Raw genomic sequence first — 56640 nt, forward strand, 5'->3', positions numbered from 1 at the left:
GTCCCCCGTGCCCCTTCCCCTCGGGCGCTTTCCCCCGCCCTGTCAGGCGACCAGCTCGCCGAAGGACTCCTCCTGGTCCTGGCCGAGGCTGAGCGCCCGGTCCTCGCGCAGCCGGCGCAGGGTGCGCCATATGCTGCTCTTCACCGTGCCGACGCTGATGTTGAGCGTTTCGGCGATCTCCGGGTCGGTGCGTCCCTCGTAGTAACGGAGCACCAGCATCGTGCGCTGCTGCTCGGGCAGCCGCGCCAGCGCCTGCCACAGCACGGTCCGCAGCTCGGTGCCGCGCATCGTGTCGTGTTCGCCCGGCGCCTCGGGCAGTTCCTCCGTCGGGTACTCGTTCAGCTTGCGGCGCCGCCAGGCGCTGATGTGCAGGTTGGTCATGGTCCGCCGCAGGTAGCCGCCGACCGCCGCCTTGTCGCTGATCCGGTCCCACGCGCGGTAGGTGGACAGCAACGCGCTCTGCAGCAGGTCCTCGGCCTCGTGCCGGTCCCCGGTCAGGTGGTAGGCGGTGGCGTACAGGGAGGCGCGGCGCTCGCGCACGTAGGCGGTGAACTCCGCCTCCGTGCCCCCCTCGCGCCGCACGCTCCCGGTGCGCCCCCCTTTCGCGTCCACCGCGGTCAAGTGCGGCGGACGCGGGTGTCCGATGCCGCGCCGGCCCCCGAGCCGGTGCGCGACGCCGGACTTCTCCCCGTACCGGACGGGAACCATCGCGGCGGTCGCGCGCGTCTCGCTCACCGCCGTGTCGGTGACGCCGTGCACTGCGCTCATCCCGCTCCCCCATCGTGAAGGCCGTCCGCTTTCGATGGGGAATACACTGCCGGGCCAGTTTCTCGACCGGGTCCCCCAACTGTCACAGCGGTGTCACAGGGGCCGGCCGGCCCGCCGAGCCACCTGACGGGGACGCTTCAAGGACCGGGAGGTCGAACTCCGGTGGGTCCATAGGCCACAATGACCCGCGTGGCTTTCCTGTTGCTGATCGAGGACGACGAAGCGGTGCGGACTGCCCTGGAGATGAGCCTGACTCGCCAGGGGCACCGCGTCGTGACCGCGGCGACGGGTGAGGACGGCCTGAAGCTCTTGCGCGAACAGCGGCCCGACCTCATCGTTCTGGACGTCATGCTGCCCGGCATCGACGGCTTCGAGGTGTGCCGCCGCATCCGCCGCACCGACCAGTTGCCGATCATCCTGCTCACCGCGCGCAGCGATGACATCGACGTGGTCGTCGGGCTGGAGTCCGGCGCCGACGACTACGTGGTCAAGCCCGTCCAGGGACGCGTTCTCGACGCCCGCATCCGGGCCGTGATGCGGCGCGGCGAGCGGGAGTCCAACGACTCGGCGACGTTCGGCTCGATCGTGATCGACCGGGCTGCCATGACCGTGACGAAGAACGGCGCCGATCTCCAGCTCACGCCCACCGAGTTGCGGCTCCTCCTCGAACTGAGCCGCCGCCCCGGCCAGGCGTTGTCCCGGCAGCAGTTGCTGCGGCTGGTCTGGGAGCACGACTACCTGGGCGACTCGCGCCTGGTGGACGCCTGTGTGCAGCGGTTGCGCGCGAAGGTGGAGGACGTTCCCTCGTCGCCGAAGCTCATCCGCACCGTGCGCGGTGTGGGGTACCGGCTGGACGCGCCTTAATGCGGGACGCCAGCGAGGGCCGGGTTCGAGGCTGGTTGCGCACGCTGCTGCGGCTGACCAGCCTGCGACTGCGGCTGGTGACGGTCTTCGCGCTGGTGGCTCTGGTGGCCGCCGTCTCGGTGTCGGGCATCGCCTACTGGCTGAACCGGGACGCCGTCCTCACCCGCGCGCAGAACTCGGCGCTGAGCGACTTCCGCAAGTCGCTGGGCGAGAAGGCGACCACGCTTCCCGAGGGCGCGACCTGCGACGATCTGCGAGTCATGGCCGCCGCGGTGGCGAACAACACACTCGACTACGACGTGGTCCTCGTCGGCGAGCAGGACACCGGCCCGATATGCACCGCCGAGTCCGATCCGTCCATATTCGAGCTGGACATGGTTCCGGACGCCCTGGTCGACGCCGTCCACGAGCGGCGCGACGACGACAGCCCCGCCGAGTACCACCTGTACTGGCAGCGGATCACGCTCCACGGCGACCCGTATCTCATTGGCGGCACCCAGGTGATCGGCGGCGGCCCCACCGGCTACATGCTCAACTCCCTGGCGCCCGAGCGCGACGACCTCAACTCCCTTGCCTGGTCGCTGGGCATCGCCACCGCCTTGGCCGTCATCGGCTCCATACTCCTTGCGCAGGCCGCCGCCACCATGGTGCTGCGCCCCGTGCAGCGGCTCAGCGACGCCGCCCAGCGCCTCGGCGAGGGCGAGCTCGACACCCGCCTCGAAGTGCGCGGCGCCGATGAACTCGCCGAGCTGACGCGGACGTTCAACCGCTCGGCCGCCTCCCTGGAGCGGCGCGTCAAGGACCTGAGCGCGCGCGAGGCGGCCAGCCGCCGGTTCGTCGCCGACATGTCGCACGAACTGCGCACCCCGATGACGGCGATCACCGCCATGACGGAGGTGCTGGAGGACGAGGTGGACAACCTCGACCCGATGATCGCGCCCGCCGTGCAGCTCGTCGTCAGCGAGACCCGGCGGCTGAACGACCTCGTGGAGAACCTGATGGAGGTCACCCGCTTCGACGCGGGCACCGCCCGCATGGTGCTGGACGACGTCGACATCGCCGACCAGGTGACGGCCTGCATCGACGCCCGCGCCTGGCTGGACGCGGTGGAGGTCAACGCGGACCGCGGCATCATCGCCCGGCTCGACCCGCGCCGCCTGGACGTGATCCTGGCCAACCTCATCGGCAACGCCCTCAAGCACGGCGGTTCCCCGGTCCGCGTGACCATCCGCGAGGAGACGACGCACGACGGCGCGCGGAACGTTCTCCTGGACGTCGCCGACCAGGGCCCCGGCATCCCCGAGGAGGTGCTGCCGCACGTCTTCGACCGCTTCTACAAGGCCAGCGCCTCCCGGCCGCGGTCCGACGGCAGCGGCCTCGGCCTGTCGATCGCGCTGGAGAACGCCCATCTGCACGGCGGCGACATCAGCGCCCGCAACGCCCCGGGCGGCGGCGCCGTGTTCACCCTGCGGCTGCCCCGCGAGGCGCAGCCGCCGGAGGACGAGACGGCCGGGGCCGAGCGGCGCGAGAGCGCCCCGGCGGAGGGGGAGGTCCGGTGACCGGGACGCGGATGTCGCTTGTGGCGTGTGCGCTGGCGCTGGCCGCGACCGCCGCGGGGTGCGGGATCAGGGCCACGGACGTGCCGGTCGACGCGGGCCCCGCGCCGACGCGGGCGATCTGCGACGCGGCGTCGGAGGACGAGACCCCCGAGCCGGAGGGCATCGAGGTCTACCTGCTGTGCGGCTCGCACGTGGAGTCCGTGGAACGCCCCGTCGCACTGCCCGCGCAGAGCGACGACCGGGTCGCAATCGCCAAGGCGCTGCTGGCCGAGCTCCAGACCGACCCGGAGCGCGACGAGCAGGCGGCGGGCTTCACCAGCGAGGTGCCGGCCACCCTGGAGGTGTCCGGCCCGACGGCCGGCGACCCGGAGCCGGCGCTGCGGCTGAGCGAGGGCCCCAACGAACTCACCGCGGTCGCCCTGGTGCAGATCATCTGTACCTTCGCGAACAGTGAACACCTCGGCGGCAACGGGCAGACTGTGATGCTCGGCGGCCCGTCCGCCGCCCCCGGCAGCCAGCCCCGGATGTACGCGTGCACCACAGCCGTGCGCACCAGCCCCGAGGCCGCTCCCGCGCCCATCGGGCCCCCGTGACCCCACCCGCCTTATCCCGGCCGGGCAGCTGGCCGGCCCGGATAAGACGCAGGTCACACCGGAGACACGGAACCGGGCCGGGCGCAGGCGGCGTCCTGTTTCCCGTGCAGCATCATCCTGCGGCCCCCATCGGGCCCGGTGTCAGCCCGCGCGTGCGGGTGGCGGCTCTCGGTCTCCTGGCGGCGTATCTGCTCTTCGTCACGTGGCTGGCCCTGCGCCCGCTGAACGTCATGTGGGTGTCCCCGGCCAACGTGGAACCGTTCGCCACCATCCGCGCCGACTTCGCCCGCGGCCCCGCGGAGGCCGCCCGCACGATCGGCGCCGGGATGCTGCGCATGGCACCCCTTGGCGTGCTGCTGCCCCTGCTCGGACGGCGCCTCGGCGGCGCCCGTTTCGCCTCGCTCTGCCGCACCGTCTTCGCGGGCGGGATGATCTCGCTCGCCCTGGAGTTCTGCCAGTCGCTGGTGCCGAGCCGGGTCGCGGACGTGGACTCGATCATCCTCAACACACTGGGCGTCGCCGTGGCCCACCAGTTGGCCTACGGCCGGCTGCGCGCCCTCGTGCTGCGCGGGCCGCGCCCGTCCCCGCGCCCCAGCGTGCGCCGGCTGGCGCCCCGGCACGGTCACACGCGCGGGGCGGCGCCGGGCGGCGGCCCGATGCGCCAGGCGCGGCGCACCCGGACCTGGGTCCCGCCGATCCGCGCCGACGAGGCGCCCGCGCTGTCCGGCCGGGGCTGACCGCGCGCCGGCGCCCCAAGAACGCGACCGGGGGCCGTCTCTCCGCATACGAGGAGAGACGGCCCCCGGAACGCGTCGGGAGGTGCTCAGCCGAGGTTGACGCCCTTGAGCAGGCCGTCGGTCGGCAGGCCCAGCGCGGAGGTCGGGTTCACCGGCAGCCCGCCCAGCAGCTTCGTGGCCGGGTCGGTCAGACCGCCGATCGGGGAGGCCTTGGTGGTGTGCGCCAGCGTCTGGGTGGCCGAGGTCACCTCGTCCTCGTCGTCCGTGAGCATGTCGGTGCCGGACTGGACCACGTCGCCGGTGCCGCCCGGCAGCTGCTCCGTGGCCGGGTCCAGCGCGGGCAGCGTGCGCACCACGTCGCCCGTCGTGGCCTGCACATCGTCGGTGACGGCGGCGGAGGCGGTGCCCGCCGCGACGGCGGAGAGGGCCACACCGAGTGCGGCGACGCCAAGGCTCTTCACGGTTGCCTTCTTCATCAGTGACTACGTCCTTGTGTGGGGTTTCGAGCGGCCCGCCGAAGGTAACCGCTGAAAAGCAGGTACCGCAATGAATCGAAATGCGCGCCGTTACCCGTAACCCGCCCGGCCGAGTTTGTCGTACTGCCGCGCGCCCGCTCCCGCCCCACTCGGCGTTCCCACAGGTCAGGACGTTGACGAACCCCGCTGCTTGAACAGCCATTCGGAGCGTAGCGCCGCGTATCCCGGCTTGATCACCTCGTTGATCATCGCCAGACGTTCATCGAAAGGAATGAACGCGGATTTCATCGCATTGACCGTGAACCACTGAAGGTCGTCCAGGGTGTACCGGAATGTCCGCACCAGATGGGTGAATTCACGGCTCATGCTGGTATCACTCATCAGCCGGTTGTCGGTATTGACCGTCGCGCGGAAACGCAGCCGTCGCAGCAGCCCGATGGGGTGCTCGGCGTAGGAGGGCGCCGCGCCCGTCTGGATGTTGGAGGTGGGGCACAGCTCCAGCGGGACGCGCTTGTCCCGCACATAGGCCGCCAGCCGGCCGAGCTTCACCGAGCCGTCCTCGGCCACCTCGATGTCGTCGATGATCCGCACCCCGTGCCCGAGCCGGTCGGCGCCGCACCACTGGAGCGCCTGCCAGATCGACGGCAGGCCGAACGCCTCCCCGGCGTGGATCGTGAAGTGGTTGTTCTCCCGCTTGAGGAACTCGAACGCGTCCAGGTGCCGGGTGGGCGGGAACCCCGCCTCGGCGCCCGCGATGTCGAAGCCGACGACGCCCAGGTCCCGGTAGCGGTTGGCCAGTTCGGCGATCTCCAGGGCCCGGGCCGCGTGCCGCATCGCCGTCAGCAGCGCGCCCGCGCGGATCCGGTACCCCGCCTCGGCGGCCCGGCGTGTTCCCTCCCGGAACCCGTCGTTGACCGCCTCGACGACCTCCTCCAGGGAGAGCCCGCCCTCCAGGTGCTGCTCGGGCGCGTACCGGATCTCGGCGTACACCACGCCGTCCACGGCCAGGTCGTACACGCACTCCGCCGCCACGCGCGCGAGCGCCTCGCGGGTCTGCATCACGCCGACGGTGTGCGTGAACGTCTCCAGGTAGCGCACCAGCGAACCGGAGTCGGCCGCCTCCCGGAACCAGGCCGCCAGCCGCTCGGGGTCGGTCTCGGGCAGCCGGTCGTAGCCCTGCTCGCGGGCCAGTTCGACGATGGTGGCGGGGCGCAGCCCGCCGTCGAGGTGGTCGTGCAGCAGCACCTTGGGCGCGCGCAGGATCTGTTCGGGGCTGGGCGGTGTCTCGCTCGGGATCACGAGGGCACTCTAACGCCTACGCGCGTAGATCACCGGGCTTTCCCCATCGGCCAGTTCGCGGACCGCCGTCTCGGAGGCCCGGCTGCGGCTCACAGGGCGCGTTCGGCGAGCATCCGGCGCAGCGCGTCGGGGCGGTCGTCGACCGGGGCGGGGGCGATGTGGTGGAACGGCATGCGGACCGCCGTCGCGCCGCCGTCCGTCGTGGGGTCGTCGCCGACCATCAGGCAGGCCCCGGGCGGGACGCCGAGCCGCTCGCAGGCGCGGCGGAACAGCTCGGGGTCCGGCTTGCACCGGCCCTCGCGGTAGGACAGCGTGAACTCGCCGACCAGGGCGTCCAGTTCATGGGCGGCGAAGGCGCGGGAGATGTCCCAGGAGATGTTGCTGACCACGCCGATGGCGAGCCCGCGCGCGACCAGGTGGCGCAGCGTCGCGGCCGTGTCCGGGTAGGGGTGCCAGGTGGCCGGGTCGGCCAGCCGCCGGTGGACGCGGGCGAGGGCCGCCTCGTCGCGCAGGCCGGCCAGCCGGAACAGCGTGGTGTAGGCGGCGCGGTTGTGCCCGGGCGAGAGGTCGCGGCCGTTCCACAGCGCGCGCTGGTCGGCCGTCATCAGCGGCAGAACCGGATCGGGGTGGCGCAGCGTCCGCACGATCAGCTCCTCGTCGGGCCCTCCGAGGCCGAGCCAGCCGGTGCCCCGGCGCCTGCCGAACAGGGTGCCCGCGAAGTCGAAGAGCACCGCCCGGACAGGGCCGGGCGCGGTCACAGCACGCCGCCGAGGGCGATGACCAGGTAGAGCACGGCGAACGCCACCGGCACCGTTCGTTCGACCACGCCGAGCGAAATGTACCGGTGGCCGTCGCCCCCGCGCAGCACCTTCCACTCGTCGGTGAAGACGGCGACGGGCAGCCGTTTCTCCAGGTCGTGGATGACGGCGAACTTGGCGCGGGTGAGCTCCCGGTAGCTGCGGAGCTGGAACCACCAGGAGGCGGAGAGCAGCACCCCGATGAGGCAAATGGCCACCGCCACCCACCACTTCATGTCCTGGAGCGTGCCGGTGGAGAGACCGAGCACGGAGGCGAGGGCGGTCTGCACGGTGAGGTAGAAGGCGTTGGCCGCGCCGCGCTGGGCGGAGAGGCGCTGGGCCATCTCGACGGCCAGCGTGTAGAGCTGGATGAGGCGCGCCTCCGCGTCGGCGTCGGTGCGCCCCGTCTCGTTCGCCATCCGTCCTCCTCCCCGGACATCTACCACGCCCGTGGCCCGTTCAGCCCGCGGAGAGCGGGGGGCCCGCGATCCGGCCGCGGCGGCCGAGGAGGAAGCGCTTGAAGTCGGCGACCGGGCGGGTGTCGGGGCGGCCGGACATCCAGGCGACGCCGATCTCCCGTACGGCGCGCGGCGCGATGACGGCCAGGTCGCGGACGCCGGGGCGGGCGACGGTCGGCGGCGGCAGGAGCGCGACGCCGAGGCCGGCGGCGACCAGGCCGCGCAGCGTCTCCGGCTCCTCGCCCTCGAACGCGACGCGCGGCCGGAAGCCGGCCTGTTCGCACAGGGCCTCGGTCAACCGCCGCAGCCCATAGCCCGGTTCAAGGGTGACGAACGGCTCGTCCGCCGCCTCGGCGAGCCGGACGCGGCGGCGGGCGGCGAGGCGGTGGTCGCCGGGGACGACGAGGTAGAGGCGCTGCTCGTCGAGGCGGCGGGTGACGAGGTCGGGCGCCTCGGGCACGGGCGAGGTCAGGCACAGGTCGAGCTCGCCGCCGCGCATCCGCTCGATCATGTCCTCGCCGTAGCTCTGCACCAGGGCGAAGCGGACCCGGGGGTGGTCCTCGCGGAACTCGCGGATCAGCTCCGGCACCGTCTCCGGGCCCATGGTGTGCAGGAAGCCGAACGCAACCTTCCCCGCGGCGGGGTCGGCGTCGGTGCGGACGGCGTCGGCGGCGCGTTCCACCTCGGCCAGGGCGCGTTCGACGGAACGGGCCAGGGCGCGGCCGGCGGGCGTGAGGGAGACGGTGCGGCCGTGCCGCGCCAGCAGCGCAACGCCGAGGTCGGCCTCCAGGCGGGCCATGGCGCGGCTGAGGGTCGGCTGTGGAACGGACAGGTCGCGGGCGGCCTGGGTGATGTGCTCGTGGCGGGCGACACCGGCGAACTGGGCGAGGCGCGGCGCGAGCAACGCGGCCCAGGAGTCGGGGGAGATGTCCGCGATGGCCGGGGTGGCCGCTGTTACGGAGAAGTCTTTTTCGTTGCGCGTGGATGACATCGCCGTCCCCTACCTCTGCTTATGCGCAAGCCTAATGTATTCCCGCGTCTTCATGCATTGGACGCATGAAGGAGGGGTCCGTACGTTTGCGGTATGCCCACTGTCGTAAAGGGGGCTTCCGCCACCGCGGGGGCCTCTGCCCCGCATTTTCCCGCCGCCACCGCGGCCCGTCCTTCGCAATTGCGCATCAACCTCGCGCTGTTCGCCCTCGGCCTCGCCACGTTCGCGATGCTGTTCTCCACGCAGGCCCTGCTGCCGGACATCGCCGCCGCCTACGGGGTCACCCCCGACCGGGCGAGCTGGACGGTGTCCGCGACCACCATCGCGCTGGCGGTGGCCGTGCTGCCGCTGAGCACCCTGTCCGAGCGGTTCGGGCGCCGCCAGATGATGACGGCGTCGGTCGGGGTCGCCGTCGCCCTGGCGCTGGTGATCCCGTTCGCGCCCGACCTGCGCACGCTGATCGCGCTCCGCGCGGTGCAGGGCGCGGCCATCGCCGGCATCCCCGCCTCCGCGGTGGCGTACCTCTCCGAGGAGCTGCACGCGAAGGCGACGGTCGGCGCGGTCGGCCTGTTCATCGCCGGCAACAGCGTGGGCGGCATGTCCGGCCGGGTGCTGACCGGCTGGGTCGCCGAGGGCTTCGGCTGGCGCGCCGCGCTGGGCGCGGTGGCCGCGCTGGGCCTGGTGTCCGCGGTGGTCTTCCGGGTGCTGCTGCCGCGCTCGCGGAACTTCACCCCGGCCTCGCTGCGGCCCCGGCTGGTGCTGCGCACGGTGCGCGACCACCTGGCCCGGCCGCTGCTGCTGCGGCTGTACGCCATCGGGATGCTGCTGATGGCCGCGTTCAGCGCGGTGTACACGGTGATCGGCTTCCGGCTGGTCGAGGAGCCGTTCAACCTCTCGGCGGGGCTGGCCGGTTCGGTCTTCGTCATCTACCTGGTGGGCACCGGCTCCTCGTCCGCGACGGGCCCGCTGCTGTCCCGGCTCGGGCGGCGTGGCGCGCTGTACGTGGCGATCGGCACGGTGACGGCCGGGCTGCTGCTGAGCCTGTCCGACCGGCTCGCCCTGGTGCTGACCGGGCTGGTGCTGATCACCGGCGGCTTCTTCTTCGGCCACGCGGTGGCCTCGGGCTCGGTGAGCCGGATCGCGACGCACGGCAAGGCGCAGGCGTCCGCGCTGTACCAGGTGGCGTACTACCTGGGCGCGAGCCTCGGCGGCACGCTGGGCGCGGCGATCTATCACCGGGCGGAGTGGACCGGGCTGGTCGTGTTCGCGCTGGCGGCGCTGCTGACGACCGCCGCGATCACCCTGTACGCCACGCGCCGGGCGCACGCCGAGCGCCGCGCGCTGGCGACGGCCGCCTGACCGGGCCCGCCACCGGGCTTCCCGAAACCGCCCGCCCCCGTTAAACGTGTAAGGGGGCGGGCGTCGCCCGGCTGCGGCGCGTCGGCGCATCCGCGCGCTCCTCGCACCCAGGGGGTCGGACATGGCGGTCATCGGCGGCTATCACCAGGGCATCGTCAGACGCCGCGGCCGGGTCGCGGCGCTGCTGAACGCGAGCGGCCTGGGCGCCGGCTACCTCTATCTGCGCCAGTGGAGCCGGGCCGTGGCCTCCTGGCTGGTCACGCTGCTGATCGTCGTGCTCGCCAACGCGCTCAACGCCTCGGACACCTGGCCGTTCTGGCTCGGGCTCTACGCGCTGTGGCTGGTGGCCATGACCGTGGACGGCTACCGCCGCGCCCGGCTGGCGGCCCTGCCGGACGCCGCTGCGCCGCCGCTGCGCCCCTGGCTGCCGCTCGCCGTGGGCGCCGTGGTCATCGCGCTGGTCGCCACCGGCCTCGCGTTCTACCGGGCCGTCCCGGCCGGTGAGCTGGACCGGGCGGAGCGGGCGCACGCGGCCGGCGACTGCGCCACGGCCGTCGAGCACTACGACCGGGCCGCCGCCGGCCGGTACGAGTTCACGCTGAGCGGCGCGCTCGCCGACGCCCGCGCGGGCCGCGCCGCGTGCGATGTCGTGCTGACGGCCGAGGCCGCCGCCGAGGCGGGTGACTTCCCGGCGGCGATCTCCGGCTACGGCGGCTATCTCGACCGCTACGCCGGCACCCCGCCCTGGGACGGCGCCGGACCGCGGCTGGCCGAGCTGCGGCTCGCGCACGCGGACGCGCTGGCCGGCACCGCGCGGGAGACCGGCGGCGAGGAGCTGAGCGCCGCGTACCGGACGGCGTTCGAGGCGTACCTCGCCGTGCGCGAGGAGCACCCCGCCTCGCCCCAGGCGGCCCAGGTGCCGGGCCGGTTCGAGGACCTGTACGCGAACGGGACGGCGGGCCTGGCCGACCGGCCCTGCGAGACGGTCGGTGACCTGCTGGCCCTGGAGAGCCTGTCCTCGGTCGGCGCGCCGGAGGCCGCCGACCTCTCCGGGCGCGCCACCCGGGCCCTGCCGGGGGCGCGGTTCGCCTGTGGCGAGGAGCGGGTCGAGGCGGGCGAATTCTGCGCGGCCACCGACGAGTTCGAGGCGGTGCTGGGTCTGTCCGCGGCAAGCGGGGAACAGCGGCACGACGCGGAGAACTCCGCGGGCCACGCCCTGTACGAGTGCGGCCTCGCCCACTACGAGGGCGGGGACCTCGGCCCGGCCCGCGACGCGTTCCAGCGGCTGGTGGACGGCTACCCGGACGACGCGCGGGCCGGTGGCGCCGGCGAGTTGCTGATCGCCGTCGAGATCGACGAGATCAACGCCGGCGACACCGGCGAACTGCCGCCGCCCACCGCCACGGGCGGCGCGCCGGGCGGCACCGTGACCGTGGAGATCGTCAACGACTCCCCGGAGGAGCTGGAGATCCTGTTCGCGGGCGCGGGGACCGGCACCGCGTCGGTCGACGCCTGCGGCGACTGCACGCCCCACGGCGGCGGCCCGCTCGGCGACCAGCCCGGCGGGACGTGCGGCACGGACCTCGACCGCCCGCGCGTGACGCTGACCCTGGCCCCCGGCGACTACCGGATGGTCGTCCGCGCGACGACGGACAGCACGGTCGCCCCCCACTCCGGCGACTGGTATCTGACCTCGGGCACGGCCTACTCCGGCTGCTACCACATCAGCGCGAGCGACCTCTGAGGCGCCGTCAGCCGGCGGGCGCGAGGCGCGCCCGCTTGACATTGATTGCATACACAGGGAATCGTCGATCGCAATAGAAGGCGTCTGCAAGCATCTTGTCGCGGGAGGTCGTCCCTCATGCACGTGTTCGTCACCGGTGCCACCGGATTCATCGGCGGCTCGGTCGCCGTTCGCCTGGTGGAGGCGGGCCACACCGTCTCGGGCCTGACCCGGGACGAGGGCAGGGCCGGGAAGCTGACCGCCCTGGGCATCGAGCCGGTCTTCGGAACGCTCGACGACTCGGGTCTGCTGGCGGCCCGGGCCCGGGCCGCCGACGCCGTGGTCAACGCGGCGGACAGCGATCATCGCGGCGCCGTCGAGGCGCTGATCAGCGGTCTGGCCGGCTCGGGGAAGCCGTTCCTGCACACCAGTGGCTCCAGCGTCGTCGGCGACGACGCCCGGGGCGAGGTCTCCGAGGCGGTCTTCACCGAGGAGATCCACGACCCGGGCTCAGGCTGGCGCCCCGAGGCGGACAAGGCGCCCCGGGTGGAGATCGACCGCCTCGTGCTGGCCGCGGCCGACTCGGGGATCCGCTCCACGGTCCTGTGCAACACGCTGATCTACGGCCATGGCCTGGGCCCGGGCCGGGACAGCGTCCAGATCCCCGCGCTGGTCCGGCAGGCCCGCTCCAGCGGCGTCGCCCGGCACGTCGGGCCCGGTCGCAACATCTGGTCGAACGTCCACATCGCCGATGTCGCCGACCTGTACGCGCTGGCCCTGGACCGCTCCCCGGCCGGCTCGTTCCACTTCGTCGAGAACGGCGAGGAGTCCTTCGCCGCCATCACCACCGCCATCGCCGAGACCCTGGGCGTGGCGGGCCCCGAGCCCTGGGACATCGAGTCGGCCATCGACGCCTGGGGCTACGAGCCCGCGGTCTACGCCCTCGGCTCCAACAGCCGCGTCCGCGCCACCCGCCCCCGCCCCGTCCTCGGCTGGACCCCAACGCACGCCTCCGTCACCGACTGGATCCGCGGCGAGCTGACGGCCTGAGCCGCCCGACGGGGCAACCGACGCGCCGGGGACGGGGGTTCACTGTTCGCTTCCTGATGGCCGCCGGGCGACGAGCGGGCGCCGGGAGTATTGCAGGACAGCTACAAACCCGCCCGGTGGCCGCCCGGGTGTCGGCGGCACTGCGTAGGGTTCCAGGCAACCGCCGGAATCGGCGGGGCGAACCGAGAAGGGGTAGCACGTGAGTCTCAACTTGTCCAAGGGACAGGCGATCAATCTGCAGAAGTCCGACGGGGGCACCCTGACCGCGGTGCGGATGGGACTCGGCTGGCAGGCGGCTCCCCGCCGTGGGCTGTTCGGGTCGCGCGCGCGGGAGATAGACCTGGACGCCTCGGCCGTCGTGTTCGCCGACAAGCAGCCCGTCGACGTCGTCTTCTTCCAGCACCTGGTCAGCGACGACGGCTCGGTGCGCCACACCGGTGACAACCGCGTCGGCGGCGCCGGGCAGGGCGGGGACGACGAGGCGATCCTCGTCGACCTCCAGCGGGTGCCCGTCCACATCGACCAGATCGTCTTCACGGTCAACTCGTTCACCGGGCAGAGCTTCACCGACGTGCAGAACGCGTTCTGCCGCCTGGTCGACGAGACCAACGGCCAGGAGCTCGCCCGCTACACCCTGACCGGCGGCGGCCAGTACACCGCGCAGATCATGGCCAAGGTGCACCGGGTCGGCGGCGGTTGGCAGATGACCGCCATCGGCGAGCCGGCCAACGGCCGTACGTTCCAGGACCTGATGCCGGCGCTGCTGCCGTACCTGTAGGTCCTCAAGCGACCGAGACGACGGGCCCGGCGGCGGGAACGGAACCGCGCCGGGCTCGACCACCGAGACGACGTAGGCGAGCGATGGAAACCGAAGGGGCGCAGCCATGACGGCCGAGCTGATCCGCGGGCAGAATCACCCACTGCCCGAGACCCGGCTGGAGATTCGGGTATCGGCCGGAGAGCCGATCGTGGCCGGGGTGACACTCAACGACGACCAGGGGCGGATGCGGGACGTCGAGTGGATAGCCCACCCCGCCTCTCCCCAGCTCCCCGGGCTGGAGGTCTCCAGGCAGGCGGCGGCCGACCACCGCCTCGCGGTGGACCTGGACGCGCTGCCCGAGGCGGTGCACCGGGTGAACGTGATGCTCGCCCTGCCGGTGGGCGTGGGCGGGCCGACCAGCTTCGGCGCGGTCACCGCGCCCTTCGTCTCGGTGACGGGGCTGGACGGCTCCCCGGTCGTCAGCTACCACATCACCGACCTGCACGCCGAGTCCGCCGTCGTCGCCCTGGAGCTCTACCGGCGCAACGACACCTGGAAGGTGCGCGCCGTCGGCCAGGGCTACGCGGGCGGGCTGGTGGCCATGCTCCAGGACCAGGGCCTGCCGCAGGCCCAGGAGCTGGCCGTCACGATCAACGAGGCGGTGGCCAGCGGGATGGCCCGCGCGGTGGCGCCCCCGCCGCGGCCGGGCGACGCGGAGCGCGCGCGGCGCGCCGCGTCGGTCGGCGGCGGCACCCCGGCGCCCGAGCCCACCGCCAACCCGGCCGGGGCGCCGGCCGCCCCCACCGCCGGCGGCCGGATCAACTACCAGCACCCGAACCGCCCCGCGGCCGCTCCGCCGCCCCCGCCGCCGGCCGCGCCCGCGCCCCAGCCGGGGCAGCCGGCCCAGCCGGTCGCCGGCGACGCCACCGGCTGGAGCCTGGACGAGCGCCTCTACAACCAGGTCTGGGGCATGTTCGAGGACCTGGCCCGCTCGACGGCCGCCTACCGCAGCGCCGTCGACTTCGCCGACTCCCGCATGGAGCAGGAGATCGACAAGGTGCTGTCCGACCCGCGCACCCGCGTCGGTCCGGCCGCCGACGAGGCCCGCACCCGGGCCCGCGCCAAGCACACCGGCCTGGTCGACCAGGCGCGTGCCGTGTTCGAACGCGACCTCGCCCAGCTCGTGGCCGAGTCCGAGGTCGTCGAGCCGGCCCTGCCGCCCGCCTACGCCCGCTGGGACAACCCGGTCTGGCTGGCGTACCAGGCGCCCAAGGAGGTGCCGATGGCCCTGCGCCTCGGCGACCTCAGCCTCCCCGAGAGCGGCGATCTGCGGATCCCGATGCTGGTGCGGCTCCCGCTCCAGCGCGGCCTGTGGATCGACAGCGGGCGCGCCGCCGGCCCGGCCGACTCCGACGAGTTGCGCCGCCTCGCCGCCGAGACCGCGACAGTCATCGCGGCCCGGCTGCTCGCCGTCCACCCCGTGGGGGATCTGAGCGTCCACGTCATCGACCCGGGCGGCGCCGCGTCCGGCGCGCTGGCGCCGCTGCTGCACACCGGCGCGGTGCGTCCACCCGCCGCCGGGGCCGCGGGGGTGACCGCGATGCTGGCCGCGCTGACCCAGCGGGTCGACCTGGTGCAGATGGCCATCCGCAGCGGCGCCGCCGACGCGCTGCCGCCCGACCTCGACACGGCGGAACAGCTCCTGGTCGTCCATGACTTCCCGCACGGCTTCGACGACCGCGCCGTCACCCAGCTCCGCTACCTCGCCGACGAGGGGCCCTCGGTGGGCGTGCACCTGATGATGGTCGGCTCCCGCGAGGACGCCCGGGGCTACGGCCCGGTGCTCGATCCGCTGTGGCGCTCGCTGCTGCGCATCACGCCGGTGCCCGACGACCACCTCGCCGACCCCTGGGTCGGCCACTCCTGGACCTATGAGCCGACGCCGGTGCCGCCGGGCAGCCAGGTGCTCACCCAGGTGCTCACCCAGGTGGCCGCCGCCCGCCGGGCCGGCGGGCACTGAACCGGCCCGTCCCCGTAGAGCTCCACCCGATTCGGCCCCACCGCCCGCGCGGTGGGGCCGAATCCGCGTTCACGCGCCGACCATTCTGGATATATGATGTCCAGGACCTGAAAGGGGAACGCCATGACGACACACTCGATCATCAACCCGCCCGGCCTGCACAACCCGGTCGGCTACGGCTACAGCCACACCGTGGACATCCCGGCCCCCGCCGGCCTCGTTCTCATCGGCGGCCAGTACGGCTCCGACGCCGAAGGCGCGGTCGTCTCCGACGACTTCGCCGAGCAGGTCGAGCGGGCGTTCACCAACCTGGGCACGGCGCTGGCCGCCGCCGGTCTCGACTACACCCATGTCACCCGGCTCGGCACCTACATCGTGGACCACGACCAGGACAAGCTGGCGGCCCTGCTCGCCGTCGTCTCCCGGATCTGGGGCGACGAGCCGCCCGCCCAGACCCTGCTGGGCGTGGCCACGCTGGCGCTGCCCGGCATGCTGTTCGAGGTGGACGCGATCGCCGTCCGGTCCGCCTGACCCGCCGTCAGACGCCGAGCACCAGCTTGGCCGTGGTGAAGTAGATGACCAGCCCCGTGGCGTCCACCAGCGTGGTCACCATCGGGGCGGACACCACGGCCGGGTCGATGCGCAGCTTCTTCGCCAGCAGGGGCATCGTGCCGCCCACCGTGGACGCCCAGGCGCAGATGACGACCAGGGTGATGGCGACCACGCCCGCGATGTCCCAGCCGACGAAGAACGAGCCGACGAACAGCCCGACCACGGCCAGCATGCAGCCCAGCAGCAGCCCCGTGCGGCACTCGCGCCAGATCACCCGGAACAGGTCCGAGGTGCGCACCTCGCCGACCGCCAGGGCGCGCACGGCCGCGGTGGCGGCCTGCGCGCCGGAGTTCCCGCCGGTGCCGATCAGCAGCGGAACGAAGAGCGCCAACTCCGTGACCGCGTTCAGCTCGTTCTCGAAAAGCTGTGTAACGGAAACGGTCAGCGTGGCGGCGACCATCAACAGCATCAGCCACATCACCCGGACCCGCGACAACCGGAAGACGCTGACCGACATGTAGTGCCGCTCCAGCGGCTCGGCGCCGGACTGCCGGGCCACGTCCTCGGTGTCCGCCGCCTCGATGACCTCGAACGCGTCGTCACTCGTGAGCAGCCCCACCAGCCGGTCCTCGCTGTCAACCACCGGCAGGTCCAGCACGTTCGTCTCGCGCATCAGCCGCGCCGCGTCCTCGGCCGGGTCGGTGGCCCGGGCCCTGGGCGGCTCGGTCACCACCAGGTCCGACACCATGGCCCCCGGCTCGCTGAGCACCAGTTCGCGCAGCTCGACGACGCCGGTCAGCCGGCGCCCCCGGTCCACCACCGGCAGCGTGTAGATGGTCTCGGCCTGCGCCCCCCGGCGGCGGACCACCTCCAGCGCCTGGCCCACCGTCAGGTCCTGCTGGAGCGCGACCGTTTCCGGCGTCATGTACCGGCCCACGGACCCCTCGGGGTAGCCGAGCAGCGCGGCCGTCATCTGCCGCTCGTGGGCGCTCAGTCCGGCCAGCACGCGCTTGGCGACCTTGGCCGGGGCCTCCTTGAGCATCCGGGCCCGGTCGTCCGGGTCCATGTTCTCCACCAGGTCGCGGAACGCCTGGTCGCGCAGCCCCTGGAGGATCTGCTGCTGATCGACGGGATCGAGTTCCTCGAAGACCTCCAGCGCCCGGTCCTTGTCGAGCAGCCGGAACGTGATGACGGACTCCACGGCGTCCATCCGGGCGATCTCGTCGGCGATGGCGTAGGGCGGCTGCGTCTCCAGCCACTCCAGGGCCCCGGCGAGGTCGTGCTCCTCCAGCAGCGCAGGCAGATGAGTCATGACGGGCGAACCCCCAGGAAACGGAAGGCGATCACGGGCATCCGGAGTGCGCGCACACGCCTGCCGCCCCAGGCCGCTCGGCTACCTGGGCGGGATGGCGCGGCGCGGGGGATGACTGGGAGGTTCACTGCGCATCGCAGCTTCACCTCCCGCCGTGTCGTTCCGCCAAAACCGTTCTTCAGGGTACTAGGCATCGGTCACGATCATGGCAAAAATTCCGACATTATGGACACCCGCCAAGGGGTTCGCCATGAACGTTTCGAGGCCGGGGGGCGGCCGTTCAGGAAATCCGGTCGAGAACCGTGGGACGAACGCCTGCCCCGGCCTCCGGACCAATCCGGATCGCGTCGCCCGCCAGCGCGGCGAGCGCGTCCTCGAACCGCTCCGGGGTGTCGGTGTGCAGCGTCAACAGCGGCGCCCCGGCCGTCACCGTGTCCCCCGGCTTGGCGTGCAACTCCACGCCCGCGCCCGCCTGTACGGGGTCCTCCTTGCGCGCCCGGCCCGCGCCCAGCCGCCACGCCGCGACCCCGACGGCGTACGCGTCCAGCGCCGTCAGCACACCGGACGCCGGCGCGGACACCGTGTGCCGCTCCCGGGCGACGGGCAACGGCGCGTCAGGATCGCCGCCCTGCGCGGCGATCATCCGGCGCCAGCGGTCCATGGCCGAACCGTGCGCCAGGGCGGCGGCCGGATCGGCGTCCGGCAGCCCGGCCGCGTCCAGCATCTCCCGGGCCAGCGCCAGAGTCAGCTCCACCACATCGGCCGGCCCGCCGCCGGCCAGCACCTCGACCGCCTCGCGCACCTCCAGCGCGTTGCCCGCCGTCAGGCCCAGCGGCGTGGACATGTCGGTGAGCAGGGCAACGGTCCGCACGCCGTGGTCGGTACCGATCTCGACCATCGTCGAGGCCAGTTCACGGGCGTCCTCGAGCGTCTTCATGAACGCGCCCGAGCCCGCCTTCACGTCCAGCACCAGCGCGCCGGTGCCCTCCGCGATCTTCTTGGACATGATCGAGGACGCGATCAGCGGGATCGACTCGACCGTGCCCGTCACATCCCGCAGCGCGTACAGCTTCCGGTCCGCCGGGGCCAGCCCCTCCCCCGCCGCGCAGATCACCGCGCCCGTCCCGCGCAGCACCGCCAGCATCTCCTCGCCCGTCAGCCGCGCCCGCCAGCCGGGGATGGACTCCAGCTTGTCCAGCGTGCCGCCGGTGTGCCCGAGCCCCCGCCCGGACAGTTGCGGCACGGCCGCGCCGCAGGCGGCGACCAGCGGCGCCAGCGGCAGCGTGATCTTGTCGCCGACCCCGCCCGTGGAGTGCTTGTCCGTGGTGGGCAGCGGCAGACCGGAGAAGTCCATCCGCTCCCCGGAGGCGATCATCGCCGCCGTCCAGCGGGCGATCTCCGCCCGGTCCATGCCGTTCAGCAGAATCGCCATGGCCAGCGCCGACATCTGCTCGTCGGCGACCTCGCCGCGCGTGTACGCGGCGATGATCCAGTCGATCTGCTCGGGGGTCAGGGTCCGGCCGTCGCGCTTGGCACGGATGATGGTGATCGCGTCCATGGGGCTCACTGTTCCAGGTGCCATGCCTGCGGAAGAAGGTCGCCCAGGGTGCGCACGCCCTCGGGCGTCTCCACCTCCAGGCCGGGGCCGCCGTGCTCCATCAGCAACTGCCGGCAACGGCCGCACGGCGTGATCACGTTGCCCTCGCCGTCGCAGCAGGTGAAGTGGGTCAGCCGGCCGCCGCCCGAGGCGTGCAGCGCGGACACCAGCCCGCACTCCGCGCACAGGCCAAGACCGTAGGAGGCGTTCTCCACGTTGCAGCCGGTGACCACGCGCCCGTCCGCCACCCGCGCGGCGGCGCCCACCGGGTACCGCGAGTACGGCGCGTACGCCCGGGACATCGCGTCCCGGGCCGCCGCGCGCAGCGCCGCCCAGTCGGCGGCGGGGACCGCGGTCATGTCGCCTGCCCCCGGCGATAGGGCCGGCCGGCCGCCTTGGGTAGCCGCAATCGCTGCGCGAACAGCGTCAGTACCAGCAGCGTCGTCAGATAGGGGCTGGCGGTGACCAGTTCAAGCGGGAGCGTGTCGGTCGTGGCGTACCAGACCCACATCAGCCCGGCCAGCACGGCCACCACGACGGCCGCCAGCCGCTTGCCCCGGACGAACTGCCAGACCGCCAGGCCCAGCAGGCCCAGCGCGAACAGCAGCAGCATCGCGTGCACCACCGGCCGGTCCCGGGTCTGGAGCACGTCCATGAAGCCGAACAGGCCCGCGCCCGCCGCGACCCCGCCCGGCCGCCAGTTGCCGAAGATCATGGTCGCCAGGCCCAGATAGCCGCGCCCGCCGGTCTGCCCGTCCTGGTACATCCGGATCAGCACCGCGAGATACGCGCCGCCGAGCCCGGCCAGGCCGCCGGAGACGGCCAGCGCCAGGTACTTGTAGAGGTAGACGTTCACCCCGAGCGACTCGGTGGCCTGCGGGTTCTCGCCGCAGGACCGCAGCCGCAGGCCGAACGACGACTTCCACAGCACCAGATAGGTGCCCACGAAGATCAGCACCGTCAGCAGCGTCAGCCAGGACACCTCGTGCACCGCCGCGCGCAGAATGCCCGCCAGGTCGGAGACGAGGAACCAGTTCCGCTCGTCCAGGTCGCCCAGCCAGTCGGCGACGCCCGGCACGGTGAACGGCTCCATCCGCTCCATCTGCGGCGACTGCTTGTCGTTGCCGCCGCGCGCCAGCGCCTCGCTGCCCTCGGCCGCGAACCACAGCTTCGCCAGGTACTGCACAACGCCCAGCGCCAGGATGTTCAGCGCCACACCGGACACGATGTGGTCCACGCCGAACGTCACCGTGGCCACCGCGTGCAGCAGCCCGCCCAGCGCCCCGCCGACGATCCCGGCCAGCACGGCCGCCCACGGCCCGTGCTGCCAGCCGATCCAGCCGGCCGCGAACAAGCCGAGCATCATCATGCCCTCGAGGCCGATGTTGACGACGCCGGCCCGCTCCGCCCACAGCCCGCCGAGCCCGGCCAGCCCGATCGGCACCGCGAAGCCCATCGCCGCGCCCCACTGGTCCGCGGAGGTCAGGCTCTGCTGGTCGGTGACCGCGCGGACCAGCGAGAGCAGCACCAGGGCCAGCGCCAGGATCAGCAGCACGGCCGGATACGTCAGCCGACGGCGGCCTTCCTCCACCCGCCCGCTGGGGCGCACCTTGTCGGTGAGGGTGGACAGGGTGGTGGTCACGCGGACACCTCCGCCGAGTCGTTCTTCTTCGACAGCCGGCCGGCGGCGAGCTGCTCACCGACCAGACGCTGCTGGCGCCGGATGCCCCAGCGGCGGACGATCTCGTAGGCGACGACGACGGAGAGCACGATGATGCCCTGCATCACACCGACGATCTCCTGGTCGTAGCCCTCGAACTCGAGCTGGGTACCCGTGCGTTCGAGGAAGCCCCACAGCAGCGCGGCCAGCGCCATGCCCACGGCGTGGTTGCGGCCGAGCAGGGCGATCGCGATGCCGGTGAAGCCCAGCCCCTCGGGGAAGTCGTTGCCGTAGTTGCCCGACTCGTTCAGCAGGGTGGGCATGCCCACCAGGCCCGCCACCGCGCCGGACAGCAGCATCGCCGTGACGACCGTGCGCTTCACGCTCACGCCGCTGGCCTCGGCCGCCGACTCGGAACGGCCCACCGCGCGCAGGTCGTAGCCGAACCGGGTGCGGCCCAGCACGAACCAGTACGCGATGCCGACCGCGACCGCGACCAGGATCGTGCCGTGCACCGGGTCGGGGTTGGTCGGGAACTCGAAGAAGAAGCTGGAGTCCGGGATGTCCTCGGTGTGGATGATGTTCTCGTCGCGCTCGGCGAGCCGCCCCTCCTGGAGGAAGTACGCGATGAGGGAGCCGCCGATGAAGTTCAGCATGATCGTGGTGATGACCTCGCTGACCCCGCGGGTGGCCTTGAGGTAGCCCGCGATGCCGGCCCAGATCGCGCCACAGGCCATGGCCGTCAGCAGGATGATCGGGATCTGCACCACGCCCGGCAGGCTCAGCGCGCCGCCGACGACCGCGGCGAAGAACGCGGCGACCCGGTACTGCCCGTCCACGCCGATGTTGAACAGGTTCATCCGGAAGCCGATGGCGACGGCCGCCGCGGCCAGGTAGTACGGGATCGCCTTGTTGATGATCCAGACCTGGCTGTCGCTCTTGGAGCCGTAGTCGGCCATCACCTCGAACGCCCGGAACGGGTTGTCGCCCGTCAGCCCCATCACCGCCGAGGTGATGGCCATCGCGGTGACGATCGCGAGCAGGGGGGCGGCGACGGCCAGGACCAGCTTCTCCCGGTCGACGCGCCGCAGCAGGCTATTCACCGTTTCCCTCCTCGTGTTCGAGGTGGCCGGTGGCGGTACCGGTCATCGCGGTGCCCAACTCCTCGGGGGTGATGGTGGCCGGGTCGGCGTCCGCGACGAGCCGGCCGCGGTACATCACGCGCAGGCTGTCGGAGAGCCCGATCAGCTCGTCCAGGTCGGCGGAGATCAGCAGCACGGCCAGCCCCTCGCGGCGGGCCCGCCGGATCTCGTCCCAGATCTGCGCCTGCGCGCCCACGTCCACGCCCCGGGTCGGGTGCGCGGCGATCAGCACCCGCGGGCGGTGGCTCATCTCCCGGCCGACGATCAGCTTCTGCTGGTTGCCGCCGGACAGCGAGCCGGCGGTGACCTCGATGCCGGGGGTGCGGACGTCGTACTCCTCGACGATCCGCCGCGTGTCCTGCCGGGCGCTGCCGGCCGTCAGCCAGGGGCCGCGGCTGTTGGGCGGCTCGGTGACGTGGCCCAGCATGCGGTTCTCCCACAGCGGGGCCTCCAGCAGCAGCCCGTGCCGGTGGCGGTCCTCGGGGATGTAGCCGATGCCCTGCTCGCGGCGCTTGCGCGTCGAGGTGACGGAGATGTCCGTGCCCGCGAGCGTGATCCGGCCGCCGTCCGGGCGCCGGATGCCCATGATCGCCTCGACCAGCTCGGCCTGGCCGTTGCCCTCGACCCCCGCGATGCCCAGGACCTCGCCGCGGTGGATGGTGAAGTCGATGTCGGCCAGCACCTCGCGCAGCAGGCCGTCCGCGTCCCGGCCGGAGAGGTGCAGCCCCTCGACGGTGAGCACGGGCTCGTCGGTGACCGTCGACTCGCGGGTCTCGGGGGTGGGCAGCTCGGTGCCGACCATCAGCTCGGCGAGCTGCTTCGGCGTGGTCTCCGCCGGCACGGCCGTGCCCACGGTGGTGCCGCGCCGTATCACCGTGATGTCGTCGGCGACGGACAGGACCTCGCCCAGCTTGTGCGAGATGAACAGGACCGTCAGGCCCTCGGCGGTCAGCTCCCGCAGGTTCCCGAAGAGGGCGTCGACCTCCTGGGGCACCAGCACCGCGGTCGGCTCGTCCAGGATCAGCGTGCGCGCGCCCCGGTAGAGGACCTTCAGGATCTCCACGCGCTGCCGGTCGGCGACGCCGATCTCCTCGACCAGCAGGTCGGGACGGACGCCCAGGCCGTACGTGTCGGACAGCTCGGCGATGCGGCGCCGCGCGCGGGCCCCGATGCCGTGCAGCTTCTCGGCGCCGAGAACGACGTTCTCCAGGACCGTCAGATTGTCGGCGAGCATGAAATGCTGGTGGACCATGCCGATGCCGCGCGCGATGGCGTCCGCGGGACTGCGGAACGTGACCTGCTCGCCGTCGATGGCGATGGTCCCCTCGTCCGGCCGCTGCATGCCGTAGAGGATCTTCATCAGCGTGGACTTGCCGGCGCCGTTCTCCCCGACGAGCGCGTGGACGGTGCCGCGCTGGACGGTGATGTCGATGTCGTGGTTGGCGACGACGCCGGGGAAGCGTTTGGTGATGCCGCGCAGCTCGACGGCGGGCACGCCGGAGCGGCCGGCGGGCTGCGGAGGGCTGTTCGGGGCTGGGATGACGCACTCTCCTCGGAGCGGAAAGCCCGACCGGGCGGGCGGGGACCGTCGTTGGTCTCGGGCACGCTACCGCGCCCGGCTCCCGCCGGACGCCTCCAGCCCGAAAGGGTTTGCCCGCACGTGCCACGCGCGGTGCCGGGGGGTCGCCCCGGCACCGCGCGGGCGGCTCGGTCAGGGGGTGTCGTTGACCGTGACTTCGCCCTCGACGATCCGGCGGGTCGCCTCTTCGATCTCGGGGGCCAGAGGGTCGATGAAGCCACCGGAGGTGGCCAGCGAGACGCCGCCCTCGGCGAGGGTGTACTCGTGGTGGCCGGTCAGCGGCTCGCCCTTGGTGACGCTCTCGATCAGGTCGAAGACGGCGACGTCCACGCCCTTCATCACGGAGGTCAGGATCGAGTCCTGGTACTCCTCCAGACCCGGCTGCTGGTACTGGTCGGAGTCCACGCCGATGGCCCAGGCGCCCTCGACGCCGGCGATCTGCTCGATGGAGCCCTGGCCGGAGGAGCCGGCCGCGGTGTAGATGACGTCAACGCCGCGGCTGAGCATGCCGTCGGCCTGCTCGGCGGCGCGGGCCGGGTCGCTGAAGCCGCGGTCGTCGTCCCGGTAGAGGTAGTTGACCTCGACCTCGACGTCCGGGTTGGTGTCGGCGACGCCCTGCTCGAAGCCGGCCTGGAACTTGCCGATGAGCGGGTTCTGCACGCCGCCGATGAAGCCGACGCTGCCGGACTGGGTGGTCAGCGCGGCGGCGACGCCCGCGAGGTAGGAGCCCTCGTGCTCGGCGAAGGTCATGCCATAGGTGTTGTCACCCTCGGGCACGGAGTCCACCACGCCGAACGTGGTGTCGGGGAACTCGGCCGCGACCTCGGTGATGGCGTTGCCGTAGAGGTAGCCGACGCCGATGACCGGGTTGTAGCCCTCCTGCGCGAGGGAGGTGAGGCGCTGGACGCGGTCGGCGTCCGTCTCGCCGTTGCGGGCGGTCTGGTACTCGATGGTGACGCCCAGCTCCTCCTCGGCGCGGTCGCCGCCGCGAGCCGCGGCCTCGTTGAACGAGTGGTCGTTCCGGCCGCCGACGTCGAAGGCGATGCCGACGCCCTTGTCGCCGGACCCCTCTTCGTTGTTCGATTCGGTGGAGCTCTCACCACAGGCGCTGGCGGTGAGCGCGAGGACCGCCGAGACGGCGGCTGCTGCTGCAAGCCTGGATACGCGGCGCAAGAGGACGTTTCCTTCCGTCGAAAGCGCCTCTTACGGCGCTGTTGCGCGAATCGTAACGCGCGTAGACCGGCCTCGTAGCCCTCCATTCATCCCGTTATCAGATCGGTGTTAACGAAACGAGAGCGCAACACCGACTCAGCTCAGCAGTGCGGCGGCGGTGAGCAGATCGACCCCCACGGTGATCGCGTGCTCGTCCACGTCGAAGTCGCCCTGGTGGATGTCGCGAGGCGTGACAGAGGCGTTACGGCCCGGGGTGCGCACGCCGAGCCGGGCCATGGCGCCGGGAACGCGCTCCAGGTACCAGGAGAAGTCCTCGCCGCCGAGGCTCTGTTCGGTCTCGGTGACCGCGTCGGCCCCGAACCGCGCGGTCATCGCCTCGGCGAGCAGCGCGGTGGAGGCGGCGTCGTTGACCACGGGCGGGACGCCGCGGATGTACTTGATCTCGCACTTGGCGCGGTAGAGCGCGGCGACCTCGTCCACGGCGGCGACCACCAGGTCGGGCGCGGCGCGCCAGGCGGCCAGGTCCAGGCAGCGCATGGTGCCGGACAGCTCGGCCGAGTTGGGGATGACGTTCGGCGCGTGGCCTGCGGTGAGGCGGCCCCAGGTGATCGCGATGCCGGAACGGGTGTCGGCGCGGCGGGCGATCAGGGCCGGCACCTCGGTGGCCACCTTGGCGGCGGCGGTGACCAGGTCGGTGGTCAGATGCGGGCGGGCGGTGTGGCCGCCGGGCCCGGAGAGGCTGACCTCGACGCGGTCGCAGGCGGAGGTGATGGGGCCGACGCGCACACCCAGGCGGCCGGCGTCCAGCTTGGGGTCGCAGTGCAGGGCGAGGATCCGCCCGACGCCCTCCAGGACGCCGGTCTCCACGACGTCCTGGGCGCCGCCGGGCAGCACCTCCTCGGCGGGCTGGAACAGCAGCCGCACCGGCCGGGGCAGCAGACCGCGCTCGGCGAGCCGGGCGAGCACCAGGCCCGCGCCGAGCACGACGGTGGTGTGCACGTCGTGGCCGCAGGCGTGCGCGCGGCCCGGGATCGTCGAGCGATAGGGAACGGACTTGGTGTCCGGGATGGGCAGCGCGTCGATGTCGGCGCGCAACGCCAGGAAGGGCGCCTGGGCGGGGCCGTCCGTGCCGGGGGGCCGCACGTCGCAGACGAGGCCGGTGCCGCTGTCGAGCACCCGGGGGGCGAGCCCCGCGCGCTCCAGCCGCTCCTTGAGGACCGCGGTCGTGCGCACTTCCTGGTTCCCCAGCTCGGGATGCATGTGCAGATCCCGGCGGAAGGCGATGAGCTCGGCCCGCAGCGCATCGTCGAGTGTCGTGGGGGTGGACTCCGGGGACAGCAGATCACTCACGTGACCGAGATTAGACCCCTGGACGGCCCAACAGGTCCTCGATCATGGAAAGTTCATACTCGAGAAGGAGAGCGCGGCGGCATGAAGAGGAGTGTGCCGGGGTATAGGTGCTTATTTTCACCTCAGTTGTGGCGCAGCTCACGCCGGGCCGTGTTGGTCACCTCGGAGAGGAAGCCGCTGGCGCGTTCGGTGACGCGGTCGGTGAACCACGCCTCCTCGACGTCGCAGACCACGACCCGCACATCGGTGTCCGACAGCACCCGGGGCAGGGTGTGCACCACGGTGGAGGGGAAGCTGAGGATCTTCGAGCCGATCGGGCCGCGCCGGGCGACCAGTTCCAGCGGGAAGTCCGGGCGGACGATCTCGACGCCCGCCTCCGCGGTGAGGCGGCGCAGCTTGTCGCCGCCCTCCTTGCGGTGCGCGAAGTACCGCGTGATGCCGTGCTGCCGGACCAGTTCGCCGACGGCGGCGATGTACCGGTCCTCGTGCAGCACGCCGGTCTCCACCAGCGAGGTGCCGACGAGGTCGGCGCCGCCGGTGAGCCGGGGCGGCTCGAAACGGGACCGGGTCCAGGAGAACGTGTTGGCCGTGACGGCGATGCCCTCCATGGCCTGGACGGGCATCGCGGTGAAGACCTCCACCGAGCGCCCGGCCGTCGGCGTGAGCCGGCGCACCGCGCGGCGCGCGACGGGGGTGAACAGCACCGACCGGGGCCCGCGGGCGTGGGGGCGGTGCCAGCGCACGAGCCGTTCCCCGCGGGAGAGCTGCGCGATGAACTCCATGGTCGCCGTGCCGTCGTCGACCACGACGATGTCGCAGCGCTTGGCCATCGACAGCAGCAACTGGAGGTAGTGCGAGAACGGGTCCCCGATCACGAGCCGGCGGGCTCGCCGCAGCGGGCCCGCGAGCGCGGCCAGGGCCCGCGACGGGGTGACGGCCCCGCCGCGGGCCTCGCGCCACAGGACGCGGCAGCCGGAGTCCCGGGCCAGTTGCGCCATGCGGCGCAACTGACCCCGGCTCGTCGGGTCGTGGGGCGGGAGTATGACCACGGTGAAGGCGCCCGGTCCGGTGGCGTGCGCCCACTCCAGCGTGTTGAGAAGCTGGACCGGGCTCTCGGCGAACGCGAGTGTCCCGTCCCGTGGGTCAGTCATGCGTGTCCCGTCCCCTTCCCTGATGCCGTGCTCAGACCGCGGCGGGGGCGGGGGTCGCCTCGTCCTGCTCGGCGACGACGCCCTTGACGCGGCGCAGCTTCTTCATCGGGCCCAGCTCGCTCTCGTAGACCTTCTTCACACCGTCACCGAGGGACTCCTCGATGATGCGGATGTCGCGGACCAGCCGCTGAAGGCCCTGCGGCTCGACGGAGGCGGCCTGGTCGGAGCCCCACATCGCGCGGTCCAGGGTGATGTGCCGCTCCACGAAGGTGGCGCCGAGGGCGACGGCGGCCAGGGTGGTCTGGAGACCGGTCTCGTGGCCCGAGTAGCCGATCGGCACGTTGGGGTACTCGGCCTGGAGGGTGTGGATCACCCGCAGGTTGAGCTCCTCGGCCTTGGCCGGGTAGGTGCTGGTGGCGTGGCAGAGCAGGATGTTCTCGCTGCCGAGCACCTCCACGGCGTGCCGGATCTGCTTCGGCGTGGACATGCCGGTGGACAGGATGACGGTCTTGCCGGTGGCACGCAGGGCGCGCAGCAGCTCGTCATCGGTGAGCGACGCGGAGGCGACCTTGTGGGCCGGCACGTCGAACTGCTCCAGGAACTCCACGGCCTCGGTGTCCCACGGGGAGGCGAACCAGTGGATGCCGCGCTTGGCGCAGTACTCGTCGATGGCGCGGTACTGCTCCTCGCCGAACTCCACGCGGTGCCGGTAGTCGATGTAGGTCATCCGGCCCCACGGGGTGTCCCGCTCGATGTCCCACTGGTCACGGGGCGTGCAGATCTCCGGCGTGCGCTTCTGGAACTTCACGGCGTCACAGCCGGCCTCGGCAGCGGCGTCGATGAGCGCGAAGGCGTTCTCCAGATCGCCGTTGTGGTTGATGCCGATCTCACCGGTGATGTAAACCGGGCGACCCGGGCCGGCCACGCGGTCGCCGAAGTTACGGAGGCGGTTGCCTGAGGTCATGATGCTGTCAGTTCCTTTCCGAGGATCCACGAGGCGATCTCGCGGATCGCGCCTGCGCCGCCTGGCGCGGAGGTGACCGCCCGGGCGGCGCCGCGCACCACGTCATGGGCGCTGGCGACGGCGACCGGCCACCCGACAAGGTCGAAGCACGGCAGGTCGTTGACGTCGTTGCCCGCGTAGAGCACGCGCTCCGGCGCGATTCCTTGTTCCTCGCACCACTGCTTGAGGGCGAGGTCCTTCCGGTCGATGCCGTGCAGCACGGGGATGCGCAGCTTGCGCGCCCGCGCGGCGACGACCGGGTTCTCCTCCGTGGACAGGATCAGCAGGGGCAGCCCCGCGCGTCGCAGCGCGGCGATGCCGAGCCCGTCCCCGCGGTGTACGGAGACGAGCTCCCGTCCTTCGGAGTCGACGAGCACCCTGTCGTCGGTCTGGGTGCCGTCGAAGTCGAGCACCACCGCGTCGATGTCGGCGCGGGTGGGCAGGTAGTCCGGGAAGGGCCCGGCCGGTATCCCCGTCTTGCCGCCGTCCAGCAGCGGGGCGAGGGCGCGGGCCCGGGCGAGGTCGTGCGGATCGTCGATCTCCAGGACCCGCGCCGGGTCGGTGCGCACCAGCTCGGTGCGGCCGAAGAAGCGGTGCCGCTCCTCGCGGAAGCCGTCGGCGCGCATGGCGTAGGCGGCGCCGGTCTCCAGCAGGTCCTGCGGCCGGTCCTGGCGGCGCGGGCGGTAGGCCTTGTCGTGGTTGACGCCGTGGCCGCCGGTGTGGGAGCTGTCGCGCCAGACGTAGCCGTGGAACGGGGCCACCGTGAGCGCGGTGTCGGCGCCGTCCAGCACGGCGGCGGCGACGCCGTCGAGCTCCTCGCGGGTGAGGAACGGGCTGGTGCACTGGACGAGGAGGACGGCGTCCACCGTGACGCCGTGCCGCTCCTCGTAGACGCCCATGGCGTGCAGCACCGCGGCCTCGCTGGTGGCGGTGTCGCTGGAGATCTCGGCCGGGCGCTCGACGACCTCGGCGCCCGCGGCGTGCGCGGCGGCGGCGATGCCGGGGTCGTCGGTGGAGACGACGACGGCGGTCAGCAGGCGCGCGGCGCGGCACTCGCGCACGGCGCGGGTGATCAGGGGCGCGTCACCGACCGGCGCGAGGTTCTTCCCGGGCACCCCCTTCGAGCCCCCGCGGGCGGGGATCACAGCCAGAACAGTGCTCATGGTCATGCCTTCGTTCTCGGGTCGGGTGCGTCAGTGGCTTGTCCGCTCGGCCGGAGCCGTTTCGCCGCTGTTATGGCTGTCACAACTGCCCCCAGCGGCGGATCAGCGGGGCCACGCGCTGAACGCCCGCGCGGTAGGCGCCGCGAGCGGTGCGGCGCAGCAGCCGGCGGGAGGCGGCGCGCATGCCGGCGTCCGAGCCGGCGGCCTGGTGTCCCGCCTTGGGCTCGCCCTTGATGTCCAGCCCGTGCCGGGCCAGCACGCCGGGCAGATACCCGGGGGCGGTGCGCGCGGTGTAGTACGGGGTGAGGGGGAGCAGCCCGGCCTGGCGCCGCTGGTCCAGCAGGCCGGCGAGCCGGCCGCGCGCGGTGGCGAAGGCGTGCTCGTGGGAGGTGGCGATGCCCTGGTCGGCGAGCCACTCGGGCTCCGGGCGCGGGAGGTGACCCGCGTCCAGCTCGTCCCAGGACGCGAAGCACCCCGAGCCGATGAAGTAATGGTTGCCCAGCGCCTCGCGGATGCCCAGGTCACTGAGGACCGCGGTGGGGATGGACCGGTGCAGCGACTCCAGGGCGGCGGTGGAGCTGACGGTGACCAGCAGGTCCGTGTCGTCCAGGATCTCGCCCATGTTCCCGTACGCCAGGCGGAAGTTGGGCGGCTGCTCCTCCTTGGCCCGCTCGGCCAGCCGCTGGTAGGGCAGCTCCTCGATGTGCGTGGTGTGCTCGCTCGGCTTGCTGCGCAGCTTGAGGATGACCTCGCGGTCGGGGTGGCGCCGCGCGTGCCCGATCGCGCGGTCCAGCAGATACGCCCGGTCCTTGCGGCTGTCCGGCACCGAGGGCTGGACCGCGAAGACCACCCGATAGGGGCGCTCGCCGCGCTCCGCCGGGCCCGGGTCGTACGTCTTTCCGTCGAGGAACGGCAGGGCGCACTCCGTGACGGCGGAGCTGTCGGCGCGCACGCCGTCGTACACCGCGCGGAAGCGGCGCGCGTCGTACCGGCTGTTGGCCAGGACGAGGTCGGCGCCGTGCCGCAGCAGCAGCCCGTCGGGCAGCTTCTCGTAGACGACGCCGACATAGCCGGTGACGACGACGGGGCGCCGCTCGGCGCTGCGCCACGCGCGGGCGAGGCCGTGCAGCATCGCCTGGATGGTGCCCCCGACGCAGGCCAGGACCAGCACGTCGAACGGCTCGGGGCCGCCCTCGCCGCCCTGGGCGCGCTCGCCCAGGTCCGTCAGGAAGTCCACCGCGCTGACCTCGCGCAGCTCGTCCGCGTCCGCCCCGATCTCCGCCAACTGCCGCTCGGTCGGCGTGGCGCGCCCCCACAGCAGATAGCCATGGACGGTCGACTCGGGAGCGATCCGGCGCGCGGTGAGCGCGCCCCACTTCCACCGGGTGTCGGAATCCGCCAGCACTGCCACACGGAGTGGGGTGGGGGATGAAACGGGCACGGATTGAACATTAGGCAGCGGTATCGAGTGCCGGGCCAACTCAGTCACAACAAACAGTTAACAGCATGACACGCTAAAACCAACTCAGCCGTCCCCTGCACATCGTCGGCTGGCCATTCACCGACGTTCACGCAAATATCCCCCGGGCGTCGGACCCCGTTCACCTTCGGGGAGAGGCTGGTGCCGGGACCGCTCTCAGAACGTCTCGGAGGGTTCGTACGCCCCCCAGACGTCACGCAGAGTGTTGCACACTTCACCCAGTGTGGCACGCGCGCGCAGCGCCTCCCGCATCGGGTACAGGACGTTGTCCGCGTCACTCCGGGCCGCCGCGGCGAGCGCCGCGAGGGCCGCGGCCACCGCGTCACCGTCCCGCTCCGCCCGCAGCCGGGCGAGCCGCCGCGCCTGCCGCTCCTCGATCGCCGGGTCCACCCGCAGCGGCTCGTAGGGCTCCTCCTCGTCCAGCGCGAAACGGTTGACCCCGACGACCACACGTTCGCCCGCGTCCGTCTCCCGCGCCACCCGGTACGCGCTGCGCTCGATCTCCGCCTTCTGGAACCCCTGCTCGATCGCGGCCACGGCGCCGCCGCGGTCCTCGATCTGCCGCATCAGGCCGAGTATCGCGGTCTCCAGGTCGTCGGTCATCGCTTCGACGACGTAGGAACCGGCGAACGGGTCGACGGTGGCGGTCACATCCGTCTCGTACGCCAGCACCTGCTGGGTGCGCAGCGCCAGCCGGGCCGACTTGTCGGTGGGCAGCGCGATCGCCTCGTCGTAGGCGTTGGTGTGCAGCGACTGGGTGCCGCCGAGCACCGCGCCCAGCGCCTGCACGGCGACGCGCACGAGGTTCACCTCGGGCTGCTGCGCGGTGAGCTGCACGCCCGCCGTCTGGGTGTGGAAGCGCAGCATCAGCGACTTGGGGTTCTTCGCGCCGAACTCCTCGCGCATCACCCGGGCCCAGATCCGGCGGGCCGCGCGGAACTTGGCCACCTCCTCCAGGATCGTGGTCCGGGCGACGAAGAAGAACGACAGCCGGGGCGCGAAGTCGTCCACGTCCATCCCGGCGGCCACCGCGGTGCGCACGTACTCGATGCCGTCGGCCAGGGTGAACGCGATCTCCTGCGCGGGCGTCGCGCCCGCCTCGGCCATGTGATAGCCGGAGATCGAGATCGTGTTCCACCTCGGGATCTCCGCCCGGCAGTACCGGAAGATGTCCGCGACGAGCCGCAGCGACGGCCCTGGCGGAAAGATGTACGTGCCCCGCGCGATGTACTCCTTGAGCACGTCGTTCTGAATGGTGCCGGTCAGCTTGCTCGCGTCAACTCCCTGTTCCTCGGCGACGAGTTGGTACAGGAGCAGCAGCAGCGCGGCGGGCGCGTTGATCGTCATCGACGTGGACACCCGGTCCAGCGGGATGCCGTCGAACAGCACCCGCATGTCGTCGATCGAGTCGATGGCCACCCCGACCTTGCCCACCTCGCCGTGGGCGATCGGCGCGTCGGAGTCGTGGCCCATCTGGGTCGGCAGGTCGAAGGCCACGGACAGGCCCATGGTGCCGTGGGCGATGAGCTCCTTGTAGCGGGCGTTGGACTCCGCCGCGGTGCCGAAGCCGGCGTACTGGCGCATCGTCCAGGGCCGCCCGGTGTACATGGAGGCGTAGACGCCCCGCGTGTAGGGATACTCACCCGGCTGGCCGAGCCGTTCGCGGGGATCCCAGTCCTTCAGTGCCTCGGGGCCGTAGACGGGTTCGATCGGTGTTCCGGACTCGGACGCGCGCGTCATCGTCGTGCCTCCCGCGTTGCCTGCATCCACTCGCCACGGACTGTAGCGAGGGCAATCCGGCCGGTGGGAGAGGGTGCGCTGGGAGAAGCGTCACACCGCCCGGCGCGCGGGGCGGAGCGCGGGGCGAATGCGCGGGCGGGGCTAGGGGGAAAGCCGCCCCGCCCGCGCCTGGGGCTCCCTGAGGTACGGGGGGGACCTCGGGATTGCCCCATCGGCCGGTGACCAGTCGGCCTGTTCCTTACTGCGCCGTAGCCTCGATTTCCGTTACACGCCGGGGAAGCGCGCCGGGCGCGTCAGTCGTCGCCCGGCGCCACGAGCTGGGCCAGCCGGCGCAGCCCGCGGTGGTTGGCGGTGCGCACGGCGCCGGGCCGGCAGCCCAGGAGCAGCGCGGCGCGCTTGGAGTCCAGACCGAAGAGCGTGCGTAAGACCACGGCCTCCGCCTGCTCCTGCGGCAGCTCCGCGACCAGCGCGAACGCCCGTGAGGTGGCCAGCGCCGCGATGGCCTCCTCGGCGGTGTCCGCGGAGGAGGGCAGGTCAGCCAGGGCCGTCTCGTCGGCACACATCTCCTGCGGGCGCCGGCCGCGCGCCCGCAGGTGGTCCAGCGCCCGGTTGCGCGCGATCCGCGCGGTCCAGCCACGGAAACGGTCCGCGTCTCCGCTGAATCTCGACAGATCCCGCGATATGTGCAGCCACGCCTCGGCCGTGACGTCCTCCACGTCCGGCTCGGCGACGATGGTGCGTACATAGCCGAGCAGCCGCGGATGAACCGCCTTGAAGACCGTGCCGAACGCGGTCTCGTCCCCTTCCTGAGCCGCGTGAACCGCCGCGGTCAGGTCGATGTCTGCCCCCTGCACTCCCGCCCCCTTTGCGGCCCTGCCACCGCAGTATCTCCAGAGCTGGTAACTGTGAGTCTCTAGTGTCTGAACGCTACGCGTCCCGGACGGCTGAGTCCATGGCGCATCCGGACGTATCCGCTCGGTAACAGAAAGCCGGGATCGAACGCTGTAGTGGATACGGACGCGAGCTCCGTCAAGCTCGTGTCCGGCGGCAGCCGGGGTCTCTCCTGTGGGGGGTGGCGGCCCCGGCTGTTTCGCCGCCCGGCGGCCGTGTGGTCACGCGGCCACCCGATCGGCCAGCCGGGTGAACTCCGCCCAGCTCAGCTCCGGTTCCCGGGGGTCCCACAGCTTCTGCGCCACGGCCGCCAGGGGCAGCTTGATGCCCTGCGCGACCTGCTCGGTGGTCTGGGCGTTGGCGAGGTCGCACCACACCGCCAGCCGCCCGCCCGGCACGGAGTCGGCTCCGGCGTGTTCGTCGGGCACCGGTGTGCTGCCGCGCAGCACGTCGGGCGTCCACTCCTCGTAGATCCGCTCGCCGGTCGGGTAGGTGAACTGGTTGGGCTCGCCCAGGACGTAGTAGAGGTACTCGGAGTTGAGGTTGATCAACTGCCAGCCGCCCTCCAGGTACTCCACCGGCTCGCGCGCCCCCAGCTCGCGCCCGGTCCAGTAGGCGACCTGCCGCTCGGAATCCGGGGTGACGACTCCCCCGGCGTGCATGCCGTCGTTCCACACCTGGGGCATCTTGCCCAGCTCCCGGGCGGTGTCCGCCCGGTCGTTCAGCCAGGCCGTCGCCAGGTCCCGCACACCGGCGTCCTCGCCGTGCCGCTCGCGCGCCGCCTCGGCGAGGTCCGGGTAGTCGGCCTCCGGATTGTCGGAGAACAGCGCGGCGTACTCGTCGCCGCCCAGGTGCCAGTAGCGGCTCGGGAAGAGGTCGCCGTACTCCCGCAGCAGGTCGTCGACGAGCTCGGCGGCGGCCGGGTCGGAGATGTCCACGGCGCCCCGGGCCGGCTCGCCCCGCGCGTCCCGGAGCTGGAGTTCGGGGTGGGCCTTGAGCACCGCGCCCAGGTGGCCGGGCGAGTCGATCTCGGGGATCACGGTGATGTGCAGCGACTCGGCGAGCTCCACGATGCCGCGCATCTCCTCCTTGGTGAGGTGCGTCTCGGAGACGATCTCCGGGTGGGTCTCGCTCTCCAGCCGGAACCCCTGGTCGTCGCTGAAGTGGAGCTGGAGCTGGTTGAGCTTGAGCTCGGCCATCTCGTGCAGCCGGGCCTCGATCCACTCGGCCGGGAAGTGTTTGCGCGCGATGTCCAGCAGCAGGCCGCGCTGCGGCCGGTCGGGGCGGTCGGTGACCGTGCCCTGCGGGGTGCCGCCGCGGTCGGCGACCGCCTGGCCGAGGGTGCGGGTGCCGTAGAAGACACCGGCGTCGGTGCGGGCGGTGATGGTGACCCGCTGGTCGTCGGTCCGGAGGGTGTAGCCCTCGTCGCCGGTGTCCGCGTCCTCCGACAGCCGCAGTTCGACGTCGCCCGCCCGGGCGCCGTCCGGGGCCCGGCCGGCGCCCAGCTCCTCGGCGAGCCGGTCGGCCTCGTCGTCCAGCGGGCCCTCGGGGTCCGCGACGACCCGCGTGGAGTCGGCCGGCGCCCAGCCGGGGCCGGGCGCGTCCTCGAACGAACGGACCGAGGGGATGGTCGTGACCTCGCCGGACGGGCCGGTGGGCAGGGGGCTCGGGGTGGTCAGGGGTGTGGGGGTGGCTGTCCGCTGTCCGGCCGCACCGGGACGCTCCGTGACGGGCCCGTCCTCGGTCCGCTGGACCACGGCGACCACCGCCCCGATGGTGATCACCAGTACAGCGGCGGCCAGCGCGAATATTCGCCATGGCGCATGTCGCATACCTTCGACAGTAAGCATTGGCCACGACCTGGCAAATGGATGACGTCCCGCCCGGTTTGCCCGCCCCGTGGGCCCCCGGGATGAGGATCCGGAACCCCGCGGATACCATGACCGCGGCCGGTGGACCGTATCCGGCCGGGCCTCGCGCCCACTGATCAGCTTGTGAAGGGTTCTTCCGTGCCGGCAGGAACGCTGTACCGCGGCCGGGAAGGCATGTGGTCATGGGTGGCGCACCGCGTCACCGGTGTCCTCGTTTTCTTCTTCCTGTTCGTCCATGTGCTGGACACCGCCCTCGTCCGTGTCTCGCCCGAGGCGTACGACGACACCATCGCGGTGTACAAGACGCCCCTCGTCGCCGTGATGGAGTACGGGCTCGTCGCCGCCGTGCTGTTCCACGCGCTGAACGGGCTGCGAGTCGTCGCCGTCGACTTCTGGGCCAACGGAGCCCGTTATCAGCGGCAGATGCTGTGGACCGTGGTCGGGGTGTGGGCCGTGCTGATGGCGGGTGCCGCGTATCCCGTGCTCGGGCACGCGTTCCGTGAGCTGTTCGGGAGCTGATGAACGATGACCTCCGCCACCGACACCACCGACACCACCGGAACCGGCCGCACCGGCTACGGACCCGACCACCCCGCGCCGCTCATCGAGCCGCCCCGCGCGCGCACCCGCCGCACCCCGCGCACCACCCGCACCAACTTCGAGCTGTACGGCTGGCTGTTCATGCGGGTCTCCGGGATTCTGCTGGTCGTCCTGGTGATCACCCACCTGATGATCCAGCTCGTGCTGGACGGCGGCGTCAGCAAGGTGAGCTTCGCGTTCGTCGCGGGCCGTTGGGCCTCGCCGTTCTGGCAGGCCTGGGACCTGATCATGCTCTGGCTGGCGATGCTGCACGGCGCCAACGGCCTGCGCACCATCATCAACGACTACGCGGAGCGCGACACCACGCGCTTCTGGCTGAAGATGCTCCTGTACACGGCCACGGTCTTCACCGTGCTGCTGGGCACCCTGGTGATCTTCACCTTCGACCCGAACATCAGCTAGGCACCGGGGTTTGACGTAAGCCATGCAGATCCACAAGTACGACACCGTCATCGTCGGCGCCGGCGGTGCCGGCATGCGCGCGGCCATCGAGGCCACCAAGCGCAGCCGCACCGCGGTCCTGACGAAGCTGTACCCGACACGTTCCCACACGGGCGCCGCCCAGGGCGGCATGGCCGCCGCCCTCGCCAACGTCGAGGACGACAACTGGGAGTGGCACACCTTCGACACCGTCAAGGGCGGTGACTACCTCGTCGACCAGGACGCGGCCGAGATCCTGGCGAAGGAGGCCATCGACTCCGTCCTGGACCTGGAGAAGATGGGCCTGCCGTTCAACCGCACGCCCGAGGGCCGCATCGACCAGCGCCGCTTCGGCGGTCACAGCCGCAACCACGGCGAGGCCCCGGTGCGTCGCTCCTGCTACGCGGCCGACCGCACCGGGCACATGATCCTCCAGACGCTGTACCAGAACTGCGTCAAGGAGGGCGTGGAGTTCTTCAACGAGTTCTACGTCCTGGACCTGCTGCTGAACGAGGTGGACGGGGTCACCCGCACCGCCGGCGTCGTCGCCTACGAGCTGGCGACCGGCGAGTTGCACGTCTTCCAGGCCAAGGCCGTGGTCTTCGCCTCCGGCGGCAACGGCAAGTTCTACAAGGTGACCTCGAACGCGCACACCCTGACCGGCGACGGCCAGGCGGCGGCGTTCCGGCGCGGACTGCCGCTGGAGGACATGGAGTTCTTCCAGTTCCACCCGACCGGCATCTGGAAGATGGGCATCCTGCTCACGGAGGGCGCCCGCGGCGAGGGCGGCATCCTGCGCAACAAGGACGGCGAGCGCTTCATGGAGAAGTACGCGCCGGTGATGAAGGACCTCGCCTCCCGCGACGTGGTCTCCCGCTCCATCTACACCGAGATCCGCGAGGGCCGCGGCTGCGGCCCCGACGGCGACCACGTCTACCTGGACCTGACCCACCTGCCGCCGGAGCAGTTGGACGCCAAGCTCCCGGACATCACCGAGTTCGCCCGCACCTACCTGGGCATCGAGCCGTACACCGACCCGATCCCGATCCAGCCGACCGCGCACTACGCGATGGGCGGCATTCCGACCAACGTGCGCGGCGAGGTGCTGAGCAACAACACCGACGTGGTGCCCGGCCTGTACGCGGCCGGCGAGGTCGCCTGCGTGTCCGTGCACGGCGCCAACCGGCTCGGCACCAACTCGCTGCTGGACATCAACGTCTTCGGCCGCCGCGCCGGCATCGCCGCCGCCGAGTACGCGGCCACCGCCGACTTCGTCGAACTCCCGGAGAACCCCGAGAAGTTCGTGGCCGACGAGGTCGAGCGGATGCGCGACGCCACCGGCAACGAGCGGGTGACCGAGATCCGCAAGGCGCTCCAGGAGACCATGGACAAGAACGCCATGGTGTTCCGCACCGAGCAGACCCTCAAGGAGGCCCTGGAGGACATCACGGCGCTGCGCGAGCGGTACCGGAACGTGTCCGTCCAGGACAAGGGCAAGCGCTTCAACACGGACCTGCTGGAGGCCCTGGAGCTGGGCAACCTGCTCGAACTGGCCGAGGTGCTGGTCGTGTCGGCCCTGGCCCGCAAGGAGTCCCGCGGCGGGCACTACCGCGAGGACTACCCCACCCGCGACGACGTCAACTTCATGCGCCACACGATGGCCTACCGCGAGGTGGACGCCGACGGGAACCAGTCGATCCGGCTGGACTACAAGCCGGTGGTCCAGACCCGCTACCAGCCGACGGAGCGTAAGTACTGATGGGAACCGGCACGTTGGAGAAGAGCGAGGCCGCCGAGGTCGACTACCGGGTGGCGGTGACCTTCCGCATCCGCCGGTTCAACCCGGAGGTGTCGGCCGAGGCCACCTGGCAGGACTTCGAGCTCCGGATCGACCCCAAGGAGCGGGTCCTGGACGCGCTCCACCAGATCAAGTGGGAGATCGACGGCACGCTGACGTTCCGCCGCTCCTGCGCGCACGGCATCTGCGGCTCGGACGCGATGCGGATCAACGGCAAGAACCGGCTGGCCTGCAAGACCCTGATCAAGGACATCGCCGAGATCAAGAACGGCGTGGGCAGCAAGGCGATCGTCGTCGAGCCGATAAAGGGCATGACGGTCCAGAAGGACCTGGTCGTCGACATGGAGCCGTTCTTCCAGGCGTACCGGGACGTGATGCCGTTCCTCATCACCACGGGGAACGAGCCCACGCGCGAGCGCCGGCAGAGCCCGGAGGACCGGGCGCGGTTCGACGACACGACCAAGTGCATCCTGTGCGCCGCCTGCACCTCGTCCTGCCCGGTGTTCTGGAGCGACGGGCAGTACTTCGGCCCGGCGGCCATCGTCAACGCCCACCGCTTCATCTTCGACTCGCGCGACGAGGGCGGCGAGGAGCGGCTGGAGATTTTGAACGACCGGGACGGCGTGTGGCGTTGCCGCACCGTCTTCAACTGCACGGACGCCTGCCCGCGCGGCATCGAGGTCACCAAGGCGATCCAGGAGGTCAAGCAGGCGCTGATCACCCGCCGGTTCTGACCGGCGGACAGGTGGCGCGCAGCACCAGGGTCACGAAGCCGAGGACGCCGCGGTAGCCGCGCAGCCAGCCCGCGCGGTGCGCCGCGGCCGTCTCGGCGGCCGCGGCGGCGTCGGGGTGGTCCGGGTGGTCCAGGGCCCAGCGCGCGAGGTTCCCCGTCCAGCGCCACTCGTAGTCGTCCCACTCGCCGGGCGTGGAGACGTGCCCGTACACCGGCTCCCAGCCGGCCGCGACAACGCGTTCCACCGTCGTCGCCAGGTCACCGTAGTCCTCCCGGGCCGCCTCCAGCGCGGCCAGCGCGGCCGGGTCCGGGTCGCGTTCCCAGAAACCCTCCCCCACCACCACGCAGCCGCCGGGCGCCAGCGGGGCACGCGCCGCGGCCAGGGTCGGCAGCAGGCCGCCGAACGCGTGGGTCGCGCCGACGCACAGCACGGCGTCGAACGGCTCGTCCCAGGTCAGGCCGGTGGCGGACGCCTCGCGCAGTTCCAGGCGGTCGGCCACGCCGAGCCGGGCGGCCTCCTCGGCGGCCCAGGCCAGCGCGGCACCGTTGACGTCGACCCCGACGGCCCGCGCCCCCGGCCGGGCGGTCAGCGCCCGCAGCGGCCAGACGGCCTGCCCGCAGCCGAGGTCGAGCAGCCGCCCGGCGTCCGGGCGGTGGGCGAGCGCGGCGTCCAGCACGTCGGCGAGCGCGGCCTCGGTCAGCGGCCCGGCGATGGGGTGGCCGGCGTGGGTGATGAGATGGCGGGCGTACGAGTCCATCGGGCGACCGTGGCACGGCGGCCCGTTCCCCGCCATGGGTTTTTGGCGCGCGAGGTGACAGGCTGCCGTTATGAGCGCTCTTGTCACCCGGCTGCGTGAGGGACTGCCCGGCGAGGCGGTCCTGACCGATCCCGATGTCACCGCCTCCTACGCCCACGACATGGCCAGCTTCTGTCCCGCCGGAACGCCCGCGGTCGTCGTGCTGCCGCGCACCGTCGAACAGGTGCGGCACGTGCTGCGCACGGCGAGCGAGCTGCGGGTGCCGGTGGTCCCGCAGGGCGCCCGGACCGGGCTGTCCGGCGCGGCCAACGCGGTGGACGGCTGCGTGGTGCTCTCCCTGGTCCGGATGGACCGCATCCTGGAGATCGACCCGGTCAACCGCGTCGCCGTGGTGGAGCCGGGCGTCGTCAACGCCGACCTGTCCAAGGCGGTGGCCGCGCACGGCCTGGCCTACCCGCCGGATCCCTCCAGTTGGGAGCAGTGCACGATCGGCGGCAACATCGGCACCGGCTCCGGCGGCCTGTGCTGCGTCAAGTACGGGGTGACCGCCGAATATGTGCTGGGCCTCGACGTGGTGCTGGCCGACGGGCGGCTGCTGAGCACCGGCCGCCGCACCGCCAAGGGCGTGGCCGGCTACGACCTGACCCGGTTGTTCGTGGGCTCCGAGGGCACGCTGGGCGTGGTGGTGCGGGCGGTGCTGGCGCTCAAGCCGGCGCCGCCGCGGCAGTTGGTGCTGGCCGCGGAGTTCGGCTCGGCGGGCGCGGCGGGCGCGGCGGTGGCCCGGGTCATGGCGGCCGGGCACACCCCGTCGCTGCTGGAGCTGATGGACGCCACCACGATCGCCGCGGTCAACCGGCTGACGAAGATGGGTCTGCCGGAGACCACCCAGGCGCTGCTGCTCGCCGCGTTCGACACCGCCGACCCGGCCGCCGACCTGGCCGCGGTGGGCGAGCTGTGCCGGGCCGCGGGCGCCACCGAGGTGGTCCCGGCCGACGACGAGGCCGAGTCGGAGATGCTGCTGGCCGCCCGCCGCGCCGCGTTGCCCGCGCTGGAGGCGGTGAAGGGCACGACGATGATCGACGACGTGTGCGTGCCGCGCAGCAGGCTGGCCGACATGCTGGACGGCGTGGCCCGGATCGCCGAGGCGCACGGGCTCACCATCGGCGTGTGCGCGCACGCGGGCGACGGCAACACCCACCCCACGGTGTGCTTCGACGCCTCCGACGAGGACGAGACGCGGCGCGCGCGGGCCTCGTTCGACGAGATCATGGCCCTGGGCTTGGAGTTGGGCGGCACGATCACCGGCGAGCACGGCGTGGGCGTGCTGAAACGGGACTGGCTGGCCCGCGAACTGGGCCCGGTCGGCCTGGAGTTGCAACGGTCCATCCGCCGGACGTTCGACCCGCTGGGGATTCTTAATCCGGGAAAGGTGCTTTAGGCTCCGCCGGATACGCGGTGAGGGTGGAGACGCGAGTCACGAAGCTGCGGGCCGTCCCGTGGCTGGTCGCGCCCACGCGGCGGAGCCGCCAAGGGTCCCAGCCCCGCGCCCCTTAACGGGCCCCCGTTACGACTTCTCGGGACGCGGGGTGCACAGGTCGTCGAGCAGGCGGTGGCGCACGTCCTCGGGGGTGCGGGTCAGTTCGGGAACGGCGTCGGTGTGCCAGTCGTCCGCGACGCGGGCCAGGGCCTGGCCGAGGCCCTTGTGCAGCATCCGCCGGGTCACCAGCAGCGGGACGGCCGCGACCGGGCGGGCCAGGCCGCGGCCCCGGACGGTGGTGACGACCTCCAGCCGCCAGGTGCCCTCCGGGCCCGGGCGCGGCGCGGCCGTGACGGCGGCGCGCAGTATCGGGTGCCGGATCCGCAGCGTCAGCGCGGGCCGGCCGGCGGCGCCCTCGGCGGCGGCGAACCAGCGCACCACGTCGAGCTCGCCGGTGAGCGCGAACCAGCGCAGCCGGCGGCGCCGCCCGTCCGGCCGGGTCAGCGCCCCGTTCACCTTCAGCTCGACGCGTTCCAGGGGGGCCGCGCCGCGCAGCCACAGGGCGAACGTCATGCGCGCGCTGGCCGTTCGCCCCGTGTCGGGGAACACGTGCGCGGGCTCGGTGACATCGATCCGCAGGCCCGTCTCCCGTTCCCGGTCCCAGGACAGCAGCTCGGCCTCGACGGACTGCCCGTCCAGGCTCGTGACGCCGTACCGGGCGCCCGGTTCCAGGTGTTCCCCGGACCGCAGGTCGACGTCGACGACGCGCCGGCCGTCCTCGGCGACGAGCGCGCCGTTCTCCGCGTGCAGGCCCTCCAGCACCTCCCGCGCCACGCCGACGAAGCGGTCGAGGTCGGCGCGGGCGACGGAGGTGAGGGTGATCGTGTGCCGTAGGCGTGCCATGCCCGCATCCTGCCGTAAGGATCAGATCCGGCGCAGCTCCCACAGGCGCCACACGCCGCTGCTGCTCGACAGGTGCTGGATGCCGGTGATCTCCGGGTCGCTGATGATGATGCGCTTGTCCTGCCAGATCGGGATGAGCGGCGCGGTCTCGCTGGCCTCGTCGTGGATGATCCGGTAGTCCTCGGCGGCCCGGCCGCGGTCGGGCTCCGCCTGCGCGGCGGCGATCCGCTGGTCGATGCTGTGGCTGCTGAAGCCGGTGTTGAGGCCGTCGCCCGGGCCGAGCAGTTCGTCGGTGAACGTGGCCGGGTCCGGGTAGTCCGCGCGCCAGCCGACCAGGTAGGCGTCGTAGGGGTGCGATCCGTAGAGCGTGGGCACGAACTCGGACCAGTCGTAGTACGTGATCTCCACGTCGAACAGCCCGTCCGCCTCGAGCTGCTGCTCGATCAGCTCGGCCTCGGCGTGGTTGGCCGCGCCGCGCGAGTACGCCAGGTTGAAGCTGACCGGCAGCTCGTGCCCGGCGTCCTCCAGCTCCTGGCGCAGGCTCTCGGCGTCGGTGTCGCGGTACTGGTCGTAGTAGGGCGTGCCGTGGCCGGTGAAGCCGACCGGGATCAGCGAGTAGAGCGCCTCGACCGTGTCCTGCTGCACATGGCGGGTGACGGCCTCCCGGTCCAGCATCGCGGCGGCGGCGTGGCGCAGGGCGCCGTCCGCCATGGGCGCGCCCTCGCGGGTGTTGAAGCCCAGCACGCGGATCGACGCGCCGGAGGACTCGGCGAAGCGGTAGTCGGGGTCGCTCGGGTTGAGCTCGGCCATGACCTCGGGCGGCATCTTGCCGTCGTTGACGTCGATCTCGCCGGCCTCCCACGCGTCAGCGAGGAGCTGTTCGGCGGGGGTGCCGTCCTCGGCCTGGGTGAAGTACCGGACGGTGATGGGGAGTTCCGGCACCTCGTTCGCGCCGACGTAGTCCGGGTTGGGCTCCAGCTCGGCGTACTCGTAGGGCTCGTAGGCGGTGAGGACATACGGGCCGGAGCCCACGGCCTTGCCGTCGTCGCGCGGCTCGTCCTCCTCGTAGCTCTCCCGGTCCACGATGGCGCCGGCGCTGCCCGCGACGATGAACGGGAAGGTGGCGTCGGGCTGGTTGAGCTCGAAGATGATGTCCCGGCCGTCGGTCCGCACCGCCTCCAGGGTGGCCAGCAGGCTGGAGGGCCCGGCGTGGGTGAACTTCTCGTCCTCCGGGATGCTGTCGTCCTCCTCCTCGCGCGCGGCGCGGTCGGCCATGGCGAGGATCCGGTCGTAGGAGAACTTGACGTCCTCCGGGGTGACCTCCCGGCCGCTGCTGAACGTCAGGCCCTCCCGGAGCGTGCAGCGGTAGACGGTGAGCTGGTTGTCGGTGAACTCGCACGACTCCGCGGCGTCCGGGACCGGCTGCTCCCGGCCCGACTCGAAGGTGAGCAGGGACTGGAAGACGTTGCTCATCAGCATCGCCGCGCCGGCGTCGTAGGCGCCGCCCGGATCGACCATGCTCGGGGTGGAGGTGCTGCCCACGACGATGGGGGTCTTGTCCCCCTCATCCGACCGGAAGAACATCCAGCCGCCCACCGCACCGACGGCCAGCACAACCGTCAGCCCGATACCCATGACCGCTCTGGCCCGGATTCGTCGCACTCCCCGCGCCCTTCCTCGGAAGACAGCTCACCGGGGGTCAGCCAACCACAGCGGCATAGACCACGCATCAGCCGGGGGGCAACGGACAGGCCACAACTCGGCGCGTGATCAGTCCGTTACGGCTCCTGGCACGTCGATCCGGAACTCCACCTCCACCGGGCGGCCGTCCAGCCGCACCGTCACGCTCTGGCTGCCGAGCTGCGGGGAGAAGGCGGCCAGCAGGTAGTCCCCGTTCGTCGGGGCGATCACCGTGAAGCCGCCGTCCTCCGCGCTGCGTGTCTTGACCAGATGCCGTCCACCGCCCACCCCGGACAGGGTCACCACGGCACGCGGCAGCGCGACTCCGAGGGAGTCTCGCACCCGGCCCCGGATGATGAGGGCCTCCGCCCCGGCCTCGTCCGCCATGCCCCACGCTCCTCGCGCCGCGTTCTGTTTCCGTCACGCTGTCAGTTCGTTCCCGTGTCGTTATCTATGACACCAGCGTGGCGCGAATAGTTGACTCGGAGGACAGCTTGAGACGAAAACCGGACAATCGCACGTTCTTTCTGTGCGGAGCCTGTACTACGCCTGTCCGGAGGCGAGTTCGATGACGGTGATGTCCGGGTCCGCGCCGACACGGACCGGCGGTCCCCAGGCGCCCGCGCCGCGGCTGACGTAGAGCTGCGTGTCGCCGTAGCGCTCCAGTCCGGCGAGGGTCGGGTTGGCCAGCCCTGCGATGTAGGTCATGGGCCACATCTGGCCGCCGTGGGTGTGGCCGGAGACCTGGAGGTCCACCCCGTAGTCCACCGCCTCGTGGATCTGCACCGGCTGATGGGCCATGAGAACGGTCGCCCGCTGCGGGTCCCGGTCGCCGAGCGCCGCCTCGTAGTCGGGGCCGCCGAAGTCGGTGCCCTCGCCGTCCTCGTCGTTGACGCCGGCCAGGTCGAAGTGGGCCAGCTCCTCGCGGGCGTTCTCCAGCGGGACCAGGCCCAGCTCCCGGACGTGGTCCACCCAGGCGCGGGTGTCCACCATGTACTCGTGGTTGCCCGTCACGAAGTAGGCGCCGTCCCGGGACCGCAACTGGACCAGCGGCGCCGCGGCGGAGCGCAGGTCCTCGACCTCGGCGTCGACCAGGTCGCCCACCACGGTGATGAGGTCGGGCTGGGTGCGGTTGATCGCGTCCACGACGCGCTGGCAGTGGCCGCGGCCCATGACCGGCCCGAGGTGGATGTCGCTGACGACGGCGATGCGGTAGCCGTGCCCGGCGCGCGGCAGCTTGGCCAGCGGGATCGTGAGGTGCTTGGTGGTCAGGTTCCGCGCGGCGTAGGAGCCGTAGCCCAGCACGCCCGCGGTCACGACGCCGACGCCGGCGGCGATGCCCCGGGCCACGACGAGCCGGCGGGTGGGGTCGGCGGCGCCGTCCCCGTTCCCCTGCCCGGCGTCCGGCTGGGTCCCGGCCTCCGCCTCGCTCGGCGATTCGGCCTCGGCCTTGGATCCGGCCGCCGGCTCCGGGTCCGGCCCGGCGCCGCCCGCGTCCTGGGCGCCGGCCTTGGCCGGGACGGCCACCCGCCCGGCGTCGCCCGCCGGGGCGCGCCCGCCGAGGCGGCGCAGCAGGACGAAACGGACGGCCTCGGAGACGACGAGAGTGAGGATCAGATAGAGGATCGCGGCGAACCAGTAGTAGCCGGGCCAGGCGATGACCTCGAGCACCTCGAACGGAATGCCGATCTCCCGGCCGATCAGGGAGAGCAGCGACAGTAACGGCAGGACCACCAGCGCCCCGGTGGCCACCCGCCGGTACCAGCCGCCGGGCCGGGAGACGTCCCGCACGAGGCGCTTCCAGAAGTACCAGTGGATTCCGCCCAGCAGCAGGGCGAGCACAAGGGCGGCGCCGATGATCATGGAAGTCCTCTCTCGTCTGTGTTTTCAGTATGTGGGGGCGGCGTGTCCCCCGGTCGATCGGGGCCGGTCACCGGTTTGGGCCGCTCCGCTGGTCCCCGGCGGGGAGGCCAACGGTAAGTTCACGGTGTGCCGTTCAATCGCTCGTCCTCTCCCCGGATGACTGTTCGCGCCCTCGTGCTCGCGATAGTCACTCCCGCCCTGCTCACTCCCGCGGTCGCCGCCGGTGCCGACGACCCGCCCGCCACCATGTCCACGGTGGGCGGCGAGCTGCTGGGCCGGCCCGGCACCCAGGTGCACGCGGACGACGGTGTGCCGGAGCTGCCCGAAGACCTCACCGCCAAGTCGTGGATCGTCGCCGACGCGGAGAACGGCGAGGTGCTCGCGGCGCACAACGCCCACTGGCCGCTGCCGCCCGCGAGCACGATCAAGATGCTGTTCGCCGACACCGTGCTGCCCAAGTTCGACCGCGAGGACCTGTACCGGGCCCGCCCGGAGCACTTCGCCGACCTCGGCCCGGGCAGCAGCGCGGTGGGCATCGCCGACTTCCAGACGTACACGGTCGAGGACCTGTGGCACGGCGTGTTCCTCGCCTCCGGCAACGACGCGGTGTACGCCCTAACCGCCATGAACGGCGGCAAGGAGCAGACCGTCCGGGAGATGAACGAGCGCGCCGAGGAGTTGCAGGCCGGCGACACCCATGTGGTGAACCCGGACGGCTACGACGCCGAGGGCCAGGTGTCCTCCGCCTACGACCTGACCCTGATCGCCCGCTCCGGCATGCAGAACGCGGACTTCCGCGAGTACGCGGCCACCCCGCGCGCGGACTTCCCCGGGGAGGGCGAGGGCGAGGACCGGGAGACGTACGAGATCCAGAGCACCAACCGGCTGCTGGTGGGCGCCGCGGGCCTGGAGAGCTACGAGGGCATCGCCGGGGTCAAGAACGGCTACACGACCGCCGCCGGGTACACGTTCACCGGCGTGGCCGAGCGCGACGGCCGGGTCCTGCTGGTCACGGTCATGGCGCCGGAGGGCGACGGGCTCACCGTCTACCGGGAGACCGCCGCCCTGTTCGACTGGGGCTTCGAGGCGGCCGACACCGTGGAGCCGGTGGGCGAACTGGTGCCGCCGCTCAGCGAGCTGCCCGAGGAGCCGGCCGCGGATGGAGCGGGCGAGGACGCGGGCGACGACGGGCAGAACGCGGACGGCGACGAGCCGGTCAGCGGCGCCGGCGCGGCCGGGGAGGGCGGTTCCGCCAGCGGCCCGGCGGTGCTCGGGGTCACGGCCGGCGGTCTGGTGGTGCTGACGGCGGCGGCGTACGTGTTCCACCGCCGTCATCCGCTGCCGCTGCCGCTGACCCGGCAGACGCGTCGGCGCGAGGACGCTCCGGTGGAGTGACCGCGGACGGCTCGTAGCCACCGCGCCGGGCGCGGTGGCTACGCGGCCTCGGGCGTGGTGTGCCGTGCGGATGCGGGGCGGCGCTGCCGCGGGTAGCGCGCGAAGTGGAACTCGCGCCGGGGCTCCCACGCCCCGTCCGGGCCCTGCTCGTAGAGGGAGAACCCGGAGACCGTCCAGGCTGCCTCGTACTCCGCGAGCTCCTTCTGCGCGAGGTCCATCGCGTCCTCGGAGATGCCGTGCGCGACGGTCACATGCGGGTGGTAGGGGAACAGCAGCTCGCGGTCCAGCGGGCCGCCGCGCTCCCGGACCCGCTCCTGGAGCCAGCCGCACGCCGAACCGCCCTCGACGACCTGGACGAAGACGACCGGCGACAGCGGGCGGAACGTGCCCGTGCCGTACAGCCGCATGCGGAACGGCCGCGCCCCGGCCGCGATCGCCGCGAGGTGATTCTCGATCAGCGGCCGGGCCGACGCGGCCACGCCGGTGGGCGGCAGCAGGGTGACATGGGTGGGGATGCCGGCCGCGGCGGCGTCCCCGAAGTCCAGGCGGCAGCGCTGCAAGCGGCTGCCGTGCGGCTCCGGGACCGCGATCGACACGCCAAGCGTGACGGTCCCCACGTAACCCCTCTCCTGTCGGTGCTCGTCGGTGCTCGGTCCGGTCCCGCCGGACCCCGGCCGCGTCAGGGCCGTGCGGCGGGCAGGAAGCCCACCTTGTCGTACACGTCCGCCAGCGTCCCGGCGGCGACGGCGCGGGCCTTCTCCGCGCCGATGGCCAGGATGCGGTCCAGCTCGGCCGGGTCGTCCAGGTACTCCTGGGTCCGGGCGCGGAACGGCGACACCCAGTCCGAGAAGACCTCGGCCAGCTCCACCTTGAGCGGCCCGTAGAGCTGCCCGGTGAACTTCTCCTCCAGCTCCTGCACCCCGATGCCGGTCAGCGCCGCGTAGATGGTGAGCAGGTTGCTCAGCCCCGGCTTGTCCACGGGGTCGTACCTGATCACCGTGTCGGTGTCGGTGACCGCGCTGCGGAACTTCTTGGCGGACGTCTTCGGCTCGTCCATCAGCCACACGATGCCCTTGGGCGAGGAGGCGGACTTGCTCATCTTGACCGCCGGGTCCTGGAGGTCGTAGATCTTCGCCGCCTCCTTCAAGATGTACGCGCGGGGCACGGTCAGCGTCCCGTCGAACCGCCCGTTGAAGCGTTCGGCCAGATCCCGGGTCAGCTCGATGTGCTGCCGCTGGTCCTCGCCGACCGGCACCTCGTGGGCGTGGTAGAGCAGGATGTCCGCGGCCTGGAGCACCGGATACGTGAACAGGCCGACGGTCGTCGCCTCGGCGCCCTGCTTGGCGGACTTGTCCTTGAACTGGGTCATGCGGGACGCCTCGCCGAAGCCGGTGACGCAGTTCAGCACCCAGGCGAGCTGGGCGTGCTCGGGAACCTGGCTCTGCACGAACAGCGTGCAGCGGGTGGGGTCGAGACCGGCGCCGAGCAACTGGGCCGCGGCGAGCCGGGTCGCGTCGCGCAGCGCCTGCGGGTCCTGCGGGATCGTGATGGCGTGGAGGTCGACGATCGAGTAGAACGCGTCGTGCGTCTCCTGGAGCTCCACCCACTGGCGGACGGCACCGAGGTAGTTCCCCAGGTGGAAGGAGCCCGCCGTGGGCTGAATTCCCGAGAGCACGCGCAGACGTTCAGTGGCCATGCCACCCATTGTCTCAGGTCCCCCGTCGGTGTCAGCCAGTCCTTCCGGGGCTACTGTGGGGCCCAGGTATCTTGATGGCGAGATATCGAGATGCCCCGGATCCTGTGGCCGCGGCGCGGCGGAGTTCCGGGCCGCCACCCCGCCTTCGGGAGGGGGCGGCGGGCGCGGGATAATCTGGCCGCGACGCGGCCGTCATTGACATCGGAAGGCTCCACATGCCCCGCACACCCGTCACCGTCACCGTCACCGGCGCGGCCGGCCAGATCGGCTACGCCCTGCTCTTCCGCATCGCCTCCGGGCACCTTCTCGGACCGGACACCCCGGTCCGGCTGCGACTGCTGGAGATCACCCCCGCCCTGGCCGCCGCCGAGGGCACCGCCATGGAGCTGGACGACTGCGCCTTCCCGCTGCTGTCCGGCATCGACATCACCGACGACGCGAACACCGCCTTCGACGGCACCAGCATCGCGCTCCTCGTCGGCGCCCGCCCCCGCACCAAGGGCATGGAGCGCGGCGATCTGCTGGAGGCCAACGGCGGCATCTTCAAGCCGCAGGGCAAGGCCATCAACGACCACGCGGCGGACGACGTCAAGGTCCTCGTCGTGGGGAACCCGGCGAACACCAACGCGCTGATCGCCCAGGCCGCCGCCCCCGACGTGCCGGCCGAGCGCTTCACCGCCATGACGCGCCTGGACCACAACCGCGCGCTGTCCCAGCTCGCCAAGAAGACCGGCGCCCCGGTCGACGAGATCCGCCGGCTCACCATCTGGGGCAACCACTCGGCGACCCAGTACCCGGACATCTTCCACGCGGAGATCGCCGGGAAGAACGCCGCCGAGACCGTGGGCGACGAGAAGTGGCTGGCCGAGGAGTTCATCCCGACCGTCGCCAAGCGCGGCGCCGCCATCATCGAGGCGCGCGGCGCCTCCTCCGCCGCCTCCGCCGCGAACGCCGCCATCGACCACGTGCACACCTGGGTCACCGGCACCGCGGAGGGCGACTGGACCTCGATGGCCGTGCCGTCGGACGGCTCCTACGGCGTGCCCGAGGGCCTGATCTCCTCGTTCCCGGTGACCACCGCGGGCGGTTCGTACAGCATCGTCCAGGGCCTGGAGATCAACGAGTTCTCCCGGACCCGCATCGACGCCTCGGTGCGCGAGCTCACCGAGGAGCGCGAGGCGGTACGCGGGCTGGGTCTCATCTGAGACACTGCGGACGTACCCTCTGTGGCCCCACACACGCTGTCGGGGCCACACTGCGTCCGCCGCCACTCCTGAAGGAACCGTGACCATGCGCCTCTGTCATCCTCTCCTCGCCGGGGTGGGAGCCCTGTGCCTGGTCCCGATGAGCGCGTGCAGCCTGGCCGAGGGCATGGTGGCGGGCGACGAGCCGGAGCCGGTAGTCATCTCCATGCCGGCCTGGCCGGGCGGGCAGGCGAACGCGGCGGTGGCCGCCTACGTCCTGGAAAACGAGCTCGGCGTCCCGGTCCAGCGGATCGAGACCGACCAGGAGGACGCCTGGGACGGCCTGGGCAGCGGCTCGATACAGGCGATCCTGGAGGACTGGGGCGCGGTCCCGGACAAGACCGAGCTCTACGTCGAGCGCAAGGAGTATGTGGTGGACGCCGGCGGGCTCGGCATCACCGGGCACGTCGGCTGGTACATACCCCGGTCCTTCGCCGAGGAGCACCCCCAGGTGCTCGACTGGCACCACCTCAACGACTTCGCCGAGGTCCTCGGCGGGCGTCTCCTCCAGGCCGATCCGCAGTTCGCCACCCGCGACGAGGCCATCATCGAGGACCTGGGCCTCGACCTGCGGCCGGCGGCGGCAGGCAGCGAGGACGCGCTGGTCGAGCGGATATACCGCGCGGGCGCCGACGGCACCCCGCTGCTGACGTACTTCTGGCAGCCGCACTGGCTGTCCACCGAGGTCGAGCTCGCCGAGGTCGAGCTCCCCGGCTACTACCCGCGCATAGAGCTGCGGAAGTACCTCAACGCCGAGTTCGCCGAGGAGGGCGGCGAGGCCGCCGACTTCCTGCGGGACTTCTCCTGGTCCGAGGAGGACCAGAACGAGGTGGCCCAGCTCATCGCCCACGACGGGCTGACCCCCACCGCCGCCGCGGAGCGGTGGGTGACCGAGCACCCCGACACCGTCGCCGCCTGGCTCGACTGACCGCCGCCGCCCGGCTCGCCACGTTTCCAGTCGGACGGGTCTAGGGCCTGTATCGAGTTCCCGCCCGGGCCCGCGACGCCAGTCACGGCACCTCGCCGCTCCCCCAGACTCCGTCTGGGAGGTGCCCCCAGCCGAATCGCGCGAATACGGCCGGGTATGAGCTGCGATCCGGTGCCTTGCTGGGGGTACCTCCCAGGCCCCCAAGGGCCTGGGGGGGCACCGCGTCTGACGCCGCGGGCTGATCCGACCGGGAACTCGATACAGGCCCTAGTCGGACGAGAAGCGCAGCACGTCGTTGAGGAACGGGACCTCCAGCCAGGGCTTCGGCTCGGCCATCAGCGTCAGCAGGACGATCGCCGCGCCGAGCACCGCGTAGGTCACCACGTCCGTGAAGCGCGACCGCACCGCGAGCATCCCGACCGCGGGCAGCCAGGCGCGCAACGGCGCGCCCGCGAGCAGCCCGCCGCCCACCACGAGCAGTCCGATGCGGAAGTCGCCCAGGGTGATCAGCAGTCCGGTCAGGACCGTGCCGAGAACGACCAGGAACGGCCACTGCCGTATCGGGGCCGGGGCGTCGCCCCCGGCGCTGCGCTGGCCGCCCTCCGGCCGGGACGTGCCCCGGGTCGGGTACTTCTGCCGGGAGTCACCCCCGCGGCGCCTGCGCCGGGCCGTGCCGTTCGCACCCACTGGAACGCCGCTCCCCTTCACCCGTCGGCCGCGCGCTCGGCGGCCTCAACCACGTTCTGGAGGAGCATCGCGCGGGTCATCGGACCCACGCCGCCCGGGTTCGGCGAGAGCCAGCCGGCGACCTCGGCGACGCCCGGGTGGACGTCCCCCACGATCTTGCCGTGCTCGTCCCGGCTGACACCGACGTCCAGCACGGCCGCGCCCGGCTTGACGTCCTCGGGCTTGACCAGGTGCGGAACGCCCGCCGCGGCCACGATGACGTCGGCCTGCCGCAGGTGCGCGGCGATGTCCCGGGTACCGGTGTGGACCTGGGTCACGGTGGCGTTCTCGCTGCGGCGGGTGAGCAGCAGCGGGATGGAACGGCCGATGGTGACGCCGCGGCCGACGACCACCACGTGGGCGCCGTTCAGCTCGACGCCGTGGCGGCGCAGCAGCGCGATGACGCCGTTCGGCGTGCAGGGCAGCGGGGCGGGCTCGCCGAGCACCAGGCGGCCGAGGTTCGTGGGGTGCAGCCCGTCGGCGTCCTTGGCCGGCTCGATGGCCTCCAGCACGCGGTTGGCGTCGAGGCCGCGGGGCAGCGGAAGCTGCACCAGGTAGCCGGTGCAGGCCGGGTCCTCGTTCAGCTCGGCGACGGCCGCCTCGACCTCCTCCTGGGTGGCGGTCACCGGCAGTTCGCGCTGGATGGACGCGATGCCGACGGCCGCGCAGTCGCGATGCTTGCCGGCGACGTACTTCTGGCTGCCCACGTCGTCGCCGACCAGCAGCGTGCCCAGCCCCGGGGTGACGCCTCGCTGCTTGAGGGCGGCGACCCGGGCGGAGAGATCGGACTTGATCGCGGCTGCGGCGGCCTTGCCATCGAGAATCTCGGCGCTCATGCCCCCATCCTCCCGGATGGGACCCGCCGGCGACCAATCCGCCCCCGCCCCGGGCCCCGCGACATGTCTCAGCTTCGCCACAGTCCCCGGGATCCGGTGGACAGCCGGGACGGAATGACGATCAAATGACGGGCCGGGCCTCTTGGGGGAGCGCGGTATTTCGGCGCCTGCGCGGCGTTCCGCCCTGGCGCCCCGGTCGCTGCGCGCCGTCCGCGCCGACGGATCACGCGGCCGTTCCGGAACAATCGCATTGACATCGCGAGGAGCCCACAGACGTGAGCAACTACCAGACGCCTCCCGGCCCGCCGCCGCAAGGGCCGGTGCCTCCCGGCGGACAGCCGGGGCCGTACGCGCCGCAGGGCGGCGCCCCGCAGCCCGGACCCTACTCGCCGGGGGCGGTGCCGAACGCCCCCACCCAGTCGGCCAGTCCGTACCCGCCGCAGCAGCCGGCCCCGTACCCGCCGCAGCAGGCCGGCGGGCTGCCCGCGCCGTATCCGCAGCAGGCTCCGGTGCCGCCGGGCATGCCGGGCCAGCCGGTCGGCTTCGGCCAGGCGATGCCCACGCGCGGCCCGGGTGCGACCTGGGGCCTCGGGCTGATCACCCTGGGCATCTACTTCCTGGTGTGGTGGGCCAAGATCCAGCGGGAGCTGAACCAGTTCGACCCCCGGATCAGGGTCAACCCGGCGGCCAGCGTGCTGGCGATCTTCCCGGGCGCCTACCTGCTGATCCCGCCGTTCATGACGGCGTACAACACCGGCAAGCGGATCGCCGCCGCGCAGCGGGCCGCGGGCCTGCCGCCGACGTGCAGCCCGGCCCTGGGCGCGGTGCTGTACATCCTGCTGGCGACGCACGTCATCTACTACCAGGGCGAGATCAACAAGATCAACCAGCACTACCAGTCGCCGCCCGCGGGCACGCAGCTCCCGCTGGCCGTCTGAGCGCCTGCCGCCAACCCTTCGCCGCCGTCGTTCGCCGGGTCAACTCCGGTGCGCGACGGCGGCGTTCGGTTTGCGGTCGGGCACCGGGGGCTGATGGCGTTCCAGCGGAGGCCCAACTCCTGCTGGAATATCCGCCATGACCGAAAGATTCTCCGTCCTCACCGCGCCGCCCGGCGGCCTGATGACCAAGGAAGTCGGCGTTGTCACCGGTGAGCTGGAGCTGCACACCGATGCCGACGCCGACGGCGACCTGACCATGCGGATCCGCTACGCGGGCGCCGACGAGTGGTACACGGTGGACGGCGGCCCGTTCCGGCTGTTCGACCCGCGCGACCACGAGGTGCTGCACGAGGTCCTGGTCGCGCTGCTGCACCGCCCGCAGCCGTGACGCGCCGCGGGCCGGTGCTCAGTGCGCTCAGTGGAAGAAGTGCCGCGTCCCGGTGAGGTACATGGTGACCGAGGCGGCGCGCGCGGCCTCGATCACCGCCTCGTCCCGCACCGAACCGCCCGGCTGCACCACGGCCTTGACGCCCGCCTCGGTGAGCACCTCCAGCCCGTCCGGGAACGGGAAGAACGCGTCCGAGGCGGCGTACGACCCCGCCGCCCGCTCGGCACCCGCGCGCGCGACCGCGAGCCGGGCGGAGTCCACCCGGTTGACCTGGCCCATGCCGACGCCGACGGTGGCGCCGTCCCGGGCCAGCAGGATCGCGTTGGACTTGACCGCCCGGCAGGCGCGCCACGCGAAGGCCAGCTCGGCCAGCTCGCCCTCCGGCAGCGCCTCCCCGGCGACCAGCCGCCACTGGGCCGGGTCGTCGCCCGGCGCCTGGAGCCGGTCGGTGACCTGCACGAGCGTGCCGCCGTCGATGGGCCGGTACTCGGTGGCGGCGGTGGGCGGTTCGGGGCAGCGCAGCACCCGGATGTTCTTCTTGCGGGCCAGCACCTCGACGGCGCCGTCCTCGTAGCCGGGGGCCACGATGACCTCGGTGAAGATCTCCGCCACCTGCTCGGCCATGGCGACCGACACCGGCCGGTTGGCCGCGATCACGCCGCCGTAGGCGGACAGCGAGTCACAGGCGTGCGCCTTGCGGTGCGCCTCGGCGACGTCCGCGCCGACGGCGATCCCGCACGGGTTGCTGTGCTTGATGATCGCCACACACGGCAGCTCGTGGTCGTAGGCGGCCCGGCGGGCGGCCTCGGTGTCCACGTAGTTGTTGTACGACATCTCCTTGCCGTGCAGTTGCTCGGCCGCGGCCAGCCCGGTGCGGGTGCCGTCGCCGTAGAGCGCGGCGGCCTGGTGCGGGTTCTCCCCGTAGCGCAGCACGCGCTCCAGCGAGAACGACAGCCGCGCCTCGCCGACGAACAGCTCGCCCTCGGCCGGCTCCGCCGCCTCCCGCTGGGCGAACCAGGCGGCCACGGCGGTGTCGTAGGCCGCCGTGTGCGCGAACGCCTGGGCGGCCAGCCCGCGCCGCTCACCCAGCGTGAAGCCACCGCCCGCGGCGGCGGCCAGCACGTCGCCGTACCGCGCGGGGTCGGTGACCACGGCCACGGACGGGTGATTCTTGGCGGCGGCGCGCACCATGGACGGACCGCCGATGTCGATCTGCTCGACGCACTCGTCGGGCGTGGCACCGGACTCGACGGTGAGCTGGAACGGGTAGAGGTTGACCACGACCAGGTCGAACGGCTCGATCTCCAGCTCCGCCAACTGCTCGCGGTGGGCGGGCAGCCGCAGGTCGGCCAGGATGCCCGCGTGCACGCGCGGGTGCAGCGTCTTCACCCGGCCGTCCAGGCACTCGGGGAATCCGGTGAGCTCCTCGACGGCGGTGACCGGCACCCCGGCGGCGGCGATCCGCGCGGCCGTCGAGCCGGTGGACACGATCCGCACCCCGGCCGCGTGGAGACCGCCCGCCAGCTCCTCCAGCCCCGTCTTGTCGTAGACGCTGACCAGCGCGCGGCGGATGGGCCGCTTCGTCTCTTCCGCGGTCACGGGATAAACACCTTTCGTCCCTTGATGCTGTACCCGTCGCGGGCGAGGCGGCCCACGACGTCGACGAGGAGGCGCCGTTCCACCTGCTTGATGCGCTCGTGGAGCGTGCTCTCGTCGTCCTCCTCCCGGATGGGCACCGCCTCCTGGGCGATGACCGGACCGCTGTCCACACCGGCATCCACGAAATGGACGGTGCATCCGGTGACCTTCGCGCCGTAGTCGAGCGCGTCGCGCACCCCGTGCGCGCCGGGGAAGCTCGGCAGCAGCGCCGGGTGCGTGTTGAGGAACCGGCCGCCGAAGCGCGCGAGGAACGCGGGCCCGACGATCTTCATGAAGCCCGCGGAGACCACCAGGTCGGGCCGGTGGGCGGCGACCGCCTCGGCCAGCGCCTGGTCCCACTCCTGACGGGTGGCGAAGTCCCGCACCCGGCACACGAAGGTGGGCAGCCCGGCGCGCTCGGCGCGGCGCAGGCCCTCGATGTCCGCGCGGTCACCGCCGACGGCCACCACCTCGGCGCCGTAGGCCGGCCCCTGCCGGGCGATGGCGTCGAGCAGCGCCTGGAGATTGGTGCCCGAACCGGAGACGAGGACGACGACGCGCGCCGGAGACGTTCGCTCGGGGGCAGCAGCCACGATGGGGGTCTTTCTCTGGGGGGCTTCCCCGCAACGATACCGGCACGCATCCGTCCCCCTGTCCCGTGGTGCCGCCGGGCCAGGTACGGTCGATGGCACCGGCCGAAACGAGCGGCACCGAGCAGGGAGATTCGACGACCACGATGACCGACCGACGCCGCGCCTCCGGCCAGCAGGACCGGCCCGAAGGAGAGGACAACCCCTTCGCCCCGCCGCCCGAGGGACAGCCCGACCGGCCGTGGCAGCCACGTCTTCCGGAGGGCTCGGAGCAGGGCGGCGAGCAGGACGACCAGCGGCAGCGCTGGGGCAGCCAGTGGAGCAGGCGCCAGCCGGGCCGCGGCAACGGCGGCTTCGGCGAGCCGCCGGGCGACCAGGACCGGCGGCCCGGCGGCCTGGGCGGCGGCACGCGCTGGGACCCTTCCGACCCGGCGCAGCGGCACGCGCGGTACTCCGTACTGGCGGGCATGTGGGGCGTGTTCGGCGGGCTGCTCGGCTGGGAGTGGCTGGCGCTGCTGCTCGGCTCGCTCTCCCTGTACTGGGGCATCAGCGCGCTGCGCGGCGGCCCGAAGGAGACCCCGGAGGCGCGCAACCGGCGCGTGGAGGCGCTGGAGGGGAGGCCGTCCCCGCCCGCGCCGCCGGAGCCCGGCCCGACCGGCGCCGCGCCCCGGGGCGCGCGCCCGCAGTTCGCGGCGGCGGTCTCCGGCATCGTGCTGGCGTCCGCGGCGCTGCTGATCGTGGCCGCCACCTACACCGTTCAGCTCGTCTACAAGGACTACTTCGACTGCGTCGACGAGGCCCTGACCACGCCGTCGCGGCAGGCGTGCGAGGAGCTGCTGCCCAGCCAGCTCCGCCCGATCCTGGGCGAACAGGACTAACGCGGGCCCCCGGGAGCGTCCTCGTGTTCCCGG

At 72.4% G+C, this 56640-nt stretch carries 53 protein-coding genes and 1 pseudogene (1 of these 54 only partly in view); 21 read left to right on the top strand and 33 right to left on the bottom strand.

Translation table 11 applies throughout. The annotated features are described in order from the left end of the window. Positions 1-42: 42 nt before the first annotated feature. The gene (locus RM590_RS32240; RefSeq protein ID WP_311708337.1) at positions 43-768 is read right to left on the bottom strand and encodes a SigE family RNA polymerase sigma factor; all 726 of its coding nucleotides are present in this window, start codon (positions 766-768) and stop codon (positions 43-45) included. Positions 769-957: 189 nt separating this feature from the next. On the opposite strand from RM590_RS32240, the gene RM590_RS32245 reads away from it, so the two are divergent. The 4 genes from RM590_RS32245 to RM590_RS32260 all read left to right on the top strand — a co-directional run bounded on the left by RM590_RS32245 (position 958) and on the right by RM590_RS32260 (position 4521). Beyond that, on the top strand, positions 958-1632 hold the full coding sequence (locus RM590_RS32245; RefSeq protein ID WP_311708338.1) for a response regulator transcription factor: 675 nt from the start codon (positions 958-960) through the stop codon (positions 1630-1632). After that, positions 1632-3191, top strand: coding sequence for a HAMP domain-containing sensor histidine kinase (locus RM590_RS32250; RefSeq protein ID WP_311708339.1), 1560 nt, complete (start codon positions 1632-1634; stop codon positions 3189-3191). The genes RM590_RS32245 and RM590_RS32250 overlap by 1 nt, the downstream gene beginning before the upstream one ends. Beyond that, complete coding sequence (locus RM590_RS32255; protein WP_311708340.1) at positions 3188-3784, top strand: hypothetical protein; 597 nt, start codon at positions 3188-3190, stop codon at positions 3782-3784. The genes RM590_RS32250 and RM590_RS32255 overlap by 4 nt, the downstream gene beginning before the upstream one ends. Before the next feature lie 104 nt (positions 3785-3888). Continuing rightward, positions 3889-4521 (top strand): VanZ family protein, encoded by a 633-nt coding sequence (locus RM590_RS32260; protein ID WP_311708341.1) that lies wholly within the window; start codon positions 3889-3891, stop codon positions 4519-4521. 86 nt (positions 4522-4607) lie between these two features. Here RM590_RS32260 and RM590_RS32265 read toward each other — a convergent pair whose 3' ends face one another. From RM590_RS32265 to RM590_RS32285, 5 genes are all read right to left on the bottom strand, one after another. After that, positions 4608-4997: an ATP-binding protein gene (locus RM590_RS32265; protein WP_311708342.1), complete on the bottom strand. Its 390-nt coding sequence runs from the start codon at positions 4995-4997 to the stop codon at positions 4608-4610. A 165-nt stretch (positions 4998-5162) separates the two neighbouring features. Further along, positions 5163-6296, bottom strand: coding sequence for an adenosine deaminase (locus tag RM590_RS32270; protein WP_311708343.1), 1134 nt, complete (start codon positions 6294-6296; stop codon positions 5163-5165). A gap of 89 nt (positions 6297-6385) precedes the next feature. Beyond that, positions 6386-7054 carry an HAD family hydrolase gene (locus tag RM590_RS32275; protein WP_311708344.1) on the bottom strand — a complete coding sequence of 223 codons (669 nt, stop codon included), beginning with the start codon at positions 7052-7054 and terminating at the stop codon, positions 6386-6388. Continuing rightward, entirely contained in the window at positions 7051-7512 is a 462-nt protein-coding gene (locus tag RM590_RS32280; RefSeq protein ID WP_311708345.1) for a RipA family octameric membrane protein, read from the bottom strand. The genes RM590_RS32275 and RM590_RS32280 overlap by 4 nt, the downstream gene beginning before the upstream one ends. Positions 7513-7552: 40 nt before the next feature. Further along, positions 7553-8542, bottom strand: coding sequence for a LysR family transcriptional regulator (locus RM590_RS32285; RefSeq protein ID WP_311708346.1), 990 nt, complete (start codon positions 8540-8542; stop codon positions 7553-7555). Positions 8543-8635: 93 nt separating this feature from the next. Here RM590_RS32285 and RM590_RS32290 point away from each other — a divergent pair, with 93 nt between their 5' ends. From RM590_RS32290 to RM590_RS32315, 6 genes are all read left to right on the top strand, one after another. Beyond that, positions 8636-9901, top strand: coding sequence for an MFS transporter (locus tag RM590_RS32290; protein WP_394814016.1), 1266 nt, complete (start codon positions 8636-8638; stop codon positions 9899-9901). A gap of 121 nt (positions 9902-10022) precedes the next feature. After that, positions 10023-11645 (top strand): tetratricopeptide repeat protein, encoded by a 1623-nt coding sequence (locus tag RM590_RS32295; protein WP_311708348.1) that lies wholly within the window; start codon positions 10023-10025, stop codon positions 11643-11645. 117 nt (positions 11646-11762) lie between these two features. Then, a complete protein-coding gene (locus tag RM590_RS32300) occupies positions 11763-12674 on the top strand; it encodes an NAD-dependent epimerase/dehydratase family protein (RefSeq protein WP_311708349.1) in 912 nt (303 codons plus the stop codon). Between the two features lie 199 nt (positions 12675-12873). Then, positions 12874-13452: a TerD family protein gene (locus RM590_RS32305; protein WP_311708350.1), complete on the top strand. Its 579-nt coding sequence runs from the start codon at positions 12874-12876 to the stop codon at positions 13450-13452. Positions 13453-13558: 106 nt separating this feature from the next. Continuing rightward, on the top strand, positions 13559-15454 hold the full coding sequence (locus RM590_RS32310) for a TerD family protein (protein WP_311708351.1): 1896 nt from the start codon (positions 13559-13561) through the stop codon (positions 15452-15454). A gap of 123 nt (positions 15455-15577) precedes the next feature. After that, positions 15578-15985, top strand: coding sequence for a RidA family protein (locus RM590_RS32315; protein WP_311708352.1), 408 nt, complete (start codon positions 15578-15580; stop codon positions 15983-15985). A 7-nt stretch (positions 15986-15992) separates the two neighbouring features. On the opposite strand, the gene mgtE is transcribed toward RM590_RS32315, so the two are convergent. The 15 genes and pseudogenes from mgtE to RM590_RS32390 form a co-directional block, all read right to left on the bottom strand. Continuing rightward, a complete protein-coding gene (mgtE, locus tag RM590_RS32320) occupies positions 15993-17318 on the bottom strand; it encodes a magnesium transporter (RefSeq protein ID WP_311708353.1) in 1326 nt (441 codons plus the stop codon). A 280-nt stretch (positions 17319-17598) separates the two neighbouring features. Beyond that, positions 17599-18876: a thymidine phosphorylase gene (locus RM590_RS32325; protein WP_311708354.1), complete on the bottom strand. Its 1278-nt coding sequence runs from the start codon at positions 18874-18876 to the stop codon at positions 17599-17601. Positions 18877-18881: 5 nt separating this feature from the next. Beyond that, positions 18882-19274, bottom strand: a complete 393-nt coding sequence (locus RM590_RS32330) for a cytidine deaminase (protein WP_311708355.1) — start codon at positions 19272-19274, stop codon at positions 18882-18884. Continuing rightward, positions 19271-20557: an ABC transporter permease gene (locus RM590_RS32335; RefSeq protein WP_394814017.1), complete on the bottom strand. Its 1287-nt coding sequence runs from the start codon at positions 20555-20557 to the stop codon at positions 19271-19273. The genes RM590_RS32330 and RM590_RS32335 overlap by 4 nt, the downstream gene beginning before the upstream one ends. Continuing rightward, positions 20554-21678: an ABC transporter permease gene (locus tag RM590_RS32340; protein WP_311708356.1), complete on the bottom strand. Its 1125-nt coding sequence runs from the start codon at positions 21676-21678 to the stop codon at positions 20554-20556. Before RM590_RS32340 ends, RM590_RS32335 begins: the two co-directional genes overlap by 4 nt. Next, a complete protein-coding gene (locus tag RM590_RS32345) occupies positions 21671-23212 on the bottom strand; it encodes an ABC transporter ATP-binding protein (protein WP_311708357.1) in 1542 nt (513 codons plus the stop codon). The genes RM590_RS32340 and RM590_RS32345 overlap by 8 nt, the downstream gene beginning before the upstream one ends. A 216-nt stretch (positions 23213-23428) precedes the next feature. Next, a complete protein-coding gene (locus RM590_RS32350) occupies positions 23429-24469 on the bottom strand; it encodes a BMP family lipoprotein (protein WP_311708358.1) in 1041 nt (346 codons plus the stop codon). A 135-nt stretch (positions 24470-24604) separates the two neighbouring features. After that, positions 24605-25819, bottom strand: a complete 1215-nt coding sequence (locus tag RM590_RS32355; protein WP_311708359.1) for an amidohydrolase — start codon at positions 25817-25819, stop codon at positions 24605-24607. 122 nt (positions 25820-25941) lie between these two features. Then, on the bottom strand, positions 25942-26970 hold the full coding sequence (locus RM590_RS32360; protein ID WP_311708360.1) for a hypothetical protein: 1029 nt from the start codon (positions 26968-26970) through the stop codon (positions 25942-25944). 31 nt (positions 26971-27001) lie between these two features. Beyond that, positions 27002-27934, bottom strand: coding sequence for an N-acetylneuraminate synthase family protein (locus tag RM590_RS32365; protein WP_311708361.1), 933 nt, complete (start codon positions 27932-27934; stop codon positions 27002-27004). Further along, the gene (locus RM590_RS32370) at positions 27931-29136 is read right to left on the bottom strand and encodes an N-acylneuraminate cytidylyltransferase (protein WP_311708362.1); all 1206 of its coding nucleotides are present in this window, start codon (positions 29134-29136) and stop codon (positions 27931-27933) included. The genes RM590_RS32365 and RM590_RS32370 overlap by 4 nt, the downstream gene beginning before the upstream one ends. 79 nt (positions 29137-29215) lie before the next feature. Next, positions 29216-30577, bottom strand: a complete 1362-nt coding sequence (locus RM590_RS32375) for a DUF6716 putative glycosyltransferase (RefSeq protein WP_311708363.1) — start codon at positions 30575-30577, stop codon at positions 29216-29218. A 195-nt stretch (positions 30578-30772) separates the two neighbouring features. Next, complete coding sequence (locus RM590_RS32380; RefSeq protein ID WP_311708364.1) at positions 30773-32356, bottom strand: acyl-CoA mutase large subunit family protein; 1584 nt, start codon at positions 32354-32356, stop codon at positions 30773-30775. Between the two features lie 296 nt (positions 32357-32652). Then, positions 32653-33210: pseudogene (locus RM590_RS32385) on the bottom strand (RNA polymerase sigma factor); the annotation flags it as partial. A gap of 258 nt (positions 33211-33468) precedes the next feature. Then, positions 33469-35079: a beta-N-acetylhexosaminidase gene (locus tag RM590_RS32390; protein ID WP_311708365.1), complete on the bottom strand. Its 1611-nt coding sequence runs from the start codon at positions 35077-35079 to the stop codon at positions 33469-33471. A gap of 177 nt (positions 35080-35256) precedes the next feature. Here RM590_RS32390 and sdhC point away from each other — a divergent pair, with 177 nt between their 5' ends. Genes sdhC through RM590_RS32410 form a run of 4 tightly spaced genes read left to right on the top strand, consistent with a single transcriptional unit; the run spans position 35257 to position 38670 of the window. Next, positions 35257-35637 carry a succinate dehydrogenase, cytochrome b556 subunit gene (gene sdhC / locus RM590_RS32395; RefSeq protein ID WP_311708366.1) on the top strand — a complete coding sequence of 127 codons (381 nt, stop codon included), beginning with the start codon at positions 35257-35259 and terminating at the stop codon, positions 35635-35637. Positions 35638-35643: 6 nt separating this feature from the next. After that, on the top strand, positions 35644-36120 hold the full coding sequence (locus tag RM590_RS32400) for a succinate dehydrogenase hydrophobic membrane anchor subunit (RefSeq protein ID WP_311708367.1): 477 nt from the start codon (positions 35644-35646) through the stop codon (positions 36118-36120). Between the two features lie 22 nt (positions 36121-36142). Beyond that, complete coding sequence (gene sdhA, locus RM590_RS32405) at positions 36143-37897, top strand: succinate dehydrogenase flavoprotein subunit (protein WP_311708368.1); 1755 nt, start codon at positions 36143-36145, stop codon at positions 37895-37897. Next, positions 37897-38670, top strand: a complete 774-nt coding sequence (locus RM590_RS32410) for a succinate dehydrogenase iron-sulfur subunit (protein ID WP_311708369.1) — start codon at positions 37897-37899, stop codon at positions 38668-38670. The genes sdhA and RM590_RS32410 overlap by 1 nt, the downstream gene beginning before the upstream one ends. Here the strand turns inward: RM590_RS32410 and RM590_RS32415 are convergent. Beyond that, positions 38654-39427: an SAM-dependent methyltransferase gene (locus RM590_RS32415; RefSeq protein ID WP_311708370.1), complete on the bottom strand. Its 774-nt coding sequence runs from the start codon at positions 39425-39427 to the stop codon at positions 38654-38656. The two genes, RM590_RS32410 and RM590_RS32415, sit on opposite strands and share 17 nt — an antisense overlap. 70 nt (positions 39428-39497) lie before the next feature. On the opposite strand from RM590_RS32415, the gene RM590_RS32420 reads away from it, so the two are divergent. After that, positions 39498-40865, top strand: coding sequence for an FAD-binding oxidoreductase (locus RM590_RS32420; protein ID WP_311708371.1), 1368 nt, complete (start codon positions 39498-39500; stop codon positions 40863-40865). Positions 40866-40991: 126 nt separating this feature from the next. Here RM590_RS32420 and RM590_RS32425 read toward each other — a convergent pair whose 3' ends face one another. The 4 genes from RM590_RS32425 to RM590_RS32440 all read right to left on the bottom strand — a co-directional run bounded on the left by RM590_RS32425 (position 40992) and on the right by RM590_RS32440 (position 45350). Further along, positions 40992-41807, bottom strand: a complete 816-nt coding sequence (locus tag RM590_RS32425) for a hypothetical protein (RefSeq protein ID WP_311708372.1) — start codon at positions 41805-41807, stop codon at positions 40992-40994. 21 nt (positions 41808-41828) lie between these two features. After that, positions 41829-43442, bottom strand: coding sequence for an ABC transporter substrate-binding protein (locus tag RM590_RS32430; RefSeq protein WP_311708373.1), 1614 nt, complete (start codon positions 43440-43442; stop codon positions 41829-41831). Between the two features lie 135 nt (positions 43443-43577). Next, complete coding sequence (locus tag RM590_RS32435; RefSeq protein ID WP_311708374.1) at positions 43578-43874, bottom strand: carboxypeptidase-like regulatory domain-containing protein; 297 nt, start codon at positions 43872-43874, stop codon at positions 43578-43580. A 156-nt stretch (positions 43875-44030) separates the two neighbouring features. Next, the gene (locus RM590_RS32440) at positions 44031-45350 is read right to left on the bottom strand and encodes a metallophosphoesterase (RefSeq protein WP_311708375.1); all 1320 of its coding nucleotides are present in this window, start codon (positions 45348-45350) and stop codon (positions 44031-44033) included. A 156-nt stretch (positions 45351-45506) separates the two neighbouring features. Here RM590_RS32440 and RM590_RS32445 point away from each other — a divergent pair, with 156 nt between their 5' ends. Then, the gene (locus RM590_RS32445) at positions 45507-46745 is read left to right on the top strand and encodes a D-alanyl-D-alanine carboxypeptidase family protein (protein ID WP_311708376.1); all 1239 of its coding nucleotides are present in this window, start codon (positions 45507-45509) and stop codon (positions 46743-46745) included. A gap of 38 nt (positions 46746-46783) precedes the next feature. Here RM590_RS32445 and RM590_RS32450 read toward each other — a convergent pair whose 3' ends face one another. Both RM590_RS32450 and trpS read right to left on the bottom strand, forming a co-directional pair. Next, on the bottom strand, positions 46784-47362 hold the full coding sequence (locus tag RM590_RS32450) for a 2'-5' RNA ligase family protein (RefSeq protein WP_311708377.1): 579 nt from the start codon (positions 47360-47362) through the stop codon (positions 46784-46786). A 62-nt stretch (positions 47363-47424) separates the two neighbouring features. Then, positions 47425-48441: a tryptophan--tRNA ligase gene (gene trpS, locus RM590_RS32455; RefSeq protein ID WP_311708378.1), complete on the bottom strand. Its 1017-nt coding sequence runs from the start codon at positions 48439-48441 to the stop codon at positions 47425-47427. A 215-nt stretch (positions 48442-48656) separates the two neighbouring features. Between trpS and RM590_RS32460 the strand changes: the two genes are divergently transcribed. Together RM590_RS32460 and RM590_RS32465 are read left to right on the top strand one after the other, a co-directional pair. After that, complete coding sequence (locus RM590_RS32460) at positions 48657-49646, top strand: malate dehydrogenase (RefSeq protein WP_311708379.1); 990 nt, start codon at positions 48657-48659, stop codon at positions 49644-49646. Between the two features lie 85 nt (positions 49647-49731). After that, entirely contained in the window at positions 49732-50613 is an 882-nt protein-coding gene (locus RM590_RS32465; RefSeq protein WP_311708415.1) for a glycine betaine ABC transporter substrate-binding protein, read from the top strand. Between the two features lie 267 nt (positions 50614-50880). Here the strand turns inward: RM590_RS32465 and RM590_RS32470 are convergent, their stop codons facing one another. Beyond that, the gene (locus RM590_RS32470; protein ID WP_311708380.1) at positions 50881-51300 is read right to left on the bottom strand and encodes a DUF3017 domain-containing protein; all 420 of its coding nucleotides are present in this window, start codon (positions 51298-51300) and stop codon (positions 50881-50883) included. 17 nt (positions 51301-51317) lie between these two features. After that, the gene (locus RM590_RS32475) at positions 51318-52175 is read right to left on the bottom strand and encodes a bifunctional methylenetetrahydrofolate dehydrogenase/methenyltetrahydrofolate cyclohydrolase (protein ID WP_311708381.1); all 858 of its coding nucleotides are present in this window, start codon (positions 52173-52175) and stop codon (positions 51318-51320) included. Positions 52176-52450: 275 nt separating this feature from the next. Between RM590_RS32475 and RM590_RS32480 the strand changes: the two genes are divergently transcribed. Continuing rightward, positions 52451-53113 carry a DUF4234 domain-containing protein gene (locus tag RM590_RS32480; protein ID WP_311708382.1) on the top strand — a complete coding sequence of 221 codons (663 nt, stop codon included), beginning with the start codon at positions 52451-52453 and terminating at the stop codon, positions 53111-53113. Positions 53114-53249: 136 nt separating this feature from the next. Then, positions 53250-53501: a hypothetical protein gene (locus tag RM590_RS32485; RefSeq protein WP_311708383.1), complete on the top strand. Its 252-nt coding sequence runs from the start codon at positions 53250-53252 to the stop codon at positions 53499-53501. Positions 53502-53528: 27 nt separating this feature from the next. On the opposite strand, the gene purH is transcribed toward RM590_RS32485, so the two are convergent. Next, entirely contained in the window at positions 53529-55100 is a 1572-nt protein-coding gene (gene purH, locus RM590_RS32490; RefSeq protein ID WP_311708384.1) for a bifunctional phosphoribosylaminoimidazolecarboxamide formyltransferase/IMP cyclohydrolase, read from the bottom strand. After that, positions 55097-55732: a phosphoribosylglycinamide formyltransferase gene (gene purN, locus RM590_RS32495; RefSeq protein WP_311708385.1), complete on the bottom strand. Its 636-nt coding sequence runs from the start codon at positions 55730-55732 to the stop codon at positions 55097-55099. The genes purH and purN overlap by 4 nt, the downstream gene beginning before the upstream one ends. Before the next feature lie 143 nt (positions 55733-55875). On the opposite strand from purN, the gene RM590_RS32500 reads away from it, so the two are divergent. Beyond that, the gene (locus tag RM590_RS32500; RefSeq protein WP_311708386.1) at positions 55876-56607 is read left to right on the top strand and encodes a hypothetical protein; all 732 of its coding nucleotides are present in this window, start codon (positions 55876-55878) and stop codon (positions 56605-56607) included. Here RM590_RS32500 and RM590_RS32505 read toward each other — a convergent pair. Continuing rightward, a protein-coding gene (locus RM590_RS32505; protein WP_311708387.1) for a cell division protein PerM crosses the window boundary here: on the bottom strand, positions 56604-56640 show its end. It continues 1421 nt past the right edge of the window; the window shows 37 of its 1458 coding nt (coding positions 1422-1458); the start codon falls outside the window, past its right edge; the stop codon is at positions 56604-56606. The genes RM590_RS32500 and RM590_RS32505 overlap by 4 nt on opposite strands.

The organism is Streptomyces litchfieldiae, from assembly GCF_031845365.1.
Lineage (GTDB): Bacteria > Actinomycetota > Actinomycetes > Streptomycetales > Streptomycetaceae > Streptomyces > Streptomyces litchfieldiae.

Excerpts from the sequence above, each read along its gene's own strand:
- RM590_RS32240 (WP_311708337.1), bottom strand. The coding sequence starts at position 768 with ATGAGCGCAGTGCACGGCGTCACCGACACGGCGGTGAGCGAGACGCGC.
- RM590_RS32250 (WP_311708339.1), top strand. The coding sequence starts at position 1,632 with ATGCGGGACGCCAGCGAGGGCCGGGTTCGAGGCTGGTTGCGCACGCTG.
- RM590_RS32265 (WP_311708342.1), bottom strand. The coding sequence starts at position 4,997 with ATGAAGAAGGCAACCGTGAAGAGCCTTGGCGTCGCCGCACTCGGTGTG.
- RM590_RS32280 (WP_311708345.1), bottom strand. The coding sequence starts at position 7,512 with ATGGCGAACGAGACGGGGCGCACCGACGCCGACGCGGAGGCGCGCCTC.
- RM590_RS32285 (WP_311708346.1), bottom strand. The coding sequence starts at position 8,542 with ATGTCATCCACGCGCAACGAAAAAGACTTCTCCGTAACAGCGGCCACC.
- RM590_RS32290 (WP_394814016.1), top strand. The coding sequence starts at position 8,636 with ATGCCCACTGTCGTAAAGGGGGCTTCCGCCACCGCGGGGGCCTCTGCC.
- RM590_RS32295 (WP_311708348.1), top strand. The coding sequence starts at position 10,023 with ATGGCGGTCATCGGCGGCTATCACCAGGGCATCGTCAGACGCCGCGGC.
- RM590_RS32300 (WP_311708349.1), top strand. The coding sequence starts at position 11,763 with ATGCACGTGTTCGTCACCGGTGCCACCGGATTCATCGGCGGCTCGGTC.
- RM590_RS32310 (WP_311708351.1), top strand. The coding sequence starts at position 13,559 with ATGACGGCCGAGCTGATCCGCGGGCAGAATCACCCACTGCCCGAGACC.
- RM590_RS32315 (WP_311708352.1), top strand. The coding sequence starts at position 15,578 with ATGACGACACACTCGATCATCAACCCGCCCGGCCTGCACAACCCGGTC.
- mgtE (WP_311708353.1), bottom strand. The coding sequence starts at position 17,318 with ATGACTCATCTGCCTGCGCTGCTGGAGGAGCACGACCTCGCCGGGGCC.
- RM590_RS32325 (WP_311708354.1), bottom strand. The coding sequence starts at position 18,876 with ATGGACGCGATCACCATCATCCGTGCCAAGCGCGACGGCCGGACCCTG.
- RM590_RS32330 (WP_311708355.1), bottom strand. The coding sequence starts at position 19,274 with ATGACCGCGGTCCCCGCCGCCGACTGGGCGGCGCTGCGCGCGGCGGCC.
- RM590_RS32360 (WP_311708360.1), bottom strand. The coding sequence starts at position 26,970 with ATGACTGACCCACGGGACGGGACACTCGCGTTCGCCGAGAGCCCGGTC.
- RM590_RS32365 (WP_311708361.1), bottom strand. The coding sequence starts at position 27,934 with ATGACCTCAGGCAACCGCCTCCGTAACTTCGGCGACCGCGTGGCCGGC.
- RM590_RS32370 (WP_311708362.1), bottom strand. The coding sequence starts at position 29,136 with ATGAGCACTGTTCTGGCTGTGATCCCCGCCCGCGGGGGCTCGAAGGGG.
- RM590_RS32380 (WP_311708364.1), bottom strand. The coding sequence starts at position 32,356 with ATGACGCGCGCGTCCGAGTCCGGAACACCGATCGAACCCGTCTACGGC.
- RM590_RS32390 (WP_311708365.1), bottom strand. The coding sequence starts at position 35,079 with ATGCGACATGCGCCATGGCGAATATTCGCGCTGGCCGCCGCTGTACTG.
- RM590_RS32400 (WP_311708367.1), top strand. The coding sequence starts at position 35,644 with ATGACCTCCGCCACCGACACCACCGACACCACCGGAACCGGCCGCACC.
- sdhA (WP_311708368.1), top strand. The coding sequence starts at position 36,143 with ATGCAGATCCACAAGTACGACACCGTCATCGTCGGCGCCGGCGGTGCC.
- RM590_RS32410 (WP_311708369.1), top strand. The coding sequence starts at position 37,897 with ATGGGAACCGGCACGTTGGAGAAGAGCGAGGCCGCCGAGGTCGACTAC.
- RM590_RS32415 (WP_311708370.1), bottom strand. The coding sequence starts at position 39,427 with ATGGACTCGTACGCCCGCCATCTCATCACCCACGCCGGCCACCCCATC.
- RM590_RS32420 (WP_311708371.1), top strand. The coding sequence starts at position 39,498 with ATGAGCGCTCTTGTCACCCGGCTGCGTGAGGGACTGCCCGGCGAGGCG.
- RM590_RS32425 (WP_311708372.1), bottom strand. The coding sequence starts at position 41,807 with ATGGCACGCCTACGGCACACGATCACCCTCACCTCCGTCGCCCGCGCC.
- RM590_RS32430 (WP_311708373.1), bottom strand. The coding sequence starts at position 43,442 with ATGGGTATCGGGCTGACGGTTGTGCTGGCCGTCGGTGCGGTGGGCGGC.
- RM590_RS32435 (WP_311708374.1), bottom strand. The coding sequence starts at position 43,874 with ATGGCGGACGAGGCCGGGGCGGAGGCCCTCATCATCCGGGGCCGGGTG.
- RM590_RS32440 (WP_311708375.1), bottom strand. The coding sequence starts at position 45,350 with ATGATCATCGGCGCCGCCCTTGTGCTCGCCCTGCTGCTGGGCGGAATC.
- RM590_RS32445 (WP_311708376.1), top strand. The coding sequence starts at position 45,507 with ATGACTGTTCGCGCCCTCGTGCTCGCGATAGTCACTCCCGCCCTGCTC.
- trpS (WP_311708378.1), bottom strand. The coding sequence starts at position 48,441 with ATGGCCACTGAACGTCTGCGCGTGCTCTCGGGAATTCAGCCCACGGCG.
- RM590_RS32460 (WP_311708379.1), top strand. The coding sequence starts at position 48,657 with ATGCCCCGCACACCCGTCACCGTCACCGTCACCGGCGCGGCCGGCCAG.
- RM590_RS32465 (WP_311708415.1), top strand. The coding sequence starts at position 49,732 with ATGCGCCTCTGTCATCCTCTCCTCGCCGGGGTGGGAGCCCTGTGCCTG.
- RM590_RS32475 (WP_311708381.1), bottom strand. The coding sequence starts at position 52,175 with ATGAGCGCCGAGATTCTCGATGGCAAGGCCGCCGCAGCCGCGATCAAG.
- RM590_RS32485 (WP_311708383.1), top strand. The coding sequence starts at position 53,250 with ATGACCGAAAGATTCTCCGTCCTCACCGCGCCGCCCGGCGGCCTGATG.
- RM590_RS32500 (WP_311708386.1), top strand. The coding sequence starts at position 55,876 with ATGACCGACCGACGCCGCGCCTCCGGCCAGCAGGACCGGCCCGAAGGA.